The sequence below is a fragment of the Streptomyces dioscori genome, assembly GCF_003024195.1.
In the GTDB taxonomy this organism is placed as follows: Bacteria; Actinomycetota; Actinomycetes; order Streptomycetales; family Streptomycetaceae; genus Streptomyces; species Streptomyces dioscori.
The window spans coordinates 1-57671 of sequence record NZ_KZ679049.1; the positions used below are offsets into that span (position 1 = coordinate 1).

Annotated in this window: 42 protein-coding genes and 1 rRNA gene; 23 read left to right on the top strand and 20 right to left on the bottom strand. The window is 71.1% G+C overall.

Annotated elements, in window-relative coordinates; translation table 11 throughout:
• Positions 1–10 precede the first annotated feature (10 nt).
• A 16S ribosomal RNA gene (locus C6Y14_RS27700) occupies positions 11–1538 on the bottom strand.
• A 594-nt stretch (positions 1539–2132) separates the two neighbouring features.
• Here C6Y14_RS27700 and C6Y14_RS27710 point away from each other — a divergent pair.
• The gene (locus tag C6Y14_RS27710) at positions 2133–2582 is read left to right on the top strand and encodes a PTS sugar transporter subunit IIA (protein ID WP_107019578.1); all 450 of its coding nucleotides are present in this window, start codon (positions 2133–2135) and stop codon (positions 2580–2582) included.
• A gap of 78 nt (positions 2583–2660) precedes the next feature.
• Entirely contained in the window at positions 2661–4331 is a 1671-nt protein-coding gene (gene ptsP, locus C6Y14_RS27715; RefSeq protein WP_107019579.1) for a phosphoenolpyruvate--protein phosphotransferase, read from the top strand.
• 104 nt (positions 4332–4435) lie between these two features.
• Here the strand turns inward: ptsP and C6Y14_RS27720 are convergent, their stop codons facing one another.
• Positions 4436–5332 (bottom strand): hypothetical protein, encoded by an 897-nt coding sequence (locus C6Y14_RS27720; RefSeq protein WP_107019580.1) that lies wholly within the window; start codon positions 5330–5332, stop codon positions 4436–4438.
• Positions 5333–5408: 76 nt separating this feature from the next.
• On the bottom strand, positions 5409–7376 hold the full coding sequence (locus C6Y14_RS27725) for an acetoacetate--CoA ligase (RefSeq protein ID WP_107019581.1): 1968 nt from the start codon (positions 7374–7376) through the stop codon (positions 5409–5411).
• A gap of 213 nt (positions 7377–7589) precedes the next feature.
• Between C6Y14_RS27725 and C6Y14_RS27730 the strand changes: the two genes are divergently transcribed.
• On the top strand, positions 7590–9950 hold the full coding sequence (locus C6Y14_RS27730; protein ID WP_107019582.1) for a glycoside hydrolase family 31 protein: 2361 nt from the start codon (positions 7590–7592) through the stop codon (positions 9948–9950).
• 38 nt (positions 9951–9988) lie between these two features.
• On the opposite strand, the gene C6Y14_RS27735 is transcribed toward C6Y14_RS27730, so the two are convergent.
• Both C6Y14_RS27735 and C6Y14_RS27740 read right to left on the bottom strand, forming a co-directional pair.
• Entirely contained in the window at positions 9989–10525 is a 537-nt protein-coding gene (locus C6Y14_RS27735) for an NUDIX domain-containing protein (protein WP_107019583.1), read from the bottom strand.
• Positions 10526–10617: 92 nt separating this feature from the next.
• Positions 10618–11427, bottom strand: coding sequence for a M15 family metallopeptidase (locus C6Y14_RS27740; RefSeq protein ID WP_107019584.1), 810 nt, complete (start codon positions 11425–11427; stop codon positions 10618–10620).
• A 254-nt stretch (positions 11428–11681) separates the two neighbouring features.
• Here C6Y14_RS27740 and C6Y14_RS27745 point away from each other — a divergent pair, with 254 nt between their 5' ends.
• The 4 genes from C6Y14_RS27745 (at position 11682) to glpK (ending at position 16145) form a co-directional block, all read left to right on the top strand.
• Positions 11682–12128, top strand: coding sequence for a Zn-ribbon domain-containing OB-fold protein (locus C6Y14_RS27745; RefSeq protein WP_107019585.1), 447 nt, complete (start codon positions 11682–11684; stop codon positions 12126–12128).
• Positions 12125–13315, top strand: a complete 1191-nt coding sequence (locus tag C6Y14_RS27750; RefSeq protein ID WP_107019586.1) for a lipid-transfer protein — start codon at positions 12125–12127, stop codon at positions 13313–13315. The genes C6Y14_RS27745 and C6Y14_RS27750 overlap by 4 nt, the downstream gene beginning before the upstream one ends.
• Before the next feature lie 494 nt (positions 13316–13809).
• Positions 13810–14535, top strand: coding sequence for an MIP/aquaporin family protein (locus tag C6Y14_RS27755; RefSeq protein WP_107019587.1), 726 nt, complete (start codon positions 13810–13812; stop codon positions 14533–14535).
• Between the two features lie 101 nt (positions 14536–14636).
• Positions 14637–16145, top strand: a complete 1509-nt coding sequence (glpK, locus tag C6Y14_RS27760; RefSeq protein WP_107019588.1) for a glycerol kinase GlpK — start codon at positions 14637–14639, stop codon at positions 16143–16145.
• Between the two features lie 108 nt (positions 16146–16253).
• On the opposite strand, the gene C6Y14_RS27765 is transcribed toward glpK, so the two are convergent.
• The 4 genes from C6Y14_RS27765 to C6Y14_RS27780 form a co-directional block, all read right to left on the bottom strand.
• Positions 16254–16859: a GTP-binding protein gene (locus C6Y14_RS27765; RefSeq protein ID WP_107019589.1), complete on the bottom strand. Its 606-nt coding sequence runs from the start codon at positions 16857–16859 to the stop codon at positions 16254–16256.
• Between the two features lie 61 nt (positions 16860–16920).
• Complete coding sequence (locus C6Y14_RS27770) at positions 16921–17316, bottom strand: DUF742 domain-containing protein (protein ID WP_107019590.1); 396 nt, start codon at positions 17314–17316, stop codon at positions 16921–16923.
• 9 nt (positions 17317–17325) lie between these two features.
• A complete protein-coding gene (locus C6Y14_RS27775) occupies positions 17326–17766 on the bottom strand; it encodes a roadblock/LC7 domain-containing protein (protein WP_107019591.1) in 441 nt (146 codons plus the stop codon).
• Positions 17763–20813 (bottom strand): sensor histidine kinase, encoded by a 3051-nt coding sequence (locus C6Y14_RS27780; protein ID WP_107019592.1) that lies wholly within the window; start codon positions 20811–20813, stop codon positions 17763–17765. The genes C6Y14_RS27775 and C6Y14_RS27780 overlap by 4 nt, the downstream gene beginning before the upstream one ends.
• Before the next feature lie 721 nt (positions 20814–21534).
• Between C6Y14_RS27780 and C6Y14_RS27785 the strand changes: the two genes are divergently transcribed.
• Positions 21535–22092: a hypothetical protein gene (locus C6Y14_RS27785; RefSeq protein ID WP_404828845.1), complete on the top strand. Its 558-nt coding sequence runs from the start codon at positions 21535–21537 to the stop codon at positions 22090–22092.
• 109 nt (positions 22093–22201) lie between these two features.
• Here the strand turns inward: C6Y14_RS27785 and C6Y14_RS27795 are convergent, their stop codons facing one another.
• A complete protein-coding gene (locus tag C6Y14_RS27795) occupies positions 22202–23383 on the bottom strand; it encodes an NAD(P)/FAD-dependent oxidoreductase (protein ID WP_107019593.1) in 1182 nt (393 codons plus the stop codon).
• A 445-nt stretch (positions 23384–23828) separates the two neighbouring features.
• Positions 23829–24149 carry a bifunctional 3-phenylpropionate/cinnamic acid dioxygenase ferredoxin subunit gene (locus tag C6Y14_RS27800; protein WP_107019594.1) on the bottom strand — a complete coding sequence of 107 codons (321 nt, stop codon included), beginning with the start codon at positions 24147–24149 and terminating at the stop codon, positions 23829–23831.
• Between the two features lie 215 nt (positions 24150–24364).
• On the opposite strand from C6Y14_RS27800, the gene C6Y14_RS27805 reads away from it, so the two are divergent.
• From C6Y14_RS27805 to C6Y14_RS27840, 8 genes are all read left to right on the top strand, one after another.
• On the top strand, positions 24365–25183 hold the full coding sequence (locus C6Y14_RS27805) for an IclR family transcriptional regulator (RefSeq protein ID WP_107019595.1): 819 nt from the start codon (positions 24365–24367) through the stop codon (positions 25181–25183).
• Positions 25184–25556: 373 nt separating this feature from the next.
• Entirely contained in the window at positions 25557–26642 is a 1086-nt protein-coding gene (locus C6Y14_RS27810; RefSeq protein ID WP_107019596.1) for an S-(hydroxymethyl)mycothiol dehydrogenase, read from the top strand.
• An 86-nt stretch (positions 26643–26728) separates the two neighbouring features.
• Positions 26729–29197, top strand: a complete 2469-nt coding sequence (locus C6Y14_RS27815) for a GcvT family protein (RefSeq protein WP_107019864.1) — start codon at positions 26729–26731, stop codon at positions 29195–29197.
• Positions 29198–29331: 134 nt separating this feature from the next.
• Entirely contained in the window at positions 29332–30486 is a 1155-nt protein-coding gene (gene solA, locus C6Y14_RS27820) for an N-methyl-L-tryptophan oxidase (RefSeq protein ID WP_107019597.1), read from the top strand.
• Between the two features lie 11 nt (positions 30487–30497).
• Positions 30498–31700, top strand: coding sequence for an aromatic ring-hydroxylating oxygenase subunit alpha (locus C6Y14_RS27825; RefSeq protein WP_107019598.1), 1203 nt, complete (start codon positions 30498–30500; stop codon positions 31698–31700).
• Positions 31642–33108 (top strand): aldehyde dehydrogenase family protein, encoded by a 1467-nt coding sequence (locus tag C6Y14_RS27830; protein ID WP_107019599.1) that lies wholly within the window; start codon positions 31642–31644, stop codon positions 33106–33108. The genes C6Y14_RS27825 and C6Y14_RS27830 overlap by 59 nt, the downstream gene beginning before the upstream one ends.
• A gap of 184 nt (positions 33109–33292) precedes the next feature.
• Positions 33293–34900: an APC family permease gene (locus C6Y14_RS27835; RefSeq protein WP_107019600.1), complete on the top strand. Its 1608-nt coding sequence runs from the start codon at positions 33293–33295 to the stop codon at positions 34898–34900.
• Positions 34901–34965: 65 nt separating this feature from the next.
• Positions 34966–36519, top strand: a complete 1554-nt coding sequence (locus C6Y14_RS27840; RefSeq protein WP_107019601.1) for a GMC family oxidoreductase — start codon at positions 34966–34968, stop codon at positions 36517–36519.
• A 178-nt stretch (positions 36520–36697) separates the two neighbouring features.
• On the opposite strand, the gene C6Y14_RS27845 is transcribed toward C6Y14_RS27840, so the two are convergent.
• The 4 genes from C6Y14_RS27845 to C6Y14_RS27860 all read right to left on the bottom strand — a co-directional run bounded on the left by C6Y14_RS27845 (position 36698) and on the right by C6Y14_RS27860 (position 44816).
• On the bottom strand, positions 36698–41386 hold the full coding sequence (locus C6Y14_RS27845) for a coiled-coil domain-containing protein (RefSeq protein WP_107019602.1): 4689 nt from the start codon (positions 41384–41386) through the stop codon (positions 36698–36700).
• 78 nt (positions 41387–41464) lie between these two features.
• A complete protein-coding gene (locus C6Y14_RS27850; protein ID WP_107019603.1) occupies positions 41465–42343 on the bottom strand; it encodes a hypothetical protein in 879 nt (292 codons plus the stop codon).
• A gap of 112 nt (positions 42344–42455) precedes the next feature.
• On the bottom strand, positions 42456–43982 hold the full coding sequence (locus C6Y14_RS27855; protein WP_107019604.1) for a hypothetical protein: 1527 nt from the start codon (positions 43980–43982) through the stop codon (positions 42456–42458).
• Positions 43983–44123: 141 nt separating this feature from the next.
• Positions 44124–44816, bottom strand: coding sequence for a GntR family transcriptional regulator (locus C6Y14_RS27860; RefSeq protein WP_107019605.1), 693 nt, complete (start codon positions 44814–44816; stop codon positions 44124–44126).
• A 247-nt stretch (positions 44817–45063) separates the two neighbouring features.
• Here C6Y14_RS27860 and C6Y14_RS27865 point away from each other — a divergent pair, with 247 nt between their 5' ends.
• Genes C6Y14_RS27865 through C6Y14_RS27885 form a run of 5 tightly spaced genes read left to right on the top strand, consistent with a single transcriptional unit; the run spans position 45064 to position 49518 of the window.
• On the top strand, positions 45064–46383 hold the full coding sequence (locus C6Y14_RS27865) for an MFS transporter (protein WP_107019606.1): 1320 nt from the start codon (positions 45064–45066) through the stop codon (positions 46381–46383).
• Positions 46380–47210, top strand: a complete 831-nt coding sequence (locus C6Y14_RS27870) for a putative hydro-lyase (protein ID WP_107019607.1) — start codon at positions 46380–46382, stop codon at positions 47208–47210. Before C6Y14_RS27865 ends, C6Y14_RS27870 begins: the two co-directional genes overlap by 4 nt.
• Positions 47211–47246: 36 nt before the next feature.
• Positions 47247–48041, top strand: coding sequence for a LamB/YcsF family protein (locus C6Y14_RS27875; protein ID WP_107019608.1), 795 nt, complete (start codon positions 47247–47249; stop codon positions 48039–48041).
• A complete protein-coding gene (locus tag C6Y14_RS27880; protein ID WP_107019609.1) occupies positions 48038–48652 on the top strand; it encodes a 5-oxoprolinase subunit B family protein in 615 nt (204 codons plus the stop codon). The genes C6Y14_RS27875 and C6Y14_RS27880 overlap by 4 nt, the downstream gene beginning before the upstream one ends.
• Positions 48652–49518 (top strand): 5-oxoprolinase subunit C family protein, encoded by an 867-nt coding sequence (locus tag C6Y14_RS27885; protein WP_107019610.1) that lies wholly within the window; start codon positions 48652–48654, stop codon positions 49516–49518. The genes C6Y14_RS27880 and C6Y14_RS27885 overlap by 1 nt, the downstream gene beginning before the upstream one ends.
• A gap of 166 nt (positions 49519–49684) precedes the next feature.
• Here the strand turns inward: C6Y14_RS27885 and C6Y14_RS27890 are convergent, their stop codons facing one another.
• The 5 genes from C6Y14_RS27890 to C6Y14_RS27910 all read right to left on the bottom strand — a co-directional run bounded on the left by C6Y14_RS27890 (position 49685) and on the right by C6Y14_RS27910 (position 55345).
• Positions 49685–50536 (bottom strand): SGNH/GDSL hydrolase family protein, encoded by an 852-nt coding sequence (locus C6Y14_RS27890; protein ID WP_107019611.1) that lies wholly within the window; start codon positions 50534–50536, stop codon positions 49685–49687.
• The gene (locus C6Y14_RS27895) at positions 50533–51786 is read right to left on the bottom strand and encodes a glycosyltransferase (protein ID WP_199854884.1); all 1254 of its coding nucleotides are present in this window, start codon (positions 51784–51786) and stop codon (positions 50533–50535) included. The genes C6Y14_RS27890 and C6Y14_RS27895 overlap by 4 nt, the downstream gene beginning before the upstream one ends.
• Entirely contained in the window at positions 51783–52946 is a 1164-nt protein-coding gene (locus tag C6Y14_RS27900) for a glycosyltransferase family 4 protein (protein ID WP_107019612.1), read from the bottom strand. Before C6Y14_RS27900 ends, C6Y14_RS27895 begins: the two co-directional genes overlap by 4 nt.
• 287 nt (positions 52947–53233) lie before the next feature.
• The gene (locus C6Y14_RS27905; protein ID WP_107019866.1) at positions 53234–54652 is read right to left on the bottom strand and encodes a HEAT repeat domain-containing protein; all 1419 of its coding nucleotides are present in this window, start codon (positions 54650–54652) and stop codon (positions 53234–53236) included.
• Positions 54653–54952: 300 nt separating this feature from the next.
• On the bottom strand, positions 54953–55345 hold the full coding sequence (locus tag C6Y14_RS27910) for an ankyrin repeat domain-containing protein (RefSeq protein ID WP_107019613.1): 393 nt from the start codon (positions 55343–55345) through the stop codon (positions 54953–54955).
• Positions 55346–55684: 339 nt separating this feature from the next.
• Between C6Y14_RS27910 and C6Y14_RS27915 the strand changes: the two genes are divergently transcribed.
• Both C6Y14_RS27915 and C6Y14_RS27920 read left to right on the top strand, forming a co-directional pair.
• A complete protein-coding gene (locus C6Y14_RS27915) occupies positions 55685–55879 on the top strand; it encodes a hypothetical protein (RefSeq protein WP_041991757.1) in 195 nt (64 codons plus the stop codon).
• A gap of 37 nt (positions 55880–55916) precedes the next feature.
• On the top strand, positions 55917–57503 hold the full coding sequence (locus C6Y14_RS27920) for a P-loop NTPase family protein (protein WP_107019614.1): 1587 nt from the start codon (positions 55917–55919) through the stop codon (positions 57501–57503).
• Positions 57504–57671 lie beyond the last annotated feature (168 nt).

Sequence of the window (57671 nt, forward strand, 5' to 3'; positions counted from 1 at the left end):
TGCTCCTTAGAAAGGAGGTGATCCAGCCGCACCTTCCGGTACGGCTACCTTGTTACGACTTCGTCCCAATCGCCAGTCCCACCTTCGACAGCTCCCTCCCCACAAGGGGGTTGGGCCACCGGCTTCGGGTGTTACCGACTTTCGTGACGTGACGGGCGGTGTGTACAAGGCCCGGGAACGTATTCACCGCAGCAATGCTGATCTGCGATTACTAGCAACTCCGACTTCATGGGGTCGAGTTGCAGACCCCAATCCGAACTGAGACAGGCTTTTTGAGATTCGCTCCACCTTGCGGTATCGCAGCTCATTGTACCTGCCATTGTAGCACGTGTGCAGCCCAAGACATAAGGGGCATGATGACTTGACGTCGTCCCCACCTTCCTCCGAGTTGACCCCGGCAGTCTCCTGTGAGTCCCCATCACCCCGAAGGGCATGCTGGCAACACAGAACAAGGGTTGCGCTCGTTGCGGGACTTAACCCAACATCTCACGACACGAGCTGACGACAGCCATGCACCACCTGTCACCCGACCACAAGGGGGGCACCATCTCTGATGCTTTCCGGGCGATGTCAAGCCTTGGTAAGGTTCTTCGCGTTGCGTCGAATTAAGCCACATGCTCCGCTGCTTGTGCGGGCCCCCGTCAATTCCTTTGAGTTTTAGCCTTGCGGCCGTACTCCCCAGGCGGGGAACTTAATGCGTTAGCTGCGGCACCGACGACGTGGAATGTCGCCAACACCTAGTTCCCACCGTTTACGGCGTGGACTACCAGGGTATCTAATCCTGTTCGCTCCCCACGCTTTCGCTCCTCAGCGTCAGTAATGGCCCAGAGATCCGCCTTCGCCACCGGTGTTCCTCCTGATATCTGCGCATTTCACCGCTACACCAGGAATTCCGATCTCCCCTACCACACTCTAGTCTGCCCGTATCGAATGCAGACCCGGGGTTAAGCCCCGGGCTTTCACATCCGACGCGACAGACCGCCTACGAGCTCTTTACGCCCAATAATTCCGGACAACGCTTGCGCCCTACGTATTACCGCGGCTGCTGGCACGTAGTTAGCCGGCGCTTCTTCTGCAGGTACCGTCACTTTCGCTTCTTCCCTGCTGAAAGAGGTTTACAACCCGAAGGCCGTCATCCCTCACGCGGCGTCGCTGCATCAGGCTTTCGCCCATTGTGCAATATTCCCCACTGCTGCCTCCCGTAGGAGTCTGGGCCGTGTCTCAGTCCCAGTGTGGCCGGTCGCCCTCTCAGGCCGGCTACCCGTCGTCGCCTTGGTGAGCCACTACCTCACCAACAAGCTGATAGGCCGCGGGCTCATCCTTCACCGCCGGAGCTTTCAACCCCCACAGATGCCTGTAGGAGTGTCATCCGGTATTAGACCCCGTTTCCAGGGCTTGTCCCAGAGTGAAGGGCAGATTGCCCACGTGTTACTCACCCGTTCGCCACTAATCCCCACCGAAGTGGTTCATCGTTCGACTTGCATGTGTTAAGCACGCCGCCAGCGTTCGTCCTGAGCCAGGATCAAACTCTCCGTGAATGTTTTCCCGTAATCGGGACAACATCAGGTGAGCGGAACGACCAACCGGAATAAGGAAGGCCGTTCACAGCGTCCTCGCTGATGCGCCTACCAGGTGTAACCCCGGCAGGACTTTTTCAAAGGAACCTCCACCCACCACCATGCGGTGATGGACGGGGTATCAACATATCTGGCGTTGATTTTTGGCACGCTGTTGAGTTCTCAAGGAACGGACGCTTCCTTTGTACTCACCCTCTCGGGCTTTCCTCCGGGCGCTTCCCTTCGTGTTCCCAAACTCTATCAGCGAATTTCCGTCTCCCTGACCACCGATTCTGCGAACATGCAGAACCAGACCCCGAGAGAGGATCTGACAAGTTTGGGTGCTGCCCGGCACGGACACTTTCGCGTCCCTCGGCCTCAAGCAGGAGTACGACAGTACACGGGGCCCAGGAGCGGGCGCAAATCGTTTCCGCTGGGCGCTACGACCGCCGACCGGCTGACCGGCTCCTCTTCGCGCGGAACCGTCACTTCTCATGACTTACGCTGCTCAACAGTGCGCCGTCCGGGACAGGCAGTGACGGCCCATATGAATCCCCGCCCCCCGGGAGGCTTCCCATGACCAACGTGACGTCCCCTCTTGCAGGACGCACCATCGGACTCGCCGCTGTACCCGATCCGGTCTTCTCCGGGGCCATGGTGGGCCCCGGGACCGCGATCGACCCCGTACGGGAGGCATCGGAGGCGGTCTCGCCCATCGACGGCGTCGTCGTCTCCCTTCACCCGCACGCCTTCGTCGTGGTCGACGACGAGGGTCATGGAGTACTGACGCATCTGGGCATCGACACCGTTCAGCTCAACGGCGAAGGTTTCGAGCTGCTCGTCAACAAGGGCGACACCGTGCAGCGGGGGCAGGCCGTGGTGCGCTGGGACCCCGCCGCCGTCGAAGCGGCCGGCAAGTCCCCCATCTGTCCCATCGTGGCGCTCGAAGCCACGGCCGAGTCCCTCTCCGACGTCAGCGTTGACGGCGAAGTGAAGGCTGGCGACGCTCTCTTCAGCTGGCACTGACCTCATCGCCGTCAGCGACGGCAGGCACGGCACGACATCACGGCGGCAGGGGCCGCCGCTCTATCGGAGACTGGTGACATGGAGACAACGCTGCGAGGCGTCGGCGTGAGCCACGGTGTGGCGATCGGCGAAGTTCGGCACATGGGAACGGCGGTGCTCGAACCGCCTGCCAAGCAGATACCGGTGCAGGACGCGGAGCGTGAGCAGGGGCGCGCCCGCAAGGCCGTGGAAGCCGTGGCCGCCGACCTGATGGCGCGCGGCAATCTGGCGGGCGGCGAGGCCCAGGCCGTTCTTGAGGCCCAGGCGATGATGGCCCAGGATCCGGAGCTCATGGCCGACGTCGAACGGCGTATCGCCGTCGGCAGCACGGCGGAGCGTGGTGTGTACGACGCGTTCGCCTCGTACCGCGCCCTTCTGGCGAACGCCGGTGAGTACCTCGCGGGCCGGGTGGCGGACCTCGACGACGTGCGGAACCGTATCGTCGCCCGGCTGCTCGGTGTGCCGATGCCGGGTGTTCCCGACAGCGACGAGCCGTACGTCCTGATCGCTCGTGATCTCGCGCCGGCCGACACGGCGCTGCTGGACCCGACGCTCGTCCTCGGTTTCGTCACCGAGGAGGGCGGGCCGACGAGCCACAGCGCGATCCTGGCGCGGGCTCTCGGTGTACCCGCCGTCGTGGCACTGCCGGGAGCCGGTGAGCTGGCCGAGGGCACGCTGGTCGCCGTGGACGGCAGCTCCGGTGAGATCTTCGTGAACCCGAGCGCCGAGAAGAAGGCCGAGCTGGAGGCCGCCGCTGCCGCACGCAAGGCGGCGCTCGCCGGGTCGACCGGGCCCGGGGCCACCTCCGACGGACACAAGGTTCCGCTGCTGGTCAACATCGGCGGCCCGGCCGACGTACCGGCGGCGGTCGAGGCCGGTGCCGAGGGCGTGGGTCTGTTCCGCACCGAGTTCCTCTTCCTGGACGACAGCAAGAACGCGCCGTCCGAGGAGAAGCAGGTCGAGGCGTACCGCAAGGTGCTCGAAGCCTTCCCCGAGGGGCGGGTCGTGGTGCGCGTGCTCGACGCGGGCGCCGACAAGCCCCTCGACTTCCTGACGCCCGCCGACGAACCGAACCCGGCGCTGGGCGTGCGCGGTCTGCGGTCGCTGCTCGACCACCCCGACGTGCTGCGTACGCAGCTGACGGCGCTGTCGAAGGCTTCCGAGGGCTTGCCCGTCCACCTTGAGGTCATGGCGCCGATGGTCGCCGACCGTGCGGACGCCAAGGCCTTCGCCGACGCGTGCCGTGCGGCGGGACTGCAAGCGAAGTTCGGCGCCATGGTCGAGATTCCGTCGGCCTCTCTGCGGGCGCGCTCGATCCTGCAGGAGGTCGAGTTCCTGTCGCTGGGTACCAACGACCTCGCGCAGTACACCTTCGCCGCCGACCGGCAGGTGGGCGCCGTGTCCCGGCTCCAGGACCCGTGGCAGCCGGCGCTGCTCGACCTTGTCGCGATGTCCGCCGAGGCGGCCCGGGCCGAGGGAAAGAGCTGTGGCGTCTGTGGCGAGGCCGCTTCGGACCCGCTGCTCGCGTGTGTGCTGACCGGTCTGGGTGTCACCTCCCTCTCCATGGGTGCCGCGTCCATTCCTTACGTCCGCGCGACGCTGGCCAAGTACACGCTGGCTCAGTGCGAGCGGGCCGCGGCGGCCGCGCGCGCCTGTGACAGCGCCGAAGAGGCGCGCACGGCGGCTCAGGCAGTGCTGTCCGGCGAGTAGCCGGGCGAGCAGTCAGCTGTGATCGAGGGGCGCTCCACCGCGAGGTGGGGCGCCCCTCGCGCATTCGGTGCGCGCATTCGGTGCGGGTGTTCGGTGCGGGTTGTTCAGTGCGTGTGCGCCGTCGAGCGGCCGTCGTCGCCCAGGTCCGGTGGCGCGCAGTAGTCGACGCCCGACTCCGGTGAGACGAGGTCGCCCGATTCGACGTCGGTGCAGTAGGCGTCGAAGACTTCTCCTGCGGTGAGGGGTTCCAGTTCCTCGCCGCGCAGGCGCCAGCCGTAGACCCGGTCGGTGGCGTCGGAGGCGGTGGTGCGCATGACGAGGCCGCCGGCGCTCCGGGTGGCGATGCCCAGGGCGAGCACGGTGGTGAATTCGAGGGCGGCGCCCTCGTCCAAGTGCGGTGTGCCGTGCTGGTCGTCGTCGGTGCGCAGGACGGCCACCAGTGGCTCGGGCTCCGTGGAGACACTGCACACGATGTGCCGCTCTCCGGGGCCCGAGGACTGGAGGATGCGGACGAGCAGATCCGAGGCTCGTTGGAAGGCCGCTCGGCCGATGTCCTCGCCGCAGGACGCGCAGTTGCCGATCCGGGCCAGGAGCGTGGTCGCGTACTCCCAGGTGGCCCGGCGGACCGCTTCGTCGATGAGGTCGGGGACGAGGGTGTCGAGGCTCTGGCCTTCGTAGGGGACGGTCGCGCCCGTCGTGGCGAGCTCCGCCGTGAAGCGGGTGCGGCTGGACGCGGTGTCGGGGTCGAGTGCGTGCTCGGCGCAGAACTCCGCGTACTCCTCGGGGTCGAAGAGTGCCACCGTGGTGTGGCCGCCCTCGGACGCGAGGGTCCTGAGCAGGGCCTCCACCTGCCGGAGGTAGTTGGTGTGGTCGTCGAAGGCGAAGGTGCGGTAGCGACGTCGCATGGCGGTGAAGTCCTGCTCGTCGGTCAGCAGGCCGATCGTGCCGGCGACTTCGCGGCGCAGGACGCGTCGCATGGTCTGGTTCTGGGTGTGCGCCATCTTTCCCCCTGTGCGCGGTGATCAATGCTCACTCACCGTAACCGGCGGCACTGACAACGGCTCCCGCGCAGGCCGGTCAGGCGCGGTCGCGGGCCAGCTGCTCGTAGAAGTGGAGCAGGTCGAGGTTGTCGACGGAGCCGGGGTTGACGGCCTTTTCGAGGGGGGTGCCCTGGAGGAGGCGTTTGACCGGGACCTCGATGCGTTTGCCCGTCAGGGTGTGCGGGATGCCGGGGACTTCGATGACCTCGTCGGGGGTGTGGCGGGGTGAGAGCTGTTCCCGGATGGTTCGCTTGATGCGGCCGAGGAGGGCTTCGTCGAGTTCGGCGCCCGGTGCCAGGTGGACGAAGAGCGGCATCCAGTAGCCGCCGTCTGGCTGTTCGACGCCGATGACGAGGGATTCGCGGATCTCCGGAAGGCGTTCGACCGCTTCGTAGATGTCAGCCGACCCCATGCGTACCCCCTGGCGGTTGAGGGTGGAGTCCGAGCGGCCGTGGATGACGACGGAGCCGCGTGAGGTGAGGGTGATCCAGTCGCCGTGGCGCCAGACGCCGGGGTACGTGTCGAAGTAGCTGTCGTGGTAGCGGCTGCCGTCGGGGTCGTTCCAGAAGCGGATCGGCATGGACGGCATGGGGTTGGTGACGACGAGTTCGCCGACCTCGTCGATGAGGGGTTTGCCGCTCGGGTCCCAGGACTGGAGGTCGGTGCCGAGGCCCGGGGCCTGGAGTTCGCCGATGTGGACGGGGAGGGTGGGAACCGCTCCCGCGAAGCAGGAGCACACGTCGGTGCCGCCGCTGACGGAGGCGATCCACAGGTCGTCGCGCACCTCGTCGTGCAGCCAGCGGAATCCGTCGGGCGGCAGGGGCGAACCGGTCGTGGCGACGCACTTGATGCGGGAGAGGTCGAAGTCGCGGGAAGGGTGCACGTCCGCTTTGCGGCAGGCCATGACGTACGCCGCCGAGGTGCCGTACAGGGTGGCGGCGGTGCGTTCGGCGATGCGCCACTGGGCGCCGGTGTCGGGATAGCCGGGGCTGCCGTCGTACAGGACGATCGTGGTGCCGGTCAGGAGGCCGGAGACGAGGAAGTTCCACATCATCCAGCCGGTGGACGTGTACCAGAAGAAACGGTCCTCGGGTCCCAGGTCGCAGTGCAGGCCCAGTTGTTTGAGGTGCTCGACGAGGATGCCGCCCTGCGACTGGACGATGGCCTTGGGCAGGCCGGTCGTGCCGGAGGAGTAGAGCACCCAGAGCGGGTGGTCGAAAGGCACCTCTTCGTAGACGGGTGTCACGTCCGCCGAGGTGAGGGCGGACCACTCCAGGGCGCCTTCGGGGGGCTCGGTGCCGAGCAGCGGGACGTGGACGACGGCGCGCAGGGTGGGCAGTTCGCGGCGCAGTTCGGCGACGGTGTCCCTGCGGTCGTGTTCCTTGCCTCCGTAGCGGTAGCCGTCGACCGCGAAGAGCACGACGGGTTCGACCTGCTGGAAGCGGTCCAGGACGCTGCGGGCGCCGAAGTCGGGGGCGCAGGAGGTCCACACCGCGCCGACGGCGGCGGTGGCGAGGAGGGCGGCCACGGCCTGCGGGATGTTCGGGAGGTAGCCGCTGACGCGGTCTCCGGGGCGTACGCCGAGTGCACGCAGTTCGGCGGCCAGGGAGCCGACCTGCCTGCGTAGTGCGGACCAGCTGACGGGACGGGGCTCGTGGGTCTCGTCGACGTACAGGAGGGCCGGTTCGTCCGCTCGGGTGTCGGCCGCTCGCAGTGCGTGCTCGGCGTAGTTGAGGGTGGCTCCGGGGAACCACTGGGCTCCGGGCATGGAGCGGTCGCCCAGCACGCGCGCGTAGGGGGTCGAGAACCGTACGTCGAAGAACTCCGTGACGGCTTTCCAGAACGTGTCCAGTTCGTCCACGGACCAGCGGTGCAGGCCGGCGTAGCCGCCCTCGGCGGGGGCTCCGTGGTGCTCGGCCGCCCAGGCCTGGAATCGGGTGATCTGTGCCTGGTCGATGTGTTCCCGGTCGGGCTGCCAGAGCGGCGAGGGGTTCGATGAGGTCATGGGTCGGCTCCCGGACTGCGCGCGTCGTGTGCGTGTACCGCGCACGGGCTGGGGTGTGCGCGTCACGCGGCTGAGACGGACGATGCCATGTGATCGACTTTGACACCAGGGTTGGTCCCACATAGTCCGCCCCATGAACATGTGGTGTGGCCATGGGTGAACGGAAGTTGAACGGAACGCTCGTAGGGCCATTCGGGTGGCAGGCTGAGCAGCATGAACGGTCGTGACCTGGTGCGTTCGATGAAGGCGGTCGGTTCTGCGGGGGCGGGCCAGGGCTTGCTCACCGTGCGGGCCGCGTGGCGCAGGAGGCGTATCGACGCCGTCGGGTTGCCGGTGCGGGGGGCTGAACGCGCGCGTATTCCGGGGCCCGTGCTGTCCGCGGAACCCGCGCCCGGCGGCGGCGTCGTCCGGTTCACCCGGTCGGAGCTGCGGATCACCGTCACGGCGGGTGGAGCGGTCTTCTGGGGCTGGGACGGGGCGGGGCCCGAGCCCTCGTACGCGCTCGCGGGCGGTGTTCCCGAGCCGGATCCCCGGGCCCTGCTGGAGCCGGACAAGGACGGCGCCTGGCGGGTGGTGTCGGAGCGGATGACGGTGGTCGTGTCGCGGCTCGGCGCCGTGGAGGTGCGGACGCCGGGTGGGGTGAGTCTGCGGCGCGAACTGCCGCCGCGGTGGTGGGAGCCGGCCGGGGGTGGCGTGGCGCGCTGGATGCAGCGCTCCGAAGTGGCCGCGGACGCGCGTTTCTTCGGACTGGGCGGGCGTGCTTCGGGGCTCCGGCTGCGTGACGGGTCGTACCGGTTGTGGAACACCGCTCCCGGGCACGCCTTCGGTCCCGGTGACGGTCCGCCGCACCTCACCATGCCGGTGCAGATGGTGGTGGCCGACGCGGCGACCCACCTCGTGTTCCACGACAGCTCCTGGGACGGCACCGTGGTCCTGCGCGAGGGCGAGGAGGGTGCCGGGTCGGGGCACGACCGGGCCGGGACGAGCGATCTGCGCATGGACGGCGGGCCGCTGCGCTGCTGGGTCATGGTGGGCACTCCCGCGCGCGTGCTGCAGACCTGGGCGTCCCTGACGGGTGCCGCCGCGCTGCCGCCGGCCTGGGCCCTGGGGCATCATCACGCGCTGCGGGGCCTCGGAAGCGAGCAGGAGGTGCGGCGGATCGTGGGCGGTTACCACGAGCACGGACTGCCGCTGGACGCCGTGCACCTGGGCGTCGACCACTTCGACGCGCACCGGACGTTCACGGTCGACCGGGACCGTTTCCCGAAGCTGCCGGTGCTCGCGGAGGAACTGCGCCGGGACGGGATCCGGCTGGTGTCGGTCGTGGAACCGGCCGTCAGGGCCGAACCGGGCAACTCCGTGTACGACACCGGAACCGCCGAGGACGCCTTCGTGCGGGACTCTGCCGGAGAGGTGGTGCGCGGTGTGGTCCGGTCGGGCGAGGCGGTCTATCCGGACTTCACGCGCGCGCGTACGCGCCGGTGGTGGGGCGGGCTCTACGAGGAGCGGCTCTCCCAGGGGTTCGCCGGATTCTGGCACGACCTGGACGAACCCGTGTCCCTCACCGCTTTCGGCGAGGCCACGCTGCCCCGTTCGGCGCGGCACGATCTGGAGGGCCGCGGCGGCGACCATCGCGAGGCGCACAACGTGTACGCGCTCTTCATGGCCCGGGCCGCCTACGAAGGGCTGAGCGAACTGGCGCCTCTGGAGCGGCCGTTCCTGTTCTCGCGATCCGGGTGGGCCGGAACGCAGCGCTACGGAGGGACCTGGTCCGGGGAGGTCGCCACGGGCTGGCCCGGTCTGCGGGCGTCGCTGTCGCTGGTGCTGGGGCTGGGTCTGTGCGGCGTGCCGTACTCGGGTCCCGAGGTGGGCGGCTTCGACGGTGCCCCCTCGTCCGAGCTGTATCTGCGGTGGTTGCAACTGGGCGCGTATCTGCCGCTCTTCCGTACGCACGCGGGTCCGCGGGCCGGGCACGGGGAGCCCTGGGAGTTCGGTGACGAAGTGCTGGAGCACGCGCGCGTGGCGCTCGTCGAGCGGCGGCGGCTGCTGCCGTACTTCATGACGCTGGCGCATCTGGCACGGCGTACGGGTGCGCCCTATGTGCGGCCGCTGTGGTGGGGCGTCCCGGAGGACCGGGCGTTGCGCGACTGCGAGGACGCCTTCCTGCTCGGCGACTGTCTTCTGGTGGCTCCGGTGCTGGATCCGGGGACGGAACGGCGTGCCGTGCGGTTGCCGCGGGGCCGCTGGTACGACGCCGAGACCGAGAGGGTGTACCAGGGGCCCGCCCAGGTGCTGGTCGACGCCCCTCTGTCACGGATTCCGGTACTGGTCCGCGCGGGTGCCGTGCTGCCGGTACGTGGCGACGACGGCTCCCTGGAGCTGGAGGTGTGGGCGCCCGCCCACGGACGGACCGGGGGCGGGCTGGTGGTCACCGACTCCGGGGACGGGCGGGAGGAGCCGGAGATCGAGCGGTACGTGACGCGTCGGCAGGGGGCGCGTGTGGTCGTGGAGCGGGAGGGGGAGGACGGCCCGGTCGGGCCGTCCCTCCCCGTACGGGTGCGAGGGCTGGGCTGAGGCCCTGATGAGCGGGCTCTGAAGGCCCCGGGGGTCTCTCAGATGTAGCGGCCCTCGAACCACGCCCTGGCCGCCATGGTGTGCAGCGGGAAGGCGAGTTCGGTCGACCTGCGCAGCAGGTGCCAGCCCTCGGTCTCGTCCGTCGCGGCGGACGGGGGCAGGTCGTCGGCGGGACGCTCCGGGAGGGCTCCGAAGAGCAGCAGGTGCCCGTCGGGTGAGCTCAGCGCGTCGACGAGGCGTACGTCGCGGCTCGCCGCGACGATGCCCGTCTCCTCCTTGAGCTCACGGACGACGGCCTGCCGCCAGTCCTCCCGGTGGTCGATGAATCCGCCGGGCAGAGCGACTCCCCCGCGCGCGGGGGCGATCGTTCTGGTGATGACGACCAGGGCCGCCCCCTTCGTGTCGTACACGGGCTGCAGGGCCACCGCGACCGGCAACGGGTTGCGGTAGGCCACACCGCCGCAGGAGGTGCAGGTACGGGGCCAGCCGGAGACGCCTTCTCCGTAGGGTGCGCCGCAACTCGAACAGTGGGTGCCCGGCGCGGAGTTGGCGGACGGGATATGGGATGGAGACACGCCCGGGACTGTATCCGATGATCAGAAGGTTGTTTCGGCTGGCCGCCTCAGGTGGTGCTCCGGTGCCGCCTCAAAGGCGTTTCACTGCCTGTTCACCGTGACGTGGCCAGGGATTTGGTCGACACAGGGAAGTCGAAATAGGTGTCCGGATAGGCCTCGGGCTTGAAAGTGAAGTGCCACCATTCCTCCGCGAGGTTCACGAAGTCGAGGTTTTCGAGCGTGTCCTTCAGGAGGAGCCTGTTGGCGCGCTGCTGCCCCTGGACGCGTGGGTCGAGCGTGTGCGACAGGGTGTCGAAGCAGTCGTAGCCCGTGCCCATGTCCACCGAGTGGTCGGGGAAACGCTCGCTCCGGGGCGCGAAGCACGGCGCGAGGGGTTCTCCGGGGACGTACGGCCGGGTCGGTTTCGCCGGGAGTCTCACGATCGTGAGGTCCATGGTCGAGCCGCGGCTGTGCCCGGACTTCTCGGCGATGTAGCCGTCCTCGAACAGCCGGGTCTTGTCGACGTTCGGGTAGAACTCGTCCTTCATGCTCTGGTCGTCGAGGTCCTCGGCCCAGCGGACGAAGTGGTCGACGGCTCGCTGGGGCCGGTAGCAGTCGTACACCTTCAGGGAGTAGCCCTGGGGCAGTAGTTGCCGCTGGGCCTCATGGAGGGCTTCGGCGGCGGGCCGGGTGAGGATGCACAGCGGCTCTCGGTAGCCGTCGATGCGCTCGCCCACGAAGTTGTGCGGGGTGAAGTAGCGGATCTCCTGGATGATCGTGCGATCCACGGAGCGCAGGGCGACGAAGTCCTCGGGGGCCTTCGGTTCGGGTGTCGCCGTCGCGGTGGCGCAGCAGGCGCTGACGGCGAGCAGGGCGGCGAGCGCGGTGACGAGACCGCGTACCGCTGTGGTGAGTCGGGTCATGACCCATGCGTCTATCAGGCGCGGGTTCCCCGGGGGAAGTGGCTCCGGGTGAGGGACGACCGGGACCACCCCCGTGGGCCCCGGTCGTCCCTACCGATGGTCGGACGCCCAGGAGGGCCCCGGCGGTTCTCCGCGGTCACCCGCGGTTCTCCGTACCGGGCAGCGTGCTCCGTGCACACTGCCCAATCGGCGTGGCCCGTGGCAGACTTCTGACGTTCCGTCAGATCCAGTCGATCCAGTGTCGTGGAGGAACCTTGTCGCGCACTCGTACACCCGTCGTCACCGGCTGGTTCGCCGGTGAGGGAGACGACTTCCGGCTCCTCGGCACGCGCTGCTCGGCCTGCGCGTCCGTGTTCTTCCCCCGGGAAGACGCCTTCTGCCGCAATCCGGGTTGCTCCGGCGGCGAACTGGTGGAGGTACCGCTGTCGAGGCGGGGCCGCGTCTGGTCGTACACGGACAGCCGGTACCGGCCGCCGTCACCCTACGTGTCCGATCGGGAACTCGAATGGCAGCCCTACGCGTTGATCGCTGTGGAGCTGGCGGCCGAGCGTCTCGTGGTGCTCGGGCAGGCGGTTCCCGGTGTCGCCGTCGCCGATCTGACGGTGGGCATGGAGGTGGAGGTCGTCCCGGGCGTGCTGAACGAGGACGCGGAGACGACCTGGACGACCTGGCACTGGCGGCCGACGGGGGTGACGGTATGACGGATGAGGTGGCGGTGCTCGGCGCGGGCATGCACCCGTGGGGCAAATGGGGGCGGTCGTTCGTCGAGTACGGGACCGTGGCGGCGCGCGCGGCCCTGGCCGACGCGGGAATCGACTGGCGCCGGGTCGGCTCGATCGTCGGCGCGGACACGGTGCGTGGCGGCTATCCGGGATATGTGGCCGGGGCGACGTTCGCCAAGGCGCTGGGCTGGCAGGGGGCCCGGGTGGCGAGTGTGTACGCCGCGTGCGCGTCGGGGGCGCAGGCCGTCAGCACGGCGCGGGCGCAGATCCTCTCGGGGCTCGCGGACGTGGTGCTCGTGGTGGGTGCGGACGCGGCCCCGAAAGGGTTCTTCCGGCCCGCGGGCGGGGACCGGGCCGACGATCCGGACTGGCTGCGGTTCCGGGTCCTCGGGGCGACGAATCCGACGTACTTCGGGTTGTACGCGCGTCGGCGCATGGCGGTTCATGGGGACACTCCGGAGGACTTCGCGCAGGTCAAGGTGAAGAACGCGGCCATGGGGGCGCTGAATCCGAACGCGCGCTACCGCAAGCGGGTCACCGCCGAGGAGGTCGCGTCGTCGGCCGTGGTCGCCGATCCGCTGCGGCTGCTCGACATCTGCGCCACCTCGGACGGCGGGGCCGCGCTGGTGCTGTCGAGCATGGAGTTCGCGCGCCGGCACGGGGCCGCGGACCCGGTGCGGATCCGCGCGGTGTCCACGGTGACGCCCCGCTATCCCAGCACCGTGCTGGACCTGCCCGACATCGCGACGGACTCGGCGGTCTCGGTGGAGCCCGCGGACGAGACGTTCCGTGCGTCGATCGCGCGGGCGGCGTACGAGGAGGCGGGGATCGGTCCGCGGGATCTCTCCCTCGCCGAGGTCTACGACCTGTCCACGGCCCTGGAACTGCAGTGGTACGAGGATCTGGGGCTGTGCGGTGAGGGCGGGGGCGCGAAGCTGCTCGCGGAGGGCGCCACGGCCCTGGGCGGACGCATACCCGTCAATGTCAGCGGCGGGCTCTCCTCCTTCGGAGAGGCTGTTCCGGCACAGGCGATCGCCCAGGTCTGCGAGCTCACCTGGCAGCTGCGGGGAACGGCGGGCGACCGGCAGGTGGCGGGCGCCCGGGTCGGAGTCTGCGCCAACCAGGGGTTGTTCGGGCACGGATCGGCCGTGATCGCGGTCAGATGAGGCAGCGGCCCGTCCGCCGGGCCGTGCGTGCTGCCGAGCCGCGAGGGCGGGCACGGTTCCGGAGCGGCGCCGAGGCCGACGGGGACCAGGGGTGAGTAGACGGGCAGCCGTGCGTGCGGCCCGGAGAGCGACGGGCGCAGCGGTCACACGGCCAACAGGGCTGCGTCCGACGGGACTTCCGGCGGCAGCCGGTCGGCCGAAGACGTGGGTGCGAACCGTTCTCGCCCGCGACCTTGACGCTCCCACAGTGCCGGTGAACACTTCCGGTGTCAGTCGGCGTCGCCGCAATTCGGCGTATTCAGGCACTGCGCCGCGCGGGCCCTCGTCCGCGCCAACGGGCCATCCCCCACCGGCGATCCGACTGCTACGGCACGCTCGTCACGGACGCCGGGCGGGGCGCGGGATCTCCCTGCCCTCGGCTGAAGTAGCCATGGGAACGCACCCTGCACGGTGGACCGGGGCGGATCGCCCCGGGTTTGGGCCTAGGAGCCGCCATGAGCAACGGAGATGTTTTCGTCGGTGAGGTCATCGGCACAGCGATACTCATCCTCTTCGGCGCCGGAGTGGTCGCCGCTGTCGTACTCAACTACTCCAAGGCGAAGGACGCCGGCTGGGTCGTCATCGCCTTCGGCTGGGGCTTCGGTGTACTGGCCGGCGCGTACACCGCCGCACCGCTGTCCGGCGGGCACCTCAACCCGGCGGTGACGCTCGGCATCGCGATCGACACCGGCGACTGGGACCAGGTCCACATCTACGTCGCCGGGCAGATGGTCGGCGCGTTCCTCGGCGCGGTCCTGTGCTGGCTGGTCTACTTCGCGCAGTTCCAGGCCAACGCCGAGGACGAGATCGCGCAGCCGACGCTCGGGATCTTCTCCACCGCGCCCGAGATACGCAATCCCGTGGCGAACCTCATCACCGAGATCATCGCGACCGTCGGTCTGGTCCTGCCGATCCTGGCCTTCGGTCTCACCGAGGGGCTCGGCCAGTCCGGTACGGCGATCCTGATCGTCGCGTTCCTGGTGGTCGGCATCGGTCTGTCCCTCGGCGGGCCGACGGGGTACGCCATCAACCCGGCCCGCGACCTGGGCCCGCGTATCGCCCACGCCGTCCTGCCGATCCCCAACAAGGGTACGTCGGACTGGAGCTACTCGTGGATTCCGGTGGTGGGGCCGCTGATCGGCGGAGCGCTGTCCGGGGTCGTCTTCAACGCGGCCTTCTAGGCCCTGTCGTCGCGTTCCCGCTGCCGGTTCGACGACGGGCGGCGGGAACGTGACGAGGGGAGCCACTGCCGCCCTACGCAGAATCCGACGAAGGGGACGTCATGACGGACAAGTTCGTCGCCGCGATCGACCAGGGCACCACGTCGAGCCGCTGCATCGTCTTCAACCAGGACGGCGCGATCGTCGCCGTCGACCAGCGTGAGCACCGCCAGATCTTCCCCAAGCCCGGCTGGGTGGAGCACGACGCCACCGAGATCTGGTCGAAGGTGCAGGCCGTGGTCGCGGGCGCGATCGCGAAGGCCGGGCTGCGCGCCGACCAGCTCACCGCGCTGGGGATCACCAACCAGCGGGAGACGACGGTCCTGTGGGACCGCGCCACCGGCAAACCCGTGCACAACGCGATCGTCTGGCAGGACACCCGTACCTCCGCGCTCTGCGCCGAACTCGGCGGCACGGACGGGCAGGACCGTTTCCGCGAGCAGACGGGGCTGCCGCTGGCCAGCTACTTCTCCGGGCCCAAGGCGGCCTGGCTGCTGGACAACGTGCCGGGGCTGCGGGCCCGCGCCGAGCGCGGCGAGATCGCCTTCGGCACGATCGACTCCTGGCTGATCTGGAACCTCACCGGCGGCACCGACGGCGGCCGGCACGTCACCGACGTCACCAACGCCGGCCGCACCATGCTGATGAACCTCGAAACCCTGCAGTGGGACCCGTCCATCCTCTCCGCGATGAACGTCCCCGAAGCGATCCTCCCCGAGATCAAGTCCTCCTCCGAGGTGTACGGGACCGCCGTGGGCCAGCTCGCCGGGGTCCCGGTGGCCTCCGCGCTGGGCGACCAGCAGGCAGCGGTGTTCGGGCAGGCCTGCTACGACGTGGGCACGGCCAAGAACACGTACGGGACGGGCAGTTTCCTGCTGCTCAACACCGGGAACCGGCCCGTGCCCTCGAAGAACGGGCTGCTGACCACCATGGGGTACAAGATCGGCTCGGAGGCGCCGGTCTACTGCCTGGAAGGGGCCATCGCGATCACGGGCGCGCTGGTGCAGTGGTTCCGCGACCAGCTCGGCATCATCCGTACGGCCGATGAGATAGAGACCCTGGCGACGAGTGTCGACGACAACGGAGGCGCGTACATCGTGCCCGCGTTCTCGGGTCTGTTCGCGCCGTACTGGCGCTCCGACGCACGCGGGGTCGTCACGGGGCTGACCCGGTACGTCACCAAGGGGCATCTGGCGCGGGCCGTCCTGGAGGCGACGAGCTGGCAGACACGTGAAGTCGTGGACGCGATGTTCCAGGACTCCGGGGTGCAGATCACGACCCTGAAGGTCGACGGCGGCATGACCAAGAACAATCTGCTGATGCAGCACCAGGCCGATGTGCTCGACGTCCCGGTGATCCGCCCGAAGGTCTCCGAGACGACGTGCCTGGGGGCGGCGTACGCGGCCGGTCTGGCCACCGGGGTGTGGAACGACCTCGACGAGCTGAAGACGCACTGGCAGAAGGACGCCGAGTGGACGCCGTCCATGGAGGCGTCGGAGCGTGACCGCGAGTTCGGCAACTGGCGCAAGGCGGTGGAGAAGAGCTTCGGCTGGCACGACGACGCGCACTGAGTCGCGTTCTCGTGGCGTTGCGCTCTCCGTGCCGTTGTGCTTTTCGTGCTCCACGCGTGTGTGGAGCACGAAAAGCGGAACGAGCACGGGCCTGGGCCGTCGTGTGCGTCAGCCGGTGACGGTGTGCCGGCGTTCGGCCGCGTACGCCATCGCGTGCTGGACGACCTCGATGAGGACTTCCTTGACCGACTCACGGCCGCGTGCGTCGCACAGGACCACGGGGACCGCTGAGTCCAGGTCGAGGGCCTGGCGTACGTCCTCGGCGGGGTAACGGGAGGCACCCTCGAAGCAGTTGACGCCCACCACGAAGGGGATGGAGCGCCGCTCGAAGTAGTCGACGGCCGCGAAGCAGTCCTCCAGACGGCGGGTGTCGGCGAGCACGACCGCGCCCAGGGCGCCGGTCGCGAGCTCGTCCCACAGGAACCAGAAGCGGTCCTGGCCTGGGGTGCCGAAGAGATACAGCACGAGGTCCTCGCGCAGCGTGATGCGGCCGAAGTCCATGGCGACCGTGGTGGTGTGCTTGCCCTCCACACCGCTGGTGTCGTCGACCGGACGGCCCGCCTCGGTCAGCAGCTCCTCCGTGCGCAGCGGCTTGATCTCGCTGACGGCGCCGACCAGGGTGGTCTTGCCGACGCCGAAGCCGCCCGCCACGAGGATCTTGAGAGTGACGGGCTCGACCGGGGCCTTGCCGCGTTCAGTGCGCCCGAAGATCATCGATCTCTTCTCTCGCTTCTCGCTCGCTCAGGTGGTGTCTCGTTGCCGCTGTGCCAGGGGTTCACAGGGCCCGCAGGCCGCTGATCACGTCACGCAGAATGCTTTCGTCCGGCAGTTCCGCCGGGGGGACCGGACGGGTCACATGGACCAGTTCGTCTTCGACGAGGTCGCCGATGAGAACCCGTACGACCCCGATGGGCAGGTCGAGTTCGGCGGCCAGTTCGGCGACCGACTGAGGGGCGTCACGGCAGAGTTCGACGATGTCCACGTGTTCCGGGGACAGGGAGTTGTCCGCCTCCGGGTCGGAGGCGTACTCCTCCGTCACCACCACGGCGATCAGGTCGAGGCGGTGCTGGTTGGGGCTGGTGGTGCGGCCCCGTGTCATGGCATACGGACGGACCACCGGTCCGGCCTCGTCGTCGAACCAGTGGGACAGCTCCTGCCCGTCTCCGCTCATGCCGACTCACTACCCGCCCGAGGACAGTTCGGTGCGCGGAGCGGCGGCGAGATGTGCGCCGACACGCTTCACCAGCAGCGTCATCTCGTACGCGACCTGCCCGACGTCGGAGTCGGCGTCCGAGAGGACGGCGAGGCAGCTGCCGTCACCGGCGGCCGTGACGAACAGGAACGCCTCGTCCAGTTCGACCACCGTCTGCCGGACGCTGCCCGCGTCGAAGTGCCGGCCCACGCCCTTGGCGAGGCTGTGGAATCCGGAGGCGACGGCAGCGAGGTGTTCGCTGTCCTCCCTCGTCAGATCGGTCGAGACCCCCGTGGGGAGGCCGTCTCCGGAGAGCACGAGTGCTTTGCGGATGCTGGCGACACGCGACACCAGGTCGTCGAGGAGCCAGTTGAGCTCCCCCGTCGCCGTGGTGGTCGTGATGTGGCCGGCGGCCTTCGGTGCGGTCATCGGCCGTCTCCCTTAGTCGTTCCTGGTGCTGTGCCGTCCTGGGCCTCGTCGCCCGCGGCGTTCTCCTCGCGCCCACGCCGCCAACCACGCTGGAGCGAGGCCATCCGGTTGCGTACTTCGTCCGCGTCACGCTCCGAGGGATCCGTCGTACGGGCCGGGGCGCGCGTGGTGCGCAGGTCGGGCCCTTCCTTCAGCTGCGGGGCCAGATTGGCCTGCCGTACCCGGCGGGGCAGGCCGGAAACAGGGCTTCCGGCCGGTCCTGCGGTGCGGGCGCCCGTGATGCCGCCCGACGGAGTTCCGGGTGACGGGGCTCCGGCTGACGGGGTGCCGGGACGCGTGCCGTTCGGTTCGATTCCGCGACGCGATCCGCGCTGCGGCAGGGCCGGGGCTTCACCGGGGCCGCCGTCCGCGGCTCCAGGGCCGCGCACGACCGCTCCGCCCGCCACTCCACCCGGCTCGCCGCCGCGGTCCAGGGCCGGGCGGCGCCCACGGTCCGCCGGGCCGTCGCCCGCTCCCGTGGGCCAGTCGTCGGCCTCGCCTCCGCGGACCGGCAGCGGGTCCCCGGTGTCACGGCGTCCCGGCCCGCGCCTGGCGCCCCTCGACCGCTTCGGCAGCTCTTCGAGCACGCCGGAGCGCTCGGACGTCTCCTGGTACCTGGTCCGATCCTGGGCCTGGGCCTGGGCTTGGGCCGACTGGGGCAGGTCCGTGATCTCGCCGTTGTCCGGGCGGTCCGTAGGCTCGTCGCGCCGCGATCTGCCGTGGGTCACGGGGCGGCCGTGCGAGCTGACCAGTTTGGGCGTGCGGCGGCGCGACAGCGACACACCGGACCGCTCGTCGTCCTCGGAGGAAGGTGACGGCTCGCGCGGCGCCTCACGCGTCTCGTCGCCCGGCGTCCCGGCGATGGAACGGCGCGGGCGGAAGATGCCGCCGCGTTCGCCGTCCTCGTCGTCGAGGGCGCCCGGGAAGTCTTCGAGGGCGTCCAGGCCGACGGGCGCCTCCAGTTCGACCGGTCCGTCGAGGATCGACGCCGACAGGCCGGGCAGCGTGACCGGCACCTGCGACAGGGCGGCCCGGCGGCCCTCGTCGGCCTCGTTCTTCGCGTTCCTGGAGGGAACCGCCCGGTCGAGCCGGAACCCGACGCCGTTGGTGTCGGGCACGTCGTCCGAGAGCAGCGCGTCCGGCACGAAGACCACCGCGGTCGTCCCGCCGTACGGGGACGGCTGCAGGGAGACGCGTACGTTCTGCCGCTGGGCGAGCCGGCTGACCACGAAGAGGCCGAGCCGGTCGGTGTCGGACAGCTCGAACTCGGGGGTCTCGGCGAGCCGGAGGTTGGCGTCGAGGAGCGCCTCGGCGGCCATTCCGAGGCCGCGGTCGTGGATCTCCAGGGTGAAGCCGTTGGCGACGCGCTCACCGAGGACCTGTACGGCCGTGTGCGGCGGCGAGAACACCGTGGCGTTCTCCAGGAGTTCGGCCACCAGGTGGGTGAGGTCGGCGACGGCGGACCCGGTGACCGCCATCCGCGGCAGCCGCCGGACCTCGATGCGCTCGTAGTCCTCGACCTCGGCGACGGCGGCGCGTACGACGTCCATCAGCTGGACGGGCTTGCGCCACTGCCTGGAGGGGGCCGCTCCGGAGAGGATCACCAGGCCTTCCGCGTGGCGGCGCATCCGGGTCGTCAGATGGTCGAGGCGGAAGAGGTCGGCGAGTTCGTCGGTGTCCTCGGTCCTGCGTTCCATCGTGTCGAGGAGCGTGAGCTGCTTGTGCAGCAGGACCTGGCTGCGGCGGGCGAGGTTCACGAAGACGTCCGCGACACCGCTGCGCAGTTCGGACTGCTTGACCGCGGCCTCGACGGCGGACCGCTGGAGGCTGTTGAGCGCCTGACTGACCTCGCCGATCTCGTTCTTCTCGTACTCCAGACGCGGGACCTCGGTCTCGACGTCGACCTGTTCGCCCGCGGAGAGGCGGCGCATCACGCTGGGCAGCCGGACGCCGGCGGTCTCGTGGGCCTCCTGGCGGAGGCGGCGCAGGTCGCGGATGAGGCTCCGGCCGATACGTACGGACATGAAGAGCGAGAAGAGCACGGCGGCCAGGCCGAGTACGCCGGCGATGGCCGCCTTGACGATGACGCCGACCGCGACGGGGCGGACGCGGTCCTGGAAGCGGTCGCCCGCCTGGGTGTTGAACTTGTCGAGGCCGTCGAGGACCCCGTCGGCGAGGCCGTCCCAGCTCTTCGCCGTGACTCCGCGCGGGGTGCCCGGCGCGGAGGCGAGGGCGGACTGCTCGGCCACGCGCAGGGGCGCGGTGGCGGCGTTCTTCCAGTAGCGCTCGTAGCGGACGCGCTCGACGGAGGGCAGCTGCGGCAGGTTGCTCTCGTACATGATCGTGCGCTGGGCGACGAGGTCGGAGATGTCGCGTGCCTCGTCGCGGGTCACCTTGCCGACGACGAGGGCGGACCCGAGAAGGGCGTCCTCGCGGGCGAGCAGTTCACGGGCGCGGGACATGTTGACGAGGGCGCGGCCCTGTTTGTCCACGTCCACGTTGTCGAGGACCTGGAGGTTGGCCAGGAGGATGTAACAGGGGTCCACCAGGCGGTTGTAGAGGTCCAGGGCCTGGGCGCGGGTGACGGTGTTGTCCTCGACGCTCTGGCGCAGCGACCCGACGCCGTCGAAGGCGTCCAGGATCGCGGTGAGACGCTCGGTGGTGTCGGAACCCATCTCGTCCCGTACGTCGGAGTCCCTGGCGTTCCTGCGGATCTTCGAGACGACCTCGTCGGTGGCGGTCCGGGTGCGGCGCAGGTCGGTGAGGGCGTCGGAGGCCCGGGGGTCCGCGAGGTAGACGAGGGTCTGACGGCGCTCCGCCTGCAGGACGCTGATGACGTCCTCGGTGGGATAGCCGATCTCCTGCACGATGAACGTCGTGTCGAACAGCTGGTTGACCTCGCGGCCCGTCAGTACGGTGGCGAAGCCCCAGATCCCGGTCAGGGAGACCAGCGGCACGAGAAGCAGCGCCACGATCTTCCGGCGGATGGACTTCCCGCGAAAGCGCATGGCCTCCCCCAGCTCGGCCCCCGGGTCCGGGGGCACACATGTACGGCAACAAACGGCGTGAGCCTACTACCGACACACAGGTATCTCGAAGGCCTGTCCGAGCCTGTCCGGGCCGACCCGGGGCGTATCCGGAACGAGACATCCGCAGTTGTCCGTTCATTGCGGGAGATTGCCTCCCTGAAACCGACACGGTGAAAGGGATGGGATCGGGTCCGCCCGGCGCACCACTTGGCCGAAATTTTTCGATCGCCGGGAATCTTCGGCTTACGCCGATCGTCTGTCTGTATGGAAGTTGGAGGCGGAATCGGCTGCAGGTGCCGGATGCCGCGCCCAGGGGGCGTATAGCAACGCAAGCCGGGCAGCCGATGGGGAGCCGGAGTCTCGTGACACCGGAGCGAGCGGCTGTCAGGCGGTGGGGAGTGACAGGTTGATGGGCACGGCGGAGCGGTACGGGGCACCCGGGACGGGCGCCACGACGATCGCGGAGGCGGAGCGGGGGTCGCAGATCCCTCGCCGGGACATTCCGGCCGACATAGCGGCCGATCTCGCGGCGATGAACCGGGCGGCGGCGGAAGCGGACCGTGTGGCGGAGGCCAGGTGGAGGTCCGCGCTCGCGGCTGGGACCGGAACCGCACCGGTGGCAGAGGCAGGGACCGTGTCCGAGGCAGGAACGGTGTCCGAGGCAGAGACCGTGTCCGCCGCGCAGGCGGGCACGACGGCGGTGGACACGAGGCCGGTGAACACGAGGCCGGTACGGGAGAGCAGGACGGGGGCCGTGACAGGGGCTGTGACGGGAGCCGGGGCGAAGCCCTTCGCGAGGAGCGGGGACGACCGGGTGCCGGAGACCGGGGAAAAGGGCGTCACAGAGGACGAAGAGCAGGCGTACTACCGGCCCTTGTGGGTGGAGGAGCCCGCGAAGAGGCGTCGGCTGCCCGATCCCGTGCGGACGTCCGCGGTGCGCGCCGTCATCATCATCGCCGTCACGCTGATCCAGGCGATGGTCGCCTTCCTGTGCACGCTGGCCGGTTCCTGGCTCGCGTTCCCCATGGTGCTGAGCAGCGTGGCGAGCACGGTGGTGGCCACGTGGGGCGCGCTGGACGTCTGGGTGACGCGCCAGGTGTGGAACCAGCGCAACGGCGTGGTGTCGGAGCCGAGCAGCACCGCCCGGGCCCTGCGGCGCGAGCGGCGCAAGACCCGGCGCCAGGAGCGGTCCGCCGAGCGGACCAAGGAGCGGATACGCCGCCGGGGCGGCGGCGCGGGGCAGTTGTCGCACTCCTGACACATCACGTGTCCTGGGATTTCGGCTCTGACTTCGGTTGCGGCTTCGGTTTTCGCTTCGACTTCGGCCTCGGTTTCGGCTTCGGCTTCGGCTTCGGCTTCGTCGTGTCCTAGGACACCGTCTCCATCGCGCCCGCCCCGCGGCCCAGTTCACGCCGGGCTCGCATGAAGGGGCGGGGGCGGTCCACGGACAGCACCGCGGTCGTCCGGCCCTCGCGCTCGTACAGCGCGAGCAGGCCGTCCTCGCCCGGTGCTCCGTCGGTGACCGTGCCCTCCGCGACGCGGACGGTGTCGGTGTCGAGCCGCCGTCCGGCGAACTGGATCCGCGCTCCGTACTGGTCCGACCAGAAATAGGGCAGCGGGCGTACGGTCTCCGCGGTGTACCCGGCCAGCAGGTTGCGCACGGCGATCCGGGGCTGCTCGGTGGCGCTGGTCCAGTGTTCGGCGCGGGTTCCGCCCACGCGGGCCACGTCTCCGACGGCGACCACCTGGGGCAGAGCCGTCGCACAGCCGTCGTCGCACAGCACGCCGTCGCGCAGCGTGAGCGGTGAGCCCGCCAGCCAGCCGGTGTTGGGGACGGCGCCGATGCCGACGATCACGACATCGGCGGGGAGGAGACGGCCGTCGGTGAGTTCCACTGCGGTGACCGCGACCGTGCCGCGCAGTGCGGCGACGCCCGTGCCCGTGACCAGGTCGACGCCACCACGACGATGCAGTGCGGCGCACACGGCCGCCATCTGCGGGCCGAGTTGCGGCACCAACGGCAGCGGGGCCGCCTCCACGACGGTGACGTCGTGGCCGAGTCCGGCGCACGAGGACGCGGTCTCGGCGCCGATGAAGCCACCGCCGATCACGACGACACGGCGGGCACCCGCGGTGAGTTCGGCGCGCAGGGACCGGGCGTCGTCGAGAGTGCGCAGGGTGTGGACTCCGGGGAGTCCGGGGCCCGGCAGCCGTCGCGCCGAGGCTCCCGTGGCGATGACGACACCGTCGCCGCAGACGGTGCGGCCGCCGTCCAGGAGGACGGTGCGCTCGCGGGTGTCGAGTCCGCGGGCTCGGGTGCCGAGCAGCCACTCCGCGTCGAGTTCGGTGATCTCCTCGGCGTCGCCGAGGGCCAGTCGGTCCTCGCCGGTCCGGCCGGTGAGGAAGTCCTTGGACAGGGGCGGGCGGTCGTACGGGCGGTGCGGTTCGTCCCCGACGACCACCAACCGCCCGTCGAATCCCTGGGCGCGCAGCTCACGGGCCGCGTACAGACCGGAGAGCGAGGCGCCGACGACGATGACGGTCCTCATACGGCTGTCCCCTTCCGGCCGGCGGGTGCGGGCCGCGCGCTTGCGGGAACCGGGGCCGTGCGGACGGAAGTACGCCTGCTGAGCTCGGCCAGGTCCGCGAGCGATGCGCCGTCGCGCCCGGGGGATGCTCCGCTGTGGTCGGCGGAGCCCCCGCTGCGGCCCGCGGACGCCCCGCTGCGGCCGGCGGACGCCCTCCTACGCCTACGCCCGGCGGACACCGGACCCGGATCGGCGGTGCTTCCCGCAGGGGTGAGAGCGATCGGCCCCGGGCCGGTGTGCTCGGCGGTGGTCGGCGTCGCGGTGGTGTCGTGATCGGTGCAGGTCCCCCGGCGTCCCGGGTCCCGTGCCGGGAAGCGCGCGGGCCTCTCGGCGGTACGCCGGGCGGGGCCCGTGAAAAGGTGGAGCCCGTAGGGATGCGCTGTCGTGACTCCCGCACGGGGGATCGTCATGCCGCCGTGCCCTCCTTCGCTGCCACGTGGACATGGATGACGCCGTCGTCGACGGTGACGCGGTGGGTGCGGACGGCGCGGCGCGCGGGCAGACACGTCGGCAGTCCCGTGCGGAGATCGAACGAGGCGGCGTGCAAGGGGCATTCGACCAGGCAGTTCTCCAGCCACCCCTCGGAGAGCGACGCGTCCTGATGGGTGCAGGTGTCGTCGATGGCGTACAGCTCGCCGTCGGCGTTGAACACGGCGATGGGCGGCATGGTGTCGACACGGACGGATTCGCCCGCGGGGAGGTCATCAAGGCGGCAGACGGGAATCACGGGCCCCCCTCTCGGTCCAGGACCCACAGTCCTGGACCTCACAGGTCCGGTCTGGTCCGAGACCTTCCAGGTCACGGACTCTTCGGTAACATGATGTTTCGTATGGCGCACGAGGGAGCGCTATGCGCAACAGAATCCGCGCGGGACGCCCGTCGCGTCAAGGGCTTCCGGCAGATGCGGCTCAAACCGGGCCGCCAGGTGGTGAGAGTTGAGCTATGACCCGCACTCAGAAGCAGGCTGACCGCACAGGGGAGACACCGGAGAAGCAGAGCAGAGGCGCGGGGAGCGCCGTCCAGTCGGTGGACCGCGCGGTGAGCGTGCTGGAGATCCTCGCCCGGCTCGGCGAGGCGGGCGTCACCGAGATCGCCGACGAGCTGGAGGTGCACAAGTCCACGGCCTTCCGGCTCCTCGGAGTGCTGGAGAACCGCGGCCTGGTCGCCCAGGCGAAGGACCGCGGGAAGTACTTCCTGGGGGCCGGCGTACTACGCCTGGCGGGGGCGGCGGCAGTGCGTCTCGACATCTCGCAGGAGGGGGTGCCCGTCTGCCGCGAACTCGCGGACGAGCTGGGCGAGACCGTCAACATCGCGGTCCTCGACGACAACGCGGCGGTCAACATCATGCAGGCCCGGGGCGCCGCGTCGGTCACCGCGCAGAACTGGCTGGGCAGACGCACCCCGTTGCACGCCACCTCCAGCGGCAAGGTCCTGCTGGCCCACCTGCCGCCGACGCTCCGCGAAGGACTGCTGGCCAGGACCCTGCCGCGCTTCACCGAGCGCACGATCACCGGGACGGCCGCGCTGCGCGCCGAGCTGGAGGCCGTGGTCGAGCAGGGGTACGCGTTCGCCCTGGAGGAGCTGGAGCTGGGGCTGGCCGCCACGGCCTCGCCGGTACGCGCGCACGACGGCAAGGTGATCGGCGCGATCAGCGTCTCCGGGCCGGTGTACCGGCTGGACCCGGACCGGTTGCCGGAGCTGGCCAAGCGCACGGTCGCGGCCGCGGCGGACCTCTCGCGCCGGATGGGGTACGGCTTCTGACGGAAGCGCGGGCGCCCACGCGGGCGGACCCGGAACCGGCCGCGGAACGGAGCCCGACACCGGACGCGTACCGACGCGGAACCGGCCGGGGAACGGAGCCGCACACCGGACGCGTACGCGTATGGGACCGGTCACGGAGACGTGCCGGAGGCTGACGGAGCACGGTGCGCACCACGGCGCACCACCGGTTGGAACACCGCGCGGGGTCAGGAACACCTGGCCCCGCGCCTGCGTGTGTCGGACAGATTTCGGGGCGTCGGCTCGTTTTGCCAAGGGTTAACCCGTACCTCTTGACGGCCCCCTGGAGGCGTTCTCACTATGTTCCTCATAGCGCAACCCATAGTGCATTGCGCAACAGCAGAGGAGCTAGGTCGTGCCATACGAGGTTCGTGCCGTAGTCGCTGTGAAGAAGGGCGCACCCGTCGAGGTGCGGACGATCGTCGTTCCCGATCCCGGTCCGGGCGAGGTGCTCGTCACCGTGCAGGCCTGCGGGGTCTGCCACACGGATCTGCACTATCGCGAGGGCGCGATCAGCGACGACTTCCCGTTCCTGCTGGGCCATGAGGCGGCCGGCACGATCGAGGCGGTCGGTGAGGGCGTCACCGACCTCAGGACCGGTGACTACGTGGTCCTTGCCTGGCGCGCCCCCTGCGGTGTGTGCCGTTCCTGCCGCCGTGGCCGCCCCTGGTACTGCTTCGACTCGCGCAACGCCACCCAGCCGATGACCCTTCTCGACGGCACCCCGCTCAGCAACGCGCTCGGCATCGGCGCCTTCGCCGAGAAGACGCTGGTCGCGGCGGGCCAGGCCGTGAAGATCAACCCCGCGGCCCGCCCCGAGGCCGCCGGCCTGGTCGGCTGCGGGGTGATGGCCGGCTACGGCGCGGCGGTGAACACCGGCAACGTCGGGCGCGGTGACACGGTCGCCGTCATCGGCTGCGGCGGTGTCGGCGACGCGGCCATCGCGGGCGCCTGCCTCAACGGCGCCATGAAGGTCATCGCCGTCGACATCGACGACAGGAAGCTAGACCGGGCGGAGAGGTTCGGCGCCACTCACACGGTCAACTCCCGTGGCACCGACCCGGTCGAGGCCGTGCGCGCCCTCACCGACGGTTTCGGGGTCGACATCGCCATCGACGCCGTGGGCCGCCCGGAGACCTTCGAGCAGGCCTTCTACATGCGCGATCACGCGGGGCTGCTGGTGCAGGTCGGTGTTCCCACCCCGGAGATGAAGATAGAGCTGCCGCTGATCGACGTGTTCTCCCGGGGCGGCGCGATCAAGTCCTCCTGGTACGGCGACTGTCTGCCCAGTCGCGACTTCCCGTTCCTCATCGACCAGTACCTCTACGGGCTGCTCGATCTGGGCGCGTTCGTCTCGGAGACCATCGCGCTCGACCAGGTCGAGGAGGCGCTGTCGACCATGCACCGCGGTGAGGTGCTGCGCTCGGTGGTGGTCCTGTGACCGGCCACGAGTCCGACAGCCCCCGTACGGCCGTCGCGCCCCGTGCCGTCGTGACGCCCCGTACGGCCGTCGCGCCCCGTGCCGTCGTGACGCCCCGTACGACCGTCGCGCCCCGTACGACCGTCGCGCCCCGTGTGGTCGTCGTGGGCGCCGGCATCGTCGGCTGCTCCCTCGCGGACGAGCTGACCGCCCGCGGCTGGACCGACGTCACCGTCCTCGAACAGGGGCCGCTCCCCGCTCCCGGCGGCTCCACCTCCCACGCGCCGGGCCTCGTCTTCCAGACCGGTCCGTCCAAGACGCTCACGGCCTTCGCCCGCTACACGGTCGAGAAGTTCAACTCCCTTGAGGTGGACGGCGTCTCCTGCTTCGACCAGGTGGGCGGCCTGGAACTCGCGACCACGCCCGAGCGTCTCGCCGAACTGCACCGCAGGGCCGGTTACGCCGCCTCCTGGGGCGTACGCGGCGAGATCGTGAGCGCGGCCCGCTGCAAGGAACTCTGGCCGTTGATCGACGAGTCGGTCGTCCTCGGCGGTTTCCACACCCCCGACGACGGTCTGGCCCGCGCACTGCTCGCCGCCCGCGCCCAGAGGGAACGGGCCGAGAGCCGCGGCGCCCGCTTCCTGGACCGGCACACCGTCACCGGGATCGAGAAGGAGGACGGCAGGGTCACCGCCGTCGTCACCGATCAGGGCGTCTTCCCGGCCGACCACGTCGTCTCGGCGGCCGGATTCTGGGGGCCGGTGATCGGCCGCATGGCCGGGGTCGACGTACCCCTGCAGCCGCTGGCCCATCAGTACGCGCGGACGAAGCGGCTGCCCGAACTGGCCGGAGCCACCGCGGAGGCGTCGAGGCCGATCCTCCGCTTCCAGGACCGCGACCTCTACTTCCGTGAGCACACCGACCGCATAGGCATCGGCAGTTACGCCCACCGGCCGCTCCCCGTGGACCCCTTCGCGGTCCTCGGTTACGAGGAGGCGCGCGCCGACGGCCTGGAGATGCCGTCGTCGTTCCCCTTCACCGAGGAGGACTGGGCGCCCAGCTGGGACGACTGCCGCCGGCTGATGCCCGCGCTGCACGGGAGCGAGATCGAGGAGGGCTTCAACGGCGTCTTCTCCTTCACCCCGGACGGCATGCCGGTGCTCGGCGAATCGCGTGCGCTGCGGGGCTTCTGGCTGGCCGAGGCCGTGTGGGTGACCCACTCGGCCGGTGTCGCCAAGGCCGTGGCCGAGTGGATGGTCGACGGACGCCCCGGGATCGACGCCCACGAGTGCGACCTCACGCGCTTCGAGGAGGCCCAGCGCTCCCCCGCGTACATCAGGGAACGCGGTTCGCAGCAGTTCGTCGAGGTGTACGACGTCCTGCATCCGCTCCAGCCGATGGAACGGCCGCGGCCCCTGCGGGTCAGCCCCTTCCACCCCCGCCAGCAGGAACTGGGCGCGTACTTCCTGGAGGGCGGCGGCTGGGAGCGTCCGCACTGGTACGAGGCGAACGCGCCGCTCGCCGCCGGTCTTGACGTGCCCGCGCGGGACGCCTGGTCGGCGCGGTACTGGTCGCCCGTCGCGGCGGCCGAGGCGCGGGCGACCCGCGAGAAGGTCGCGCTCTACGACATGACTCCCCTGCGCCGCCTCGAAGTCACCGGCGCCGGCGCCCTCGAATTCCTGCACGGCATGACCAGCAACAACCTCCGCAAGAAGCCCGGCGCGGTCACTTACACGCTGCTCCTGGACGAAACGGGTGGGATCCGCTCCGACCTCACCGTCGCCCGGCTCGGAACCGACCGCTTCCAGGTGGGCGCCAACTCCCCCGCGGACCTCGACTGGTTGACCAGGCACGCCCCCGACGGCGTACACATCCGGGACATCACGTCCGGTACGTGTTGCGTCGGGGTCTGGGGGCCGCTCGCCCGCGCGCTCGTCCAGCCGCTCACCCGCGACGACTTCTCGCACGAGGGCTTCGGCTACTTCCGCGCCAAGGAGACGTACATCGGGCATGTGCCGGTCACCGCACTGCGGTTGAGCTACGTCGGTGAGCTGGGCTGGGAGCTTTACACCAGCGCCGACCTGGGGCTCCGGCTCTGGGACACGCTGTGGGAGGCGGGCCGGGAGCACGGCGTGATCGCGGCCGGGCGCTCCGCCTTCAACAGCCTGCGCCTGGAGAAGGGGTACCGGGCGTGGGGCGTCGACATGACCGACGAACACGATCCGTACGAGGCGGGGGTGGGGTTCGCCGTTCGGCTGGACAAGGGGGAGTTCTTGGGGATGAGGGCGCTGGAGGGACGTGGCGGGCGCGGTGGGCGTCGGCTTACGCCGTTGTTGCTGGACGATCCGGCGGCCGTGGTGCTCGGTAAGGAGCCCGTGTATGTCGACGGGGCCCCTGCGGGGTATGTGACGAGTGCGGCGTACGGGTATTCGGTGGGGCGGTGTGTGGCTTATGCGTGGTTGCCGGTTTTGCCCGTGGGGGCGGGGGTCTCTGTCGAGTACTTCGGGGAGAAGGTTGCGGCGACGGTCGTCGATGAACCTCTCTTTGATCCGAAGATGAGCCGTATTCGGCGGTGATCACCCCCTCCGGGGGGGGAGGGCCGTGGACAGCCTGCGGGTCCGTGGGGGCTGGTCGCGCCGTTCCCCGCGCCCCTTAAAAGCAAAAGACTGCGCCGTTCCCCGCGCCCCTGAAAGCAAAAGACGGAGGTTCCGTGTCTCCCAGTTACGACGTCGTTGTTGTTGGTCTTGGCGGGATGGGTAGTGCCGCTGTTCATCATCTGTCCTCGCGTGGTGCGCGGGTGCTTGGGCTGGAGAAGTTCGGGCCCGTGCACAATCGTGGGTCCAGTCACGGAGGGTCGCGGATCACTCGGCAGTCCTACTTCGAGGATCCGGCGTACGTGCCGCTGCTGCTGCGCGCCTACGAGCTGTACGAGGACGTGGAGCGGGCCACCGGGCGGGACATCGCCACCCTGTGCGGTGGTGTGATGATCGGCCGGCCCGATTCGCTGACCGTCTCCGGTTCGCTGCGTTCGGCGGTCCAGTGGGACCTGCCGCACGAGATGCTCGACGCGGGCGAGATCCGCCGTCGTTTCCCCACCCTCACTCCGCAGGACGACGAGGTCGGGCTCTTCGAGGAGAAGGCCGGCCTGGTCCGCCCCGAGAACATGGTCGCGGCCCATCTGCAGCTCGCCACCCGGCAGGGCGCAGACCTGCACTTCGACGAGCCGATGACCCGCTGGGAGCCGTACCGGGACGGTGTGCGCGTCCATACCGCTGAGAACACGTACACGGCAGGCCAGTTGGTGATCTGCCCGGGCGCGTGGGCGCCGCAGCTGCTCACCGACCTCGGGGTGCCGTTCACCATCGAGCGGCAGGTCATGTACTGGTTCCAGCCCAGGGGCGGGGTCAGGCCCTTCCTGCCCGGGAACCACCCGATCTACATCTGGCAGGACGCGGACGACGTCCAGGTGTACGGCTTCCCCGCCATCGACGGACCGGAGCTGGGCGCCAAGGTCGCGTTCTTCCGCAAGGGGCAGATCTGCACCCCGGAGACCATCGACCGGACGGTCCACGAGGACGAGATCCGGGCGATGGCGGACCACATGTCCCGCTGCGTCCCCGATCTGCCCGGCACCTTCCTCAAGGCCGCCACCTGCATGTACTCCAACACTCCGGACGAGCACTTCGTCATCGCCCGGCATCCCGCGCACCCCGAGTCCGTCACCGTGGCCTGCGGTTTCTCCGGCCATGGCTTCAAGTTCGTGCCGGTCGTCGGCGAGATCCTCGCCGACCTGGCCCTGACGGGGACCACCGCTCACCCGATCGGCCTGTTCGACCCCCACCGCCTCGCCGCCGCGCCCGCCTGAGGAGCCCCCTCGTGTCGACGACCCCCCTGACCCACGCCTCAGCCCAGCTGTCCCCGAGCCTGATCAGCACACTGCCGGGGCACTACTACACCGATCCGGAGATCTTCCGGCAGGAGCAGGAGCACCTCTTCGAGTCGATGTGGTTCTGCGCGGTCCGCGGCGCCGACCTGGCCAAACCGGGTGCGTTCCGTACGGTCCAGGTGGGCCGTGAGAACGTCCTGGTCACCCGGTCCCGTACCGGTGAGCTGCGGGCCTTCCTCAACATCTGCCGGCACCGCGGGGCCCGGCTCTGCACCGAGGAGGCCGGCGAGGTCCGGCGCAACCTCCAATGCCCTTACCACGCCTGGACGTACGGCCTGGACGGGAAGCTGATCGCGGCACCGAACCTGGTGAGGATGCCGGACGTCGACCGCACGGAGTACGGGCTGGTCGGTGTCGCGCTGCGGGAGTGGCTCGGGTACGCCTGGGTGTGTCTGGCCGACGAACCGCCGTCCTTCGAGGAGACGGTGATGGGCGCGGCCGTCGAGCGGCTCGGGAACGCGGCGGCCATCGAGCACTACGGCACGGAGAACCTCGCCCTCGGCAAACGCATCACCTACGACGTGCGGGCGAACTGGAAACTGATCGTCGAGAACTTCATGGAGTGCTACCACTGCGCGACCATCCACCCCGAACTCACCGAGGTGCTGCCGGAGTTCGCGGACGGATACGCCGCCCAGTACTACGTGGGCCACGGCGCCGAGTTCGGCGACGGGGTCAAGGGATTCACCGTCGACGGCGGCGAGGGATTCGGCCGGCTGCCTGAGGTCGCGGCGGATCAGGACCGTCGTTACTATGCGATAACGGTCAAACCAACCGTGTTCATCAATCTCGTCCCCGACCATGTCATCCTGCACCGCATGTTCCCCCTCGCCGAGGACCGGACGATCGTGGAGTGCGACTGGCTCTACGCCCCCGAGGTCGTCGAGTCGGGCGCCGATGTGTCGAGGTCTGTGGAGCTCTTCCACCGGGTCAACGCCCAGGACTTCGAGGCGTGCGAGCGAACGCAGCCCGCCATGGCGTCCCGCGCCTACCGCAGGGGCGGGGTGCTGGTGCCCACCGAGCACCACATCGGGATGTTCCACGAGTGGCTCATAGGCATGCTGGGAGGCAGGGATGGCGGATCTCTACATCGGCGGCACCTGGACGGGCGCGCGGGAGAAACGCACGCGTGAGATCCGCTGTCCGGCCGACGGATCGCTCGTCGCCGTCGTCGACGAGGCGGGCGGCGAGGACACCGCCGACGCGATCGCGGCCGCGCGCCGCGCCTTCGACGAGGGGCCCTGGCCGCGGACCCCCGCGAACGAACGCGGCGATCTGCTGCTCCGCGTCGCCGACCTGCTCGCCCGCGACAAGGACGTGCTCGCCCGCGCGGAGTCCCTCGACACCGGCAAACGCCTGGTGGAGAGCGAGTACGACATCGACGACATCGAGAACTGCTTCCGCTACTTCGGGCGTCTCGTCGCCAGCGAGTCCGGCCGGGTCGTGGAGACGGGTACGGACGGCGTCGACAGCCGGGTCGTACACGAACCGGTCGGGGTGTGCGCGCTGATCACCCCCTGGAACTATCCGCTGCTCCAGACCGCGTGGAAGGTCGCCCCGGCGCTGGCCGCGGGCAACACCTTCGTCCTCAAGCCGAGCGAGCTGACCCCGCACACCGCGATCCATCTGATGCGGCTCCTGGAGGAGGCGGGGCTGCCCGCCGGGGTGGCGAACCTGATTCTCGGCGCCGGCCCGGAGGCGGGCGCTCCGCTGGGCGACCATCCGGACGTGGACCTCGTCTCCTTCACCGGCGGTCTGCAGACCGGACGCAGGCTCATGGCCGCGGCGGCCGGGACGGTGAAGAAGGTCGCCCTCGAACTGGGCGGCAAGAACCCGAACATCGTCTTCGCCGACGCCGACTTCGAGACGGCCGTCGACATGGCGCTGACCGCCGTCTTCCTGCATTCCGGGCAGGTCTGCTCGGCCGGGGCTCGGCTGCTGGTCGAGGACTCCCTGCACGACCGTTTCGTCGACGAGGTGGTCCGCCGGGCCCGGCTGATCAGGCTGGGCGGGCCGTTCGACGAGCGGGCGCAGACCGGCCCGCTGATCTCGGCGGCCCACCGGGCGAAGGTCGAGGCGTACGTGGCCAAGGGACTGGAGGAGGGGGCGGTCCTGCGCTGCGGAGGGGAGCGGCCGGCCGAGCCCCCGCACCCGGAGGGCTTCTACTACCCGCCGACCGTGCTCGACGAGTGCTCCGGCGGGATGTCCGTCGTCCAGGAGGAGTCCTTCGGGCCGGTCCTGACCGTGGAGCGGTTCACCGACGAGGCGGAGGCGGTACGGCTGGCGAATGCCACGATCTACGGCCTGGCCGGCGGCATCTTCACGTCCGACGAGGCGAAGGCGCAGCGCGTCGCGTCGGCGCTGCGCATCGGCACGATCTGGATCAACGACTACCACCCGTACGTCCCGCAGGCGGAGTGGGGAGGGTACAAGCAGTCCGGGTTCGGGCGGGAACTCGGACCTGCGGGCCTCGCCGAGTACCGCGAGACCAAGCACATCTGGCGGACCACGAATCCGAGTCCGCAGGGCTGGTTCTCGTGACCGGACCCCGCAGTCCCCGCTGCGGCTGACTCCGGGGGCTGCCGACAACCACCGCAGAATCCACCGCACTTCACCGTACGGATCCGGCCGCCGGCGCCATAAGATCCAGTCTTCACCGACGACCCCGCACGAGCCGCACTCCCCCTCCCGCCCGGGAGAACTCCCCCTTCCCAGGAGGCCGCTCATGACCACCACCGAGCAACCATCGGAGCAACCAGCCGGTCCGCACGGTCACCACGACAAGCACCGCCACGACGACTCCGAACTCAACGAGTTCGGCTACAAGCCCGAGCTCAAGCGCACGCTCGGCAACTTCCACACCTTCGCCGCCGGTATCAGCTACATCTCCATCCTCACCGGCACCTTTCAGCTCTTCTACTTCGGCTACGGCAGCGGCGGGCCCGCCTACTGGTGGTCCTGGCCCATGGTCTTCGTCGGCCAGTTCATGGTCGCGCTCTGTTTCGCGGAACTCGCCGCCCGGTATCCCGTGGCCGGTTCCGTCTACAACTGGTCCAAGAAGATAGGCAATCCGCACATAGGCTGGCTGGCCGGCTGGACCATGCTGATCGCCTCGGTCGTGTCGATCGCGGCCGTCGCCCTCGCGTACCAGCTGACGCTTCCGCAGATCTCCTCCGCCTTCCAGTTCGTGGGCGACGGCACGGGCAAGTACGACGTGGCCACCAACGCCGTGCTGCTGGCCTCCGTCCTGATCATCTTCACCACGCTGGTGAACGCCCTCGGTGTGAAGCTGATGGCCCGGATCAACACGGCCGGCGTCTTCATCGAACTGATCGCGACCGTCGTCCTCATCGTGCTGTTCGCCGTGCACATCACCCGTGGCCCGGGGGTCGTGCTGGAGACGAACGGCACGGGCGCCGGTCAACCAGGCGGCTACTTCGGCGCGTTCCTGGTCGCGTCGCTGGCGTCCGCGTACGTGATGTACGGCTTCGACACGGCCGCCTCGCTCGGCGAGGAGTCCCTCGACCCCTCGCGCAACGCGCCGCGCGCCATCATCCGCGCCATCGTCGCCTCGTTCGTCCTCGGCGGACTCGTGCTGCTGCTCGCGCTGATGAGCGTGTCCAGCCTGAAGGGCGACCGGCTGTCCACGGACGGTCTGCAGTACGTCGTCCTCAACGTGCTCGGTGAGGACGCGGGCAAGGCCATGCTGTGGTGCGTGTTCATCGCGGTCACCGTGTGCGCCCTGGCCGTGCACACGGCGGCGATCCGGCTGGCCTTCGCGATGGCGCGGGACAACAACCTGCCCGCCTCCGCCAAGCTGGCCAAGGTCCACCCGCGCTTCCAGACCCCGATCCTGCCCGCGGTGATCATCGGGATCCTGGCGCTGGCGATCCTGGTCGTCAACATCCGCCAGCCGCAGATCTTCACCGTGGTCACCAGTATCGGCATCATTTTGATCTATCTGGCGTATCTGCTGGTCACCGGGCCCATGCTGGTGGCCAGGCTGCGCGGCACGTGGCAGCCCGCGGGCGAGGGACGGTTCTCGCTCGGCCGCTGGGGACTGCCCGTCAACATCGTCGCCGTCGTGTGGGGCACGGCCATGATGATCAACCTGATCTGGCCGCGCGCCGCGGTCTACAACGCGGCCGCCCCGTACCACTGGTATCTGCGGTGGGGTGCCGTCCTGTTCGTCGGCATCGTGATGGGTGGCGGCTTCGCCTACTACTGGTTCGTGCAGCGGCACCGCACGGGGGTGCTCGCGGAGCACCAGTACAAGGCCGCCGACACCCCGCTTCCGCCCGCGTCTCCGGCGGCCACACCCAAGGCCGACTGAGCGTCCACAACTCCGAAAGAAGCGCAAGGGCTCCAGGACAAGGACTTGAAGGAGGTCAACTCACCATGCAGGAAACCGAGTTCGACTATGTCGTGGTGGGCGGGGGCACCGCGGGCAATGTGGTCGCGGCCCGGCTCTCCGAGGACCCGGCCGTCACGGTCTGCGTCCTGGAGGCCGGACCCAGTGACGTCGGCGACGACGCCGTCATGAAACTGGAGCGCTGGATGGGGCTGCTGGAGTCCGGCTACGACTGGGACTACCCGGTCGAACCGCAGGCCAGCGGCAACAGCTTCATGCGGCACGCCCGCGCCAGGGTCCTCGGCGGCTGCTCCTCCCACAACTCCTGTATCGCCTTCTGGGCACCGGCCGAGGACCTGGACGACTGGGCCGCCGCGGGCTGTACGGGCTGGAGTTCGGCCGAGCTCTTCCCGCTCTACCAGCGGCTGGAGAACAACGACGCTCCAGGCGAACACCACGGCCGCACAGGTCCGGTGAAGCTGCGTACGCTCAAGAGCGACGACCCGTGCGGCACCGCCCTGCTGGAGGCCTGCGCCCAGGAGGGCATCCCGACGACGCCCTTCAACTCGGGCAGGACCGTCGTCCGGGGCGCCAACTGGTTCCAGATCAACTCCGACGAGAACAACATCCGGCAGTCCTCGTCGGTCGCGTACCTGCATCCGATCCTCGGCAAGCGCCCCAACCTCGATGTACGGACCGGGGTGCGCGCCAAGAAGCTGGTGCTGGACGGGCGGCGCTGCGTGGGCGCCGAGTACCTGGACCCCGACCTCATCCACACCCGGACGGTACGGGCCAGGCGCGAGGTGATCGTGTCCTGCGGCTCGATCGACAGCGCGAAACTGCTGATGCTGTCCGGCATCGGGCCCGCCGGACATCTGCGCGAGGTCGGCGTCGACGTGGTGGTGGACGCGGCCGGCGTGGGCGAGAACCTCCAGGACCATCCCGAGGGCGTCATCATGTGGGACGCCAAGCAGCCCATGACGACCACCTCAAGCCAGTGGTGGGAGGCGGGCATCTTCTACGACACCGAACCGGGCCTCGACCGGCCCGACCTGATGTTCCACTACGGGTCGGTGCCGTTCGACATGAACACCGCGCGGTGGGGCTATCCGACCTCCGAGAACGCGTTCTGTCTCACCCCGAACGTCACCCGCGCCAAGTCGCGCGGCACGGTGCGGCTGCGGACCCGCGACTACCGGGACAAGCCGAGGGTCGATCCGCGGTACTTCACGCACGAGCACGACGCGCGCGTGATGACGTACGGGCTGAAGCTGGCCCGGCGGATCGCCGCGCAGCCAGCGCTGAGCGGGTGGGCGGGGGCCGAACTGGCCCCGGGTCCCGACGTCCGGACGGACGACGAGCTGCTCGACTACATCCACAAGACCCACAACACCGTCTACCACCCGTCGTGCACGGTGAAGATGGGTGCGGAGGGGGACGCTTCCGCCCCGCTGGACCCGCGGTTGCGGGTCAAGGGGGTGGAGCGGTTGCGGGTCGCGGACGGGTCGGTGATGCCGGATCTTGTCAGCGTGAATCCGTGCGTCACGACGATGATGATCGGCGAAAAATGCGCGGACCTCTTGAAAGAGGACGCCCTTTAGGCCCCGTCAGGGCCCCCTTTAGGCCCCGCCAGGGGCCCCTTTAGGGGCGCGGGGAACTGCGCGATCAGCCCCCACCGGGCCGTCAGTTCCCCACCGCGCGGAGGTGGGTCACTGCGGGTCCGTCGTGGCTGGCCGCGCAGTTCCCCGCGCCCCTAGAAGGGCGCCCTACCGGGCGCCCTTACGGGGCCGCCGGCGCGGGCCGCTTGTACATGCGGGTCGCCGTGATCTCCGTATGGGCGGCCTCCCCCGCGGGGACCTCCCTCGGGAGCCCCGGTCGGAGATGTTCCTCCACGCTGATGTACTTCAGCCCCGCCCTCAGGTCCGCGTCGTTGCGCAGGCGGATGACCAGCGGGAACTCCGCGAGCGCCGTCGTGTCGAACAGGCCCGTGGTGTAGAGGAGTTGCACACCGAGCGCGTCGGACACGGCCCGCTGCAGCTCCAGCAGATACGTCGCGTTGGCGCGCCCGATGGGGTTGTCCAGGAACAAGGTGCCTGCGTGGCGGTGCTTGTCCCGGCCACGGTCGTTCGAGCGCAGGGCCGCCATCGTGCAGTACAGCGCGATCGCCGCGGTGAGCAGCTGGCCGCCGGAGAACACGTCGCCCATCTGCCCGACGGGGACGCGCTCGGCGCGCAGCACGGCGTCGGGCTTGAGGATCTCGACGGCGACACCCTTGGGCTGGAGCGCCGCGGCCACCCCTCTGAGCAGCAGGGACATCCCGTCGCGGCGCAGGTCGGAGTTCTTCTTGACGGCGGCCCTGGTCGCCTCGTCGACGACCTCGCCGAGACGTTCGGCGAGCGTGGCCTGGTCGGGCTCGTCGAAACGGATCCGCAGGAACTCCTGTCCCGACCACTCCCCCAGCCCTTCCGGCAGCCGCGACAGCCGCTGGGCCGACCGCAGCGTGGCGAGCGAGGACTCGACCAGGCCGCGCAGCCGGTCCACGATCGAGTCGCGGTTGCGCTCCAGCTGCGCCAACTCGTCGGTGAGGACCCGCAGTCGGGGCGCGAAGGCGTCCGCCCACTTCTGCGCGTGCTCGGGCAGCGCGGACGCGGGCAGCTCCCGGATCTGCTGACGGGCGGGCGTGCGCACCTGCTCGTACCGCGTGGAGTTGGCGTGCCGTACGAGGATGTCGCTCGCCTCGCGCACGGCCGCCTCGGCGGCGGAGAGGTCGGCCGCGCAGCCGCGCAGGGAGCGGCGGGTCTCGGCGGCGGACTGTCTGGCCTCTTCGAGCGTGCCGGGGTAGGGCTCGGGCTCCTCCTGCTCGTCGTCCGCGTGCTCCCGCAGGAGGTCCCGGAGCAGGGCGGCCGTCTCGTCGAAGCCGCCGGCCGCGTCCTCGGCGGCGTGGTGGGCGTCGAGCAGCTCGGTGTGCGCGGCGCGCGCCTGGCTCAACGCGTCGGTGCGGGAGGCGAGTTCGCCGGTGGCCGTGCGCAGCAGGCTCTGCGCCTGTTCGGCGTCGCGCGGTACGAGGTCGTCGGGCAGTTCGGTGTGGGCGTCGGCTTCCTGGGGCGCGTGCCGCTCGGCCTCGCCGCGCAGCCGGCCGAGCTGTTCGCTCGCGGTCGACACCCGGCCTTCGAGGAGCTGGACCAGTTCCTCGGCGCGGGCCACGGCCGCCTGCCGGGACGGTCCGTCGGAGCCGTCGGTGGATTCCAGGAGCTGCGCGGCGCGCGTACGCACCTTGTTGGTGAGCCGGTTCAGCTCCGTGAGCGCGGTGCTCTCGTCGCTCTCGGCGCGGGCCTGCTCGGCGCGCAGGTCGGCGCCGACGCCGACCTTCTCGTACAGCTGGGAGGCGGCCCGGTAGGCCTCGCGGAGAGCGGGCAGCGACGACTTGGCGGCTTCCGGCTCCTCTTCCGGCAGATCGTCGGGGGCGCCCGCGATCTCCGCGCGCTCGGCGCGCAGCGCTCGGGCCGTGCGCCGGGCGTCGTCGGCGGCGCGCTGGGTGCCGCGCCGGTCCTCGTCGGCGGCGCGGGCCCGTTCCAGACAGGCCTGCGCGCGGGCCTCCGACTCGGCCGCGTCGTCGGCGAGTTCCCGTACCTTGACCTGCCAGCCCGCGCGCTCGCGCAGCCGGAAGGCGAGTCCGGCGAGCGCGTCGGCGGCGCGCCGGGCCCGCTGGGCGGCTTCCTGCCGCTCGTCGCGTACGAGGGCCGCCTCGGCCGCCGCCTCGTCGGCCTCGGTCCGCACGGCACGGGCCTCGGCCAGCTCGGCCTCGGCCTCCTCGGCGAAGGTGCGCGCGTCACCGGCCGCGGTGGCGAGTTCGGTGAGCCGCCCCGCCGGGCAGCCCGTGCGCCAGGAGGCGAGCCGTGCGGCCAGCTCCCGGTCCTTGGCGAGCCGGGCCGCCGACTCACGGATCTCGTCGTCCCGCTCGGCCGCGCGCCTGCGCAGAGCCTGCCGCTCCTCGTCGGCGGCGTGCTCGTCGTGCATGGCCGGGTTCGGCGGTACGAGGAACACGTCGTCCCCGCCAGCGCCGGGGGCCGGGGTCGGGGCGAGCAGCGCGGCGGCCGTACCGACGGCCACCGTGGAGCGCGGGAGCAGCGCGGCGTCGGTGAGGGCCTCGCGGGCCCGGGCGTGGGTGTCGGGGTCCGTGATGATCACGCCGTCGACCAGTTCGGGCCGGGCGGCCAGCACGCGCGCGTGGTCGACGGGGTCGACGGCCTGCGCGAGGTAGCGCCAGCCGGGCAGCGCGGGGATGCCGTGCTCGCCCAGGTACTCCACGGTGGCCAGCACGTCGGGGCCGGGCGGCAGCAGCCCGCCGTCACCGAGCGCGCCGAGGATGCGGGAGTCGTCGGCGGCGGCGGTCCGCAGTTCGAAGAGCTGTCGTTCGGCGGAGGTGACGGTGTCGTCGAGGAGCTGCCGGAGCTCGTCGGCGTAGTGGTCCAGCTCCCGTGGGGTGAGGGGGCCGTCGCCCTCGCCGTCGTCGGAGCCTGCCGTGGCGGTGATCCCTCGGCCGTCGGCGCTCGTGTCCGTGGCGGCCGGGTGCCGGGGCCCCGGCAGCGACGGGCGCCCGGAACCACCCGGACCGCCGGAGGCTCCTGGCAGGCCGAGCAGTTCGGCGAGCCGCTCCTCGCCCGCCAGGGCCTGGGCGATCCGCCGTTCCGCGTCGTACGCGTGCTCGGCCGCCGTCGCCGCGTCGGCCGCGCGGGCCGCCGTCAGCTCGGCCCGGGACTCGGTGGTCGCGGCTTCCCTGGCGTGGTCCGCGGTGCGGCGGGACGCCTCGCGTGCGGTGTCCCAGGCGGCGACTGCCGTCTTCTCGGCGTCGCTGGCGGCGAGCGCGGCGCGGGCCGGGTCGGCGTCGGGGGCGGTGTCGTCGAGCCAGCCGGCCCGCACCGCCTCGGCGGTCTCCTGCTCGACCTCGCCGAGACGCTGGCGCAGATGGCCGACCTCGCTGCGGGCGCGCTGTGCCTCGGTTGCGGCGGATGTCGCGTCCCGGTGGGCGGCCTCCCCGACCTCCTGGAGCGAACTGGACCGCTCCTCTTGCTCGTTGGCGGCCGCCTCGGCCCCTTCGGCGGCGGCGTGCAGGGCGCGTACGAGGTCGACGGCGGCCCTGGCCCGGGCGGCGAGGGCGGGTGCCGCGTCCCGCTCGGCCTCCAGGATCGCGGCGGCGACCCGGGTGGAGCGGTCGGCCGCCGCGCGGTGCCGCAGCACGGCTTCCGCGGCCTGCCACGCGGAGTGCAGGGTGCGCGCGTCGGCGAGTTCCTTCTTCTGGGCGGCGGCGCCCTTCTCGGCCGCGGCGAGCGCCAGCGAGGCGTGCCGGTAGGCCAGTTCGGCCGCGATCAGCGCACTGCGTTCCCGGGAACCCTCCGCCTCGGTGACCCGGTGGGCGGCGGTGGTGACCTGCTGGGCGAGGTCGCCGGTGCGGCCCCGCTCCAGCACGGCGCGCGCGGAGAGCCGCCTGGCCAGCGTGCGCGTACGCCGTTCGGCCGCCGTGTGGATGTCGCGCGCGTGGGAGCGTGCCCCGGCCGCTTCGACGATCCGTCCGAGGAGGTCCACGGATCCGCCGGTGAACTCGCGCTCGGCGATCAGCTCGGCCCGTCGTCCCAGCTTGTTGCCGAATCCGCCCACCAGGTCGGCGAGGCCGTCGGTGTCGCGGGTGTCGGTGACGGCGCGCAGCAGCAGGTCGGTGAAGTCGGAGTCCTTCTTGACGGCGAAGAGACCGGCGGCCTCGCCCTCGTCGGCGTTCATCTCGCGCTGGTAGCGGAAGAGTTCAGGGTCGAGGCCCAGGTCACCGAGGTGTTCGATCCACCGGTCGTGGATCTCCTCCCAGTGCACTTCGAGGTGCGGGTACGCCTTGCCGGCCTCGGTGAGCGCGTCCCTGAAGCCCTTCATGGTGCGCCGTCGGCCCTGCGCGCCGGAGGCTCCTTCGACGGGCGGCCGGACGGCGGTGGCCTCGGCGACCGGCAGGTTGTCCAGGCTCAGGCCGGGTCCTGGCCGGAAGGAGTACCAGGCCTCGGCGAACTTGCGCGGGTCGTTGGAGACCTGCCGCCCGCGCCACTCACTGACCTTGCCGACGACGACGCACTCGCCGGTGATCGTGTGCTGCCACTCCAGCGCCACATGCCCGCAGTCGTCCGCGAGCAGGAACTTGCGCAGCACACCGGAGCTGGCGCCGCCCAGGGTGTTGCGGTGGCCGGGCAGCATCACCGAGAAGATCAGCTTGAGCAGTACGGACTTGCCGCCGCCGTTCTCCAGGAAGAGCACACCGGCGGGCGCGGGGCGGCGCGGCGGCCCGACGGGCTCCTCCTCGAAGAACTCCGCCTGCGTGGGCGCGGGGTCGGGCACGACAGCGCCGACTCCGCGCAGGTCCAGCACGGTGTCGGCGTAACGCGCACCGGCCGGCCCGATGGAGTAGAGGCGGACCCGGGACAGCTCGTACATGGCGGACTCTCGTAGTCGTAAGCGGTGGGGGGTGTGGCGGGACGGAGGTCGAGGGGGCGGGGGATCGGGCCGGGTCGGTTACGAGTGGAACGGCAGCCCGGCGTCGGCGGCCAGCTCCAGATCGTCGGTGTCGTCGGCGGGCATCAGGCTCGCGGTGCCGTCGGTCACCGGCACGACACCCAGCTCCAGCAGTTCGGCCAGGGCGGCGCTGCCCGCCATGTCCCGCACCTGGAGCTGATAACGGGCGGTCGTGCGGTAGGTGCCCCCGGCGTCGTCCCCGGTGCGCTGCAGGAACCCGGAGTCGGTGAGGAACGCGGCGGCCTTGCCGACGATGCCGGTGGTGGAACCGGCCAGTCTGCGCGCGTCCTTGGTGGCCCCGGCGGAGCTGCGCCGCGCCCAGATCCGCCAGGCGGCCTCAAGCCCCGGCGCGTCCGTGGCGGGGTCGGTGTTCTCCCCCTGCTCCTCGGCCCGCTCCTCCAGGCGGCGGCAGGCCTGTCGTACGAACGCGTCGACGCCGTTGACGGACACGCGCCCGATGTATCCGTCGTCCGCGAGGTCCTCGGGTCTCGGGAAGGCCAGGGCGGCGACGGCGAGATGGGCGAGGCCGTGCAGGAACCGGTCGCCCGAGTCGGCGGACGCCCGTCGCGCGTAGTCGCCCATGCGCACGGCGAACACCGAGTCCTCGGCGGCGGTCACCGCCATGCCGGCCCGCGGGGACACCTCAAGGACGACGAGTCCGAGTCCGGTGGCCACGGCGTCGGCGAGCCGCGCGAAGGGGGGATCCTCGCGGTACCGCCGCAGCAGTTCGGCGTACTCCTGGTCCCGCGCGGGCTGTGTCTTGGGCTGCAGCCCGAAGGCCACGAGCCGTGCCGCGTCCGCGGTGTCGGCGGGGGTGACGGGGGCGCTCACCGCCGCGGCGACCGCCTCCGGCTCACTCCACTCGACCTGCTCACTCACGACTGCTGCAACTCCTTCAACTCATCGGCGGGGCCAGGGGCGCCCTCGGGGGCGCGGGGAACTGCGCGACCGGCCACGGACGGCCCGCAGTCGAACGACGGCCGGTGGGGCATTACGCGACCTCCGACCGGCCCGCGGTCATCCCGACCACATCCAGCAGAGCCATCCCGACGATGAGATCCGCCCCGCCGAACTCCTCGTCATCCAGCTCGACCCCGTCGTCCACAGCGAACAGCAGCCGCTCCTCCCCCTGCCGATACGCGGTCCCGACCGGCGGGCTCGCCGCGTGCACCGCCAGCAGGGCGACGAGATAGGGCAGTTCGGGATCCCGCCGCCGTGCGTCGGCGAGCAGCCCGGACAGCCGGCGCGGCGCGTCGGCGGGCAGATCGAGCAGTTCCATGGCGGCGGCGAGCTGCTCCTCGCTGAACCGGCTGTCGTCCGGCGTCGCGATCAGATCGGGCTCGGGCATCTCCGCTCCGAGATGCTCCCGCTCCACCGGCGGTGTCAGCAGCAGCTCGACCAGGTCTCCGACCCGGACGGACGCGGGGGTGCGAAGCCCGGTCCCGCGCGCGAAGAAGGCGTCGGTCACCCGCAGCGCCTGCTCCAGGGGCAGCGGCAGCACGGGGGCGACGAGATGGCCGTAGAGGTCTATCCCGGAGGTCGTCATCGGGGTCGCGAAGGCCTGCCGGTCCTGCTCGGCGCGGAACAGCGGCCCGGCCTCCAGCAGCCGGGACTGCAACTGCGTGTGGCGCCGGATGCAGTCCTTCACGATGTCGACGAGCTCGGCGGCCCGGCGCTTCTGCTCGGGGTCCTCCGACTCGTCGCGTGCCTTGCGGATGTTGGTGAGGATCGCGTTCTCGTGGCGGTAGCGGTCCGCCACGTGGTCGAGGGCTTCGGCGATCATGTCGGGCACGGCCTGCAGCCAGTCCACCGCCCGGACGTTGCGCCGGGTCGCGTCCAAAGCCCTGCGGAGCGTCTCCGAGTACTGCACCGTGCGGTAGCGGGCCTGCTCGGCGGCGAGCTGGGCGTCCGCGAGACGGCCCCGGCTGATCAGCACCTCCAGCTTGACCTCGGCGGCGATCTGCGCGCTGGTGACGTCGGTGTCGAGGGCGCCCACGAGGACGTTGACCGCCTCGTCCGTCGTACGGAGGTACACGCTCCCTCCGTAGCCCGCGACCTCCTCGATCAGCTTGAAGTCGTAGTCACGGCGCACGTACGAGCCGTCGGGGGCGAACGTGCCGTACACGGCTCGGAAGCCGCGGTCGACGCTGCCGACGTTGATCAGGTTCTCCAGGACCCAGCGGGCCACCCGCTCGTGCTCGGCGACGGGCCGGCGCGGGGCCTGGGCGGCGATGCGCGGGATGAGCCTGGCCACTATCTGGTCGTGGTCGGCGCCCGTGTCGAAGTCCATGTTCAGTGTGATGAGGTCGATGGAGGCGAGGGCCACCTCCGCCATGCCGTACACCGAGTACTCACCCGCGAGGTTCGCCTTGCGCACGTCGAGATCGTGCAGGGGCGCGGTGCAGGCGAGCGCGCGCAGGCGGCGCGCCAGGCCCTCGTCGGCGGCCGGGCCCGGCGCGGGGCGCGGCCCCGCGCTGAGCTGGGGCGGAACGCTGTCCGTCGATGCAGGCGAAGTCACGGTGCACAGACTAGGTCCTTGGTCCGACAACGGCCCAAAACGGCCTGCGGTGTCCCGTGTGCCGCCTGCTGGGGGCAGAGGGCTTACGGACGGATGTTCGGTGCGGGTCCGAGGTGGTCGGTCGCGCAGTTCCCCGCGCCCCTAAAGGGGCTCCGCCACCCTGCGGCCGTATACCTCCGTGACCCTTCTGCGGGAGTCGTCGAGGTAGACCGCCAGGAGGGCCTCCGCCTCCTCGCGGTCGCCGTCCTGGAGTGCCTGGAGGATCTGGCCGTTGCGGGCCAGGTACGGCTCGTGGAGGCGTTTCGGGTCGTCCACCAGGTGGAAGGCGAGGCGGAGTTCGGCGAAGACGCTGCGCATCAGCTCGTCGGTGCGGGCGCTGGCGGCGAGGGCCACCAGCTCCTGGTGGAAGTGGATGTTGGCCGTGCCCACGCCCTTCCAGTCGCCCTCGTGGGCCGACCGGCGCCCGTCCGCGACCGACCCGGCGAGGCCGTCCACCGCGTACGGCGGCTTGCCGAGTCCGCGGACGACCGCGCATTCGACGAGGCTGCGGGTGCGGTAGATGTCCTCGACGTCCTCGACGGTCAGCACCCGTACGAAGACTCCCCGGTTGAGCTGGTGGACCAGCAGCCGTTCGTGCGTGAGCAGCCGGAACGCCTCGCGCAGGGTGTTGCGGGAGACGCCGAGCGCGCCGCCGATGCTGTCCTCGGACAGGCGTTTGCCGGGCGGGAAGTACCCGTCGGCGATCCGGCTCCGCAGGATGTCCGAGACCCGCTCGGCGGTGCTGGTGCGGCCCAGCAGCGCGCGGTCGTCCGCCAGTCCGTTCAGTTCGGCCACGCTCGAATTCAATCGCAGATACAAGAACGAAACAACGTGGGTATTGAAGGATCGTTCAACGATCCTCTACCTTGCTTATCAGGCGCCGGTTTTCCGGGCACCGCCCTCCCGTCCGGGCACCGCCCGCTCGTCCCGGCGCCGACGGCTTCCGCACGGCATGGCATCGCACGACACAGCACGACACGACACGACGACATGGCACGGCTCAGTCCCCAGCACCCTCCCGTCCCTCATCTGCGAGGTGCCCATGAGCACGACCCCTCCACCGCAGGCCCTGCCCGCCGAGACGCGCCCCGGAGCGGGTGAACCCACCGGCGACGAGGGCGCGTTCGCCTGGCTGCGGGCCCTGGGGCCGCGTGGCCGCCGCGCCTTCGGCGGCGCGTTCGGCGGCTACGGCCTCGACTCGTACGACTACTTCACGCTGCCGCTGAGCATGGTGGCCCTGGCCGCGTACTTCGGTCTCAGCAGCGGTCAGACCGGGCTGTTCACGACCGTCACGCTGGTCGTGTCCGCGATCGGCGGCGCCGCCGCGGGTGTCATCGCGGACCGGATCGGGCGCGTCAAGGCACTGATGATCACCGTCATCACGTACGCGGTCTTCACCGTGGCCTGCGGCTTCGCGCCCAACTACGAGACGCTGCTGGTCTTCCGCGCTCTCCAGGGGCTCGGTTTCGGCGGCGAGTGGGCGGTCGGCGCGATCCTGGTCGCCGAGTACGCGAGCCCCAGACACCGGGGCCGTACGCTCGGCGCGGTCCAGAGCGCCTGGGCCGTCGGCTGGGGACTCGCCGTGGTCGTCTACACGCTGGTCTTCCAGTTCCTCGACGACGACATCGCCTGGCGCGTGATGTTCTGGACGGGCGCCCTGCCCGCGCTGCTGGTCGTCTGGGTGCGCCGGCAGGTCAAGGACGCCCCGGAGGCGGCCGAGCGCCGCAAGGAGAGCCCCGAGAAGGGTTCCTTCGCGGCGATCTTCAGGCCGGGTACGGCCGCCGCGCCCGGACTCCTGAAGACGACGATCTTCGCCGTGCTGCTGTCCACGGGTGTCCAGGGCGGCTACTACACGCTGGCCACCTGGGTGCCGACGTACCTGAAGACGGACCGCGGACTGTCCGTCGTCGGCACCGGCGGCTATCTCGCGTTCCTGATCTCCGGAGCCTTCATCGGCTACCTGACCGGCGGTTATCTCACCGACAAGCTGGGCCGCAAACGGAACATCCTGCTCTTCGCGATCCTCTCGGCGATCTGCATCCTGGCCTACGCGAACATCCCGAGCGGCGCCAACACCCTCGTCCTCGTGCTCGGTTTCCCGCTCGGGTTCTGCATGTCGGCGATCTTCAGCGGCTTCGGCTCGTTCCTCAGTGAGCTGTATCCGACGGCCGTACGCGGCACCGGGCAGGGCTTCACGTACAACACGGGCCGTGCCGTGGGCGCGGTCTTCCCGACCCTGGTGGGCTTCCTGGCCGACAGTTGGGGTGTCGGGGGCGCGCTGGTCTTCGGCGCGATCGGCTACGGTCTCGCGGCGCTGGCCCTGATCGGTCTGCCCGAGACCCGTGGGAAGGAGCTTTCATGACCCGGCCCCAGAGCACCCGGCACCGCCCGCCCGGCCTTCTCGACGACCACGCGCACGCGTGGAGCCCGGCAGAGGCACGATCCCGCTTCCGTGCGGGCATGTCCGGTCCCACCGCCGGCTGCTCGGCGGGCCACACCCAGGCGAACCTGATCTCGGTGCCGGCCGACTGGGCGTACGACATGCTCCTGTTCTGCCAGCGCAACCCGAAGCCCTGCCCGGTGCTGGACGTCACCGACGCCGGTTCCTGGACGACCGTCCTGGCCGACGGCGCCGACCTGCGCACCGATCTGCCGCGCTACCGGGTGTGGGAGCACGGCGAGCTGGTCGAGGAGCCGACGGACGTGGTGGCGCACTGGCGCGACGACCTCGTGTCGTTCCTCATCGGGTGCAGCTTCACCTTCGAGTGGGCACTGACCGAGGCGGGCGTACCGATGCGCCACATCGAGCAGGGACGCAACGTCTCCATGTACGTGACCGGCCGTCAGTGCCGTCCCGCCGGACGGCTGCACGGGCCCATGGTGGTGTCCATGCGTCCGGTGCCGCCCGAGCATCTGCCCGTCGCGATCCGGGAGACCAGTCTGCTGCCCGCGGTGCACGGCAGCCCGGTGTACTGCGGCGATCCGGGCACCCTCGGCATCGCGGACCTGGGCCGCCCCGACTTCGGGGATCCGGTGGACTTCGAGCCGGACGACATCCCGGTGTTCTGGGCCTGCGGTGTGACGCCGCAGGCCGCGGTGATGGCCTCGCGCCCGCCGTTCGCGATCACCCACGCGCCCGGCCAGATGTTCCTCACCGACGCCCGCGACGAGCAGTACCGCGTCGCCTGAGTCACCGGATCCACCCGACCGGAGAACGGACACTCCATGACCTCCACCGGTATCCCCACCGGTACACCCGTCGGTACCGCGATCGATCTCAACGCCGATCTCGGCGAGGGTTTCGGCCGCTGGCAGCTGACCGACGACGAACAGCTGCTGTCCGTCGTCACCAGCGCCAACGTGGCCTGCGGCTTCCACGCCGGGGACCCCTCCACCATGCGACGGGTGTGCGACCTCGCCGCCGGGCGCGGGGTACGGATCGGCGCCCAGGTCTCCTACCGGGACCTGGCGGGCTTCGGGCGGCGCGCGATGGACGTGCCGTCGGACGAGCTGGCGGCCGAGGTGGCGTACCAGATCGGTGCCCTGGAGGTCTTCGCGCGCGCGGCGGGCGCACGCGTGGCGTACGTCAAACCGCACGGCGCGCTCTACAACCGCGTCGTGCGCGACGAGGAACAGGCGAGGGCGGTCGTCGACGGGGTACGCCTCGCCGACGCCACGCTGCCGGTGCTCGGGCTGCCCGGCTCCCGGTTCCTCGACGTGGCCGCGCAGGCCGGGCTGCCGGTCGTCACCGAGGCGTTCGCGGACCGCGCCTACACCGACGAGGGCACGCTCGTGCCGCGTGGCCGGGAGGGCGCGGTCATCACCCGTCCGGACGACGTCGTGGAACGCTCGGTGGGCCTCGCCCGTTCTGGTGTCGTCACGTCCCACTCGGGCCGTGACATCGCCGTACGGGCCCGTTCCCTGTGTCTGCACGGCGACACGCCCGGCGCGGTGGACCTGGCCCGCCGGGTCCGGGCACGGCTGGAGGAGGCGGGCGTCCGCGTGGAGGCGTTCGTATGAGGGCACTGCCGGTCGGTGACCGCGCTCTGCTCGTCGAGGTGTCCACGGACGAGGAGGCACAGGCCCTGCACGCCGATCTGCTCCGCCGCCGCGCGGAGGGCTCCCTCTCCGTGCGTGAGATCGTCCCGGCGGCCCGCACGGTGCTCCTCGACGGCCTGGACGACCCCTCCCGGCTGGCCGCGCAGTTGTCGCTCGCACGCCTCCCGCCCGTGCCGCCGCCCGAGAAGGACGCCGTGGAGATCGCCGTGCGCTACGACGGCCCCGACCTGGCGGACGTCGCCGAACTCTGGGGCGTGTCACCGGAAGAGGTGGCGCGCATCCACGCGGCTGCCGATTTCCGGGTCGCCTTCTGCGGGTTCGCTCCCGGCTTCGGCTATCTGACCGGGCTCCCGGCCCGCTACGGCGTGCCCCGGCGCGCGACGCCCCGTACGACGGTCCCGGCGGGCTCGGTGGGCCTCGCGGGCCCGTACACGGGCGTGTACCCGCGCTCGTCGCCGGGCGGCTGGCAGCTGATCGGCACGACGGACGCCGTGCTGTGGGACCACGCGCGCGTGCCGGCCGCGCTGCTGTCGCCCGGCACACCGGTCCGCTTCGTGCCGGTGGACTCCTGATGACGGACCGCGCACTGGTCGTCGTACGGGCCGGGGCGCTGACCACGGTGCAGGACCTGGGGCGGCCGGGCCACGCGCACCTCGGCGTACCGCGCTCCGGAGCGCTGGACGCGCCCGCCGCCGCCCTGATGAACCGGCTCGTCGGCAATCCGGCCGAGGCGGCCCTCCTGGAGACGACACTCAACGGCTGTGATCTGCGGCCGCGTTCGGCGGTCACGGTGGCCGTGGGGGGCGCCCCGTGCCCTGTCTCCGTGGACGGCCGCCCGGCCCCCTGGGGCGCCCCCGTGCACGTGCCCGCCGGGGCGCTGCTGTCGGTGGGAACAGCGGTCTCCGGAGTACGCGCCTACGTGGCCGTCGCGGGCGGAGTGACCGTCGAGCCGGTGCTGGGCAGCCGCTCGACCGACCTTCTCTCGGGCCTCGGCCCACCGCCCCTCACCGACGGAACGGTCCTCCCCCTGGGGAAGCCGTACGACCTCCCCGCGCGCGTGGACGTCGTTCCGCAGCCGTCCCCGCCGGCCCAACTGGTCCTGCGGGTGACGCCGGGCCCCCGCGACGACTGGTTCACGGCGGCGGCCTGGCACACGTTCACCACGCACACCTACCGGGTGTCCTCGGCGAGCAACCGCATCGGCCTGCGCACGGAAGGGCCCGCCCTGGAGAGGGCGATCGGCGGCGAACTCCCCAGCGAGGGCATGGTCCTGGGCGCCGTCCAGGTCCCCCCGGACGGCCACCCGGTCGTCTTCCTGGCCGACCACCCGACCACCGGCGGCTACCCGGTGATCGCGGTGGTCCACCCCGAAGACCTCCCCACCACAGCCCAGTCGCCCCCGGGCACCCCGGTACGTTTCATCCCCAGCCGCACCTAGGGCCACGAGGCCTCCAGGGCCGCGGGGAACGGCGCAGTCTCTTGCTTGCAAGGGGCGCGGGGAACGGCGCAGTCTTGTTGCTTTTAAGGGGCGCGGGGAACTGCGCGGCCAGCCACAACGAACCCGCACCCCACAACGCGCCCCAGACGAAGCCACCCTCAGAACCTCACGCCGCATCCGCGGAATCCACCGCCACCCCCGCCAACGCGGAAGCCACAGCCCGAGAAGCCGCAAGATCGAGCCGCACGCCAGTGCCCCGAACCCGATGCCGCACCTCGGAAGCCGCCAGCCCGAGAAGCTGCGGCAACAGATCGGTGCACCGCCGAGCCACCCACCCCGCCCCGGAGGTGGCCAGCCACCGAAGACCGGCCGCCCGCGAGGGCCCGGGAAACTCGGGCACGGCACTGGGCACCGGCCCCGAGGCAACCCCCGCCCCCACCAGCAACGCGTGGAAGCACAGCGCGAGCTGCCGATGCCCCCGCTCCCCCGGATGCAACCGGTCCGCACTCCACATCTCCCGGTCCACGACCCAGTCGCCCTCGGCGGCATGCAGATGCACGGCCCCGTACCGTTCGGACAGCGCGTGCACGACCGCGTTCACGGCCCGCTGACGCCGTGCCAGCGGCCGCGCGAGTGCCCCGGGCAGCCCCAGCATCGTCCCGGGGTCGGGCAGACAGGCGGTGAGGAGGACGGCGCCCTGTCCGGTGAGGGCCGCGTACACCTCGTCGAGCCGCTCGGCCACGGCCCGGATGTCGAAGGTGCAGCGCAGGGTGTCGTTCACGCCGATGACGACCGAGGCGAGGTCCGGCCGTTCGGCGAGCGCCGCGGGCAGCTGGCGTTCCAGCACGTCACGCGTCTGAGCACCGCTGACCGCGAAGTTGACGAACTGAACCGACGCCTCCGAGGGGGCCAGCCCCGCGGCGAGCAGCGCGGCCCACCCGCGCCACCCCTCGCCCACGGGATCGCCCACCCCTTCCGTGAGGGAGTCGCCCAGCGCCACGAACCGCAGGGGTCTCATACGACGCCCTCCCGGGGCCGCGGCACGGACACGGAACGGAGAACGGCGGCGGGAAGCGGTTCCCGGGGTACCCCCACCCGCACGGCAGCGTCGTGCGCGCTGAGGAACGCCTCCACGGCGGCCGGCCACCCGAAACAGGCGGCACGCGCGCGTGCGGCCTCCCGGCGCTCGTTCTCGGGCCGGTCCAGAAGCATCCTGATCGCGACGCCGAAGGCCGCCCCGGTGTCCGCGGCGGTGGCTCCGGCGGGGCCGATGACCTCCGGGAGGGCGGAGGTGGCGCTGGCGACGACGGGCGTGCCGCAGGCCATCGCCTCCAGGGCGGCGAGCCCGAAGGTCTCTGCGGGCCCGGGCGCCAGGCACACGTCGGCGGAGGCCTGCAGACCGCTGAGGAGCGCACGGTCGCCGACGTACCCGAGGAAGGTGACGGGCAGCCGGCGTTCGCGCGCCCGCTGTTCGAGCCTGGCCCGCAGCGGCCCGTCCCCGGCCACGACGAGCACCGCGCGCTGTCCGCCCCGCAGCAGCGCCTCCAGCGCGTCCAGAGCCGTACCGGGCCGCTTCTCGACGGACAGCCTGGAGCACATCACCAGCAGGGTCTGGTCCACGCGCGCGTACCGGGCCCGGACAGCCGGGTCCCGCAGCGCGGGGTGGCGCCCCTCCAGGTCGACGCCCAGCGGGGCGCGTACGACGTTGCGGGCGCCGATGCGGACGAACTCGCGCTCCGCGAACTCCGTGGTGCACACGATGCGCGCGTAGTGGTGCGCGGTACGGAGGTTGACGGCGTCCGAGGTGCGCCGGGCGAGGCCCGGCGGCATGCCCCAGGTGCGCAGCACGCCGTCGGCGGTCTCGTGGGAGACCATCACCGCGGGCACCCGGGCGCGCCGCGCCCAGACGCCGGTCCAGCGCAGCGTCGTACGGTCGGAGACCTCAAGACGGTCGGGGGCGAGCGTCTCCAGGAGCGCCGCCACGCGCCGCCTGTCGGTGAGGACGCGGTAGCCGCCGGTGCCGGGCAGCAGCGGGCCCGGCAGGGTGATGACGCGGCCCTGTTCGGTCTCGCGGTCCGAGGCGCGTTCGCCGGGCACGACCAGGACGGGCCGGTGTCCGGCCGCCAGGTAGCCGGCGCCCAGTTCGCGCAGCGCGGTCCGCAGGCCCCCGGAGGAGGGGGCGACGAAGTTGGCGAGCCGCACGATGCTCAGGGACTCGTTGCGCAAGGACTCGTTGCTCAGGGAGTCATTGCTCAGGGAAGCGCTCATGCCGCCACCACCGCCCGGCCGGCGAGGACGTCCGTGTAGTGCTCGATGAGCGCGTCCCCGACGGCGGCCCAGGTACGGCCCTCGACGGTACGCCGCGCCTCGGCGCCGTAGGCGGCCCGCAGGGCGGGGTCGGCGGCGAGCGACCGGACGGCGTCGCGCACGGTGGCCTCGTCGCGGGGCGGGACGAGCAGCCCGGTGCGCCCGTGCGCCACCAGGTCCAGCGGGCCGCCCGCGGCGGGGGCGACGACCGGAACGCCGCTGGCCATCGCCTCCTGGACGGTCTGGCAGAAGGTCTCGAACGGGCCGGTGTGCACGAAGACGTCCAGGGAGGCGAAGATCCGGGCGAGTTCGTCGCCGGTGCGGCGCCCGAGGAAGACGGCTCCCGGCAGCGCCTGGTCCAGGCCCGGCCGGCTCGGGCCGTCACCGACGACGACCACGCGCACGCCCGGCAGGGCGCAGGCTCCGGCGAGGAGTTCGATCTGCTTCTCGGGGGCGAGGCGGCCCACGTAACCGACGATCAGCTCGCCGTTCGGGGCGAGTTCACGGCGGAGGGCGTCGTCCCGGTGCTCGGGCCGGAAGCGGACGGTGTCGACGCCTCGCGGCCACAGCCGTACCCGGGGCACACCGTGCGCCTCCAGGTCGTGGAGGGCGGCGGTGGAGGGGGCGAGCGTGCGGTCGGCGGCGGCGTGGACGGAGCGGATACGGCGCCAGGCGGTGGCCTCGCCCGTGCTGATGTACGTACGGGCGTAGCCGGCGAGGTCGGTCTGGTAGACGGCCACGGCGGGGATGCCGAGGCGGCCGGCGGCGGCCATGCCGCGGACGCCGAGGACGAAGGGGCTGGCCAGGTGCACGATGTCGGCACGGTGTGCGGTGATCGCGGCGGCGACGCGTCGGCTGGGGAGAGCGACGCGGACCTGGGGATAGCCGGGAAGCGGCAGGGACGGGATGCGGACGACGGGGCACGGTGCGGAGGACTCGGACGCGTTCCCGAAGGAGGCGCCCGACTGTTCGGAGGGGGTCGAGAGCTTGGGGGAGGTTGCCGGAGCGACGACGACGGGGGTGTGACCGCGCTCGACGAGGTGCCGGGCGGTCTGGAGCGCGCAGTGGGCCACGCCGTTCACATCGGGGGGAAAGGACTCGGTGACGATGACGACACGCATACGGGTGTTGTCGTCGTGCTGGACGTGGCCGCGTCAACGTGGATCTTTCCGGCTGAGGAACGTCCCATGAGCGTTGGGCTCCGCACGCCCTCTCGTCACGAACCGGTCACGCTCCGGCGTCCGGGCCCGTACCAACGGGATACGGGCCGACGACGGAACGCTCACACGCCGGTCGCACACGCCGGTCGCGCACACCGGCGCGCACGGCGCTCGCCACGATCACCACGCGCGGTTCCACTCCGCGCGGTCCCCGGCCGGTTCCATGCTGTCCGGCCCGCGGTCCGGTGTCACACGGCGGACGCGTCCGGTCCGATGCGGCTGCGGACCGCGGTCTGTACGTCGGCCTCCTCGGCCGGGTCGGCGGCGAGCCGGCGGAGCTGGTCGACCACACGGGCGTCCCCGGTCTCGGCGTGCCGTGCGGCCACCTCGCGGGTGGTCTCCTCGCAGTCCCACAGGCATTCGACGGCGAATCCCGCGGCGAAGGAGGGGTCGGTGGCGGCCAGGGCGCGTGCCGCCCGGCCGCGCAGATGGGAGGAGGCGGTCTCGCGGTAGACGTGCCGCAGGACGGGCGCCGCTCCCGCGATGCCGAGCCGTCCGGCGCCGTCGACGAGGGTCCACAGGGTCTGCGCGTCGGGCCCCTCGCCCCGTACGGCTTCGCGCAGGGCGCCCAGGACCAGTTCGCTGTCCTGTGCGCCGCCCCGGCAGGCGAGGACGCGTCCGGCGGCCTCTCCCAGGGCGTCGGGCCGGTGGGCCCAGCCGCGGGCCCGTTGCACGGCGGCGACGCTCCGCATCCGTTCGAAGGCGTCCACAGCGGCTTCCACCACGAGCAGCGAGCCGGAGGCCTGTGCGGCCTCCACGAGATCCAGTACGTCGGGATCGTGGTTGTCGGCGAGGTAGCGCAGGGCGGTGCAGCGTGCGCCGTCGTCCCCCGTGCGGGCGGCCTCGATGATCTCGGGGCGGTCCTCGGGTCCGGCGACGGCCGTGAGGCAGCGCGCGGCGGGCACATGGAGTGCGGCTCCGCGCTCGATGCCCTGCTGGGCCCATTCGAAGACGGCCCGCACGCTCCATCCGGGGCGGGGCCCGGACGGTCGCATCTGTTGCTGCCAGCGGTCGAAGGAACCGCTTTCCCGGGCGGCACGCACGCGCGTGCCGATGGATTCGCGCGGATCGTCGGCCCACAGCCGCCAGGGCCGCGGCTCGAAGGAGTCCCGCACGACGGCGGCCAGCTCGGCCTCACCCTCGGGGTCGGTGGGGAAGCGGGCGAGGACGGGGGCCGCGAGCGCGCGCAGCCCGGCGTCGTCGTCGCGCAGCGCCAGCTCGTCGAGGGCCCAGGCCCAGTTGGCGCCGTGGGCGGCGTAGCGCCGCAGCAGCTCCAGGGCGTCCCGCCTGCCGTACGAGGCGAGGTGGCCGAGGACGGCGAGCGCGAGGCCCGTACGTGATTCGTCGGTGTCGAGCACGTCCGCCGCGTCGAAGAGGTGGGCCTCGATCTCGTCGAGGCCTCCGCCCAGGTCGAGGTGGAGACGTGCGTAGTAGAGCGAGCGGTTCTCCACCTGCCAGTCGTGGCGGGGGTCGCTCAGCACGCAGTGGTTCAGTGCCGCGAGCGCTTCGGCCCGCGGTGCGGTGAGCGCGTGCAGCGTGCCGTCGCCGCGGCCCCTCTGGAGCAGGCCGAGCAGCGTTCCGCTGGGCGCTATGACCGGATCGAACATGGGAAACAGCCTCACATCAAGCGTCGACGCAACCGGGGTCCTGCTCTACCTGGCCGCGTGACAACACGTCGGGGCGCCCGCCGTTTCCTGCTTGCTGTAGACCATTTTCCTCTGCCTCTCGTCGGTGGCCCGTGCGGGCCGCATCACGGTCCGCGCGGTGCGGCAACACCTGCCCAGCCATCGCGTCCGTGAATCACGACGTCATGATGACCCAGCGGTTCTCGCTGCCGCGACCGCATTTCCGGCGGCCCCGTTCCGCCTCCCCCAAAAAAGCTGTTTCGCCTGGTCAAGGCGGATGGTTCAGTGAACTCCGAACAGGTCGAGCAGTTCGGCCTTGGCGAACATCCGGGCCGTGTCGACGGCGGAGGGCGTCCCCGCCGAGGGGTCCGCGCCCGCGGCCAGGAGGACGCGGATGACGGCGTCCTCGCCCTTGAAGACGGCCCCGGCGAGCGGGGTCTGGCCCCGGTCGTTGATACGGTCCGCCTCCGCCCCGCGTTCCAGGAGGGCGCTCACGGCGTCGGCGTGGCCGTGATAGGCGGCGAGCATCAGGAGCGAGTCGCCGCGGTCGTTCGTGAGGTTGGCCGGAACACCCGCGTCGACGTACGCCACGAGTGCTTCGGTCTGCCCCTGCCGGGCCAGATCGAAGATCTTGGTCGCCAGCTCCACGACCTCGGGGTCGGGCGCTTCACTCATCGACGGGACCGCCTCTCACTGCGGGACGCGCACCACGGGGACGGTGCGGGGACGAACGGGACTGCGGGAAGTGCGGGAACGTGCGGCCGTCGCGGTGCGACCGTACGGGTGAATCGCCAGCGTACTGGCTTCGCGGGCACATGACCTGGCCCACCCGAGGCAAAGATCACCACGAAACCGACAAATCATCGAGAGGGCCACTGCAGGGCCCTGCCGGGCGGGTCCATCGGGGTGAAATAAGCAGAATTTCACCCAGTTGCACCTTTTATCGTATGGATACATCCTGTGAGCCTGGAAGTACTCATGGTGACTGTCCCCATCGATCCAGGAGAAACAATCATGATCCTGTCCATGTCAGGCGTGGTCCTGCTCGGCATCATCGTCTTCCTCTTCTTCCGCAAGGACGGCCTCAAGGCCTCGCACGCGATGGTCAGCGCCCTCTTCGGGTTCTACCTCGCGGGCACGGCCATCGCGCCGAGCATCACGGCGGGCGGCGCGAGCCTGGCCGGTCTGCTCGGCGGGATCAAGTTCTGACCCCCACCCCGTTCGCACGCACCTCCAGGAGACAGCAGTGGCCCGGCGCCCCCTCCCCCGCATTCTGAGTACCGGCAGCGCGCAGATCGCCCGCAGCAGGGACCTGGCCCGGACGGCCGCCGACAGCGCCACCGACGTCCTCCACCCGCTGATCACCATCAGCCGTGGACTGCGCCGGCTGGCGGCCGCCGGCCGGCGCAAATGGGCGGACACCCCCAAGGACCGGCGCGGTCCACTGCTGTTCCTGGTGGCCTCGGTCGTCCTGATCGTGGCCCTCATCCCGTACGGGCCGCTGCTGGCCGTCATCACCCTGATGGCGGCGGCCGCCTGGCAGGGCAGGGACCACACCCCGGCCGTGCCCTCAGGCCCCGACGACTCACAGAGCAAGCGCCTGGAGTCCCTCTACGAGGCGCTCGTTCCGTACTTCTCCGTCCCCGAGGACCCCGCCCCGCTCTACGCCCACGGCGGCGAGTGGGGCAAGGCCTTCGACGCGTACGAGTTCGACGACACCGGCCGGGTCTCGCAGCTGTCCGTGCGCTACCCCGCCTACTTCCGGGACGGGGAGGCCGACTCCCGGGCCCGTATCGAGCAGCTGCTGCACGCCAAGTCAGGGCGCGGCCGGGAGTACCGCTTCGCGTGGGACGAGGAGAGCAACCAGCTCTCGGTCGCCGTCCTGCCCCCGCTGCCCACCGACATCGCCGCCCAGCGGTTCGTCACGGCACCGGGCGAGACCGTCCTCGGCTTCACCGACCCGGCCGGGGTCCAGCGCACGCTCCCTCTCGACTTCGGCCAGGAACAGCGGGACGTCCCCCCGGTGGTCTGGCGCACCGGCGCGCGCTCCACCGAGCCGCACCTCCTCGCGGTCGGCGGGCCCGGCAGCGGCACGACCACGCTCCTGCGCTCGATCGCACTCCAGGCCCTGCGGCACGGTGACGTACTGATCGTCGAGGGCGGCGGTACGGGCGAGTACGCGTGCCTGGCGGGGCGCGACGGCGTTCTGGGCATCGAATGCGGCCTGTCGGGCGCGCTGGCGGCTCTCGAATGGGCGGCGCACGAGACGGAGCGGCGCCTCATCACGGCGAACCGGTCCCGGCAGGCGGGACTGACTCCGCCGGAGGACACGCGGCGTCCGCTGTGGCTCCTCCTGGACCGGCCGACCGCGCTCGGCCATCTCGCGGCGGCCGACGACCGGAGTGATCCGCAGACGCTCCTCCAGGTGCCGTTGCGTCACGGCCGCGCGGCCGGGGTCACGGTCGTGGTGGCCGAGCAGTTCGACGCCGTGGAGTCGCTCGGGGAGGCGGTACTGGGGCACACGCGCGCGCGTGTCGTGCTCGGGGCGGCTTCGACGGGGCAGCTCGAAGCGGTGCTGGGGGTGCCGCCGCACACGACTCCCACGGCCGATGTGCCGGCGGGCCGGGGGTATGCCCGACTGGGCGCCGGACCGGTCCACCGCCTCCAGGTGCCGGCGACGCCGGACCCGTACGACGAGGCGACGAGCGAGACGCATCGGCGGGCGGTCCTGTCCCTGCTCCCCGCGGAGGTGCCACCCGCGCCTGCGGCGGACCCGGTACGCGTCACGTCCGCGGGCGCGGTGGGCGTGGCGGGCGTACCCACGGAGGCCTGACCACGACGAGCCGTCGCATCCCGGCCTCGCACCGGTCATGGCTGGCCGCGCAGTTCCCCGCGCCCCTAAAAAACAACAGACTGCGCCGTTCCCCGCGCCCCCAAAAAGCCAAAAGACTGCGCCGTTCCCCGCGCCCCTGATGGGGCGCAGCCCCTCTTGAGGGGCGCG

What these genes read in the sequence shown, in the direction of transcription:
- C6Y14_RS27865 (WP_107019606.1), top strand. Translation starts at nt 45,064, where the DNA reads ATGAGCACGACCCCTCCACCGCAGGCCCTGCCCGCCGAGACGCGCCCC.
- C6Y14_RS27835 (WP_107019600.1), top strand. Translation starts at nt 33,293, where the DNA reads ATGACCACCACCGAGCAACCATCGGAGCAACCAGCCGGTCCGCACGGT.
- C6Y14_RS27770 (WP_107019590.1), bottom strand. Translation starts at nt 17,316, where the DNA reads ATGAGCGGAGACGGGCAGGAGCTGTCCCACTGGTTCGACGACGAGGCC.
- C6Y14_RS27870 (WP_107019607.1), top strand. Translation starts at nt 46,380, where the DNA reads ATGACCCGGCCCCAGAGCACCCGGCACCGCCCGCCCGGCCTTCTCGAC.
- C6Y14_RS27880 (WP_107019609.1), top strand. Translation starts at nt 48,038, where the DNA reads ATGAGGGCACTGCCGGTCGGTGACCGCGCTCTGCTCGTCGAGGTGTCC.
- C6Y14_RS27890 (WP_107019611.1), bottom strand. Translation starts at nt 50,536, where the DNA reads ATGAGACCCCTGCGGTTCGTGGCGCTGGGCGACTCCCTCACGGAAGGG.
- C6Y14_RS27805 (WP_107019595.1), top strand. Translation starts at nt 24,365, where the DNA reads ATGACCCGCACTCAGAAGCAGGCTGACCGCACAGGGGAGACACCGGAG.
- C6Y14_RS27780 (WP_107019592.1), bottom strand. Translation starts at nt 20,813, where the DNA reads ATGCGCTTTCGCGGGAAGTCCATCCGCCGGAAGATCGTGGCGCTGCTT.
- C6Y14_RS27905 (WP_107019866.1), bottom strand. Translation starts at nt 54,652, where the DNA reads ATGTTCGATCCGGTCATAGCGCCCAGCGGAACGCTGCTCGGCCTGCTC.
- C6Y14_RS27840 (WP_107019601.1), top strand. Translation starts at nt 34,966, where the DNA reads ATGCAGGAAACCGAGTTCGACTATGTCGTGGTGGGCGGGGGCACCGCG.
- C6Y14_RS27895 (WP_199854884.1), bottom strand. Translation starts at nt 51,786, where the DNA reads ATGAGCGCTTCCCTGAGCAATGACTCCCTGAGCAACGAGTCCTTGCGC.
- C6Y14_RS27720 (WP_107019580.1), bottom strand. Translation starts at nt 5,332, where the DNA reads ATGGCGCACACCCAGAACCAGACCATGCGACGCGTCCTGCGCCGCGAA.
- C6Y14_RS27910 (WP_107019613.1), bottom strand. Translation starts at nt 55,345, where the DNA reads ATGAGTGAAGCGCCCGACCCCGAGGTCGTGGAGCTGGCGACCAAGATC.
- C6Y14_RS27730 (WP_107019582.1), top strand. Translation starts at nt 7,590, where the DNA reads ATGAACGGTCGTGACCTGGTGCGTTCGATGAAGGCGGTCGGTTCTGCG.
- C6Y14_RS27765 (WP_107019589.1), bottom strand. Translation starts at nt 16,859, where the DNA reads ATGATCTTCGGGCGCACTGAACGCGGCAAGGCCCCGGTCGAGCCCGTC.
- C6Y14_RS27875 (WP_107019608.1), top strand. Translation starts at nt 47,247, where the DNA reads ATGACCTCCACCGGTATCCCCACCGGTACACCCGTCGGTACCGCGATC.
- C6Y14_RS27710 (WP_107019578.1), top strand. Translation starts at nt 2,133, where the DNA reads ATGACCAACGTGACGTCCCCTCTTGCAGGACGCACCATCGGACTCGCC.
- C6Y14_RS27750 (WP_107019586.1), top strand. Translation starts at nt 12,125, where the DNA reads ATGACGGATGAGGTGGCGGTGCTCGGCGCGGGCATGCACCCGTGGGGC.
- C6Y14_RS27725 (WP_107019581.1), bottom strand. Translation starts at nt 7,376, where the DNA reads ATGACCTCATCGAACCCCTCGCCGCTCTGGCAGCCCGACCGGGAACAC.
- C6Y14_RS27915 (WP_041991757.1), top strand. Translation starts at nt 55,685, where the DNA reads ATGATCCTGTCCATGTCAGGCGTGGTCCTGCTCGGCATCATCGTCTTC.
- C6Y14_RS27740 (WP_107019584.1), bottom strand. Translation starts at nt 11,427, where the DNA reads ATGACCCGACTCACCACAGCGGTACGCGGTCTCGTCACCGCGCTCGCC.
- C6Y14_RS27795 (WP_107019593.1), bottom strand. Translation starts at nt 23,383, where the DNA reads ATGAGGACCGTCATCGTCGTCGGCGCCTCGCTCTCCGGTCTGTACGCG.
- C6Y14_RS27775 (WP_107019591.1), bottom strand. Translation starts at nt 17,766, where the DNA reads ATGACCGCACCGAAGGCCGCCGGCCACATCACGACCACCACGGCGACG.
- ptsP (WP_107019579.1), top strand. Translation starts at nt 2,661, where the DNA reads ATGGAGACAACGCTGCGAGGCGTCGGCGTGAGCCACGGTGTGGCGATC.
- C6Y14_RS27830 (WP_107019599.1), top strand. Translation starts at nt 31,642, where the DNA reads ATGGCGGATCTCTACATCGGCGGCACCTGGACGGGCGCGCGGGAGAAA.
- glpK (WP_107019588.1), top strand. Translation starts at nt 14,637, where the DNA reads ATGACGGACAAGTTCGTCGCCGCGATCGACCAGGGCACCACGTCGAGC.
- C6Y14_RS27900 (WP_107019612.1), bottom strand. Translation starts at nt 52,946, where the DNA reads ATGCGTGTCGTCATCGTCACCGAGTCCTTTCCCCCCGATGTGAACGGC.
- C6Y14_RS27885 (WP_107019610.1), top strand. Translation starts at nt 48,652, where the DNA reads ATGACGGACCGCGCACTGGTCGTCGTACGGGCCGGGGCGCTGACCACG.
- C6Y14_RS27845 (WP_107019602.1), bottom strand. Translation starts at nt 41,386, where the DNA reads ATGTACGAGCTGTCCCGGGTCCGCCTCTACTCCATCGGGCCGGCCGGT.
- C6Y14_RS27755 (WP_107019587.1), top strand. Translation starts at nt 13,810, where the DNA reads ATGAGCAACGGAGATGTTTTCGTCGGTGAGGTCATCGGCACAGCGATA.